Source organism: Ktedonobacteraceae bacterium (assembly GCA_035653615.1).
Lineage (GTDB): Bacteria > Chloroflexota > Ktedonobacteria > Ktedonobacterales > Ktedonobacteraceae > DASRBN01.
This window is the reverse complement of the sequence record DASRBN010000016.1, coordinates 1-57,671: the sequence shown is the minus strand read 5'-3', so window position 1 is coordinate 57,671 and position 57,671 is coordinate 1. Positions and strand designations below refer to the sequence as shown.

The window sequence follows — 57,671 nt, the reverse complement described above, 5'->3', positions numbered from 1 at the left end:
CGATCAATTCGATTTCGATATCCCGGTCGGAAGCAACGGCGATGTCTATGACCGCTACCTGGTGCGGATGCTCGAAATGGAGCAGAGCTTGAGGATTGTGAACCAGGTCATGGAGCGAGGCATTCCGGCTGGCCCATTCCGCGTGCAGAATACCAAGATCGCGCCACCACCCAAGTGGCAGATTACGGGCAGTATGGAGGCGCTGATCCATCATTTCAAGCTCTATACCGAGGGCTATCGACCGCCCAAAGGCGAGGCATTTGTACGCACCGAATCGCCTAAGGGTGAGCTTGGCTTCTACATTGTGAGCGACGGAACCGCCAAACCATATCGCATGCACGTGCGCGCACCGTCGTTCGCCAATCTCGAAGCGCTACCGACGATGATTGAGGGCTGCCTGCTCTCCGATGTGGTGGCCGCGATTGGCAGCATTGATATCGTGTTAGGCGAGGTAGATAGATGATTTCAGAACAGGCGAAACAGCGCATGCGTGACCTGGCGTCGCGTTATCCCGTGGCGCGTTCGGCGGTCATGCCCGCGCTTTATATCGCGCAACAAGAAGAAGGATATATTACGCAGGAGGCATTGCAGGCCGTCGCGGAGGCAATCGGCATGACGGTTGACGATGTTGAGAGCGTGGCCACCTTTTATACCATGTACTACCAGCGGCCGCCCGGCAAAAGAGTAATTAAGGTCTGCACCAGCATTTCGTGCTACCTGCGCGGCTGTGATAAGCTGGTCGAGCACCTGGAGCAGCGTCTGGGCATCAAACGCGGCGAGACGACCGCCGACGGCAACTATACCCTGATGACGACGGAATGCCTCGCCTCGTGTGGCACGGCTCCAGTACTTCAGGTGAATGGCCAGTTCGTCGAAAATGTGACGCCGGAGCAGGCCGATATCCTGCTAGAAGAGTTGGATCGTGAATTGAAAGCAACCGCGGGATCGCAGTTCATTGAGCCATTAAAGAGGAGTAACGCGGGAGGCCGGTAATGGCTTGCACAAGCAAGATCGACAATTCGAATGGCACGACCAGAGCGTGCTTCTTATATAATAAGGAATATATCTATGCCAGAACTTATTGTTACAAAAGATATCGATGCGCCAGGACTGGATACACTGGAAGGATACCGCCAGCATGGGGGCTACGAGGCGCTTGCGAAAGCGCTGCAATCCCAGCCCGATGACCTGGTCGAAATGGTCAAAAAATCGGGACTGCGCGGGCGTGGCGGAGCAGGCTTCCCAACAGGCATGAAGTGGAGCTTCCTGGCGAAAAATGACAAGACGCGCTATCTGTGCTGTAATGCCGATGAGAGCGAGCCGGGCACCTTCAAAGACCGCATGCTGATGGAGAAAAATCCGCACCAGTTAGTAGAGGGCGTTATTATTACGAGCTATGCCTGTCGCGTTTCGGTCGCCTTTATTTATGTGAGAGGCGAACTGGAGCTGGCCGGGGACCAGGTTGAACGCGCCGTCGCGGAAGCCTACGCCGCCGGTTATATCGGCAAGGATATCCTGGGCAGCGGCTACAACCTGGATGTGATCGTGCATCGCGGAGCCGGCGCCTACATCTGTGGCGAGGAGAGCGCGTTGATGGAGTCGCTGGAGGGCCGCCGCGGCTATCCACGCCTGAAGCCGCCGTTCCCTGCCGCCATTGGCCTGTATGGTGGCCCGACGGTCATCAATAACGCCGAGACGCTTTCGACCATCCCCGCCATCATCAAAAACGGGGCCGACTGGTATGCCTCGTTCGGCACCGAGAAAAGCAAGGGCACGCGCGTCTTCTGTCTCAGCGGGCACGTGAAAAAGCCCGGCAACTATGAATTGCCGCTGGGAACGCCCTTGCGCACGCTGATTTACGACGAGCAATATGGCGGCGGCATCCTTGACGATAAGCAGCTCAAGGCCATCATTCCGGGCGGCTCGTCCACATTCATATTGGGCGCGGACAAGATCGACACGCCGCTCGACTTTGAGGCCATTGCCGCCGCCGGTTCGATGCTCGGCTCAGGCGGCGTGATCGTCATGAACGAGGATACCTGCATCGTAGACGCCGTGTTGCGCATGACGGAATTCTACCGCGACGAATCCTGCGGTAAATGCACCCCCTGTCGCGAGGGAACCTACTGGCTGACCGAAATCCTGCATCGCATCGAGCATGGCGACGGTAGGGAGCGCGATATCGACCTGCTGCTGGATATCTGCGATAACATCAGCGGCAAGTCGTTCTGCCCCCTGGGCGACGCGGCCACCAGTTCCATTACGAGCAGCATCAAGCTCTTCCGTGAGGAGTATGAGCATCACATCACGCATAAACGTTGCATGGTTGGCAGCCGCCAGTTCGATGTGGAACCGGAGGTAGAGGCCCAATCCCTGCAGGCAGGAGCTAGATAAACAATTGGAGGGCGACCGGTAGAGTGCAGATTCTTCGCTGCGCTCAGAATGACAAGCCCTGGAACTTGTCATTCTGAGCGCAGCGAAGAATCCTGGCCCATACCTGAGAAATACGGGCTTGTCATTCTGAGCGCAGCGAAGAATCCTGGCCCGATCCTGAGAATACGGTAAAAAAGCTATGGCAGAAGAGAAACAAGACGAACTAATACATCTCACTATCGACGATATTCCTGTCGCGGTTCCACCAGGAACGCTTGTCTGGGCGGCGGCAAAGCAGGCCGGTATAGAGATTCCCATTTATTGTTATCATCCGAAGATGCCGCCGCTGGGCGCCTGCCGCATGTGCTTCGTCGAAATCGAAAAGATGCCCAAGCCGCCGCAAACCGCCTGTACCACGCCGGTCAGCGAGGGCATGATCGTGCATACCAAAACCGACAAGGTGCTGAAGGCGCGCCGGGGAACGCTGGAGTTTCTGCTCATCAACCACCCGCTCGATTGCCCCATCTGCGATAAGGGCGGCGAGTGCGATCTGCAAGACTTCACGCTGCGCTACGGTCCCGGCGGCACGCGCTTCGACCTCTATAAGCGTCACTATCCGAAGCCGGTGCCGGTGAGCGACCGCGTCATGCTTGATCGCGAGCGCTGCATCCTGTGCCAGCGTTGCACGCGCTTCAGTTCGGAAATTTCGATGGATAACGGTCTGGTAATGATCTCGCGTGGCTACAAAATGGAAGTGGGAACGGCGCCCGATCACGCGTTTGACTCCATCTTTTCGGGCAACACAGTCGAGATGTGTCCGGTGGGTGCGCTCACCGCGTCAGCTTACCGTTTCAAGGCACGACCCTGGGAATTGAAACATACGCCGAGCGTGTGCAACAACTGCAGCGTCGGCTGCAACGTGCGCATCGATGTGCGCGTGGACAAGGTGATGCGTCTGATGTCGCGCACCAACGACGAGATAGACGATGGCTGGCTGTGCGACCGCGGGCGCTGGGGCTTCGAGTTCGTCAACAGTCCGCAGCGACTGCGCACGCCGCTCATTCGTCGCGGCGGCAAGCTGGAACCGGCAAGCTGGGACGAGGCGTTCTTTTTCATTGCTTCACGCCTTCAGGGAATCATCAAGAACCATGGCGCGAAGGCCGTTGCCGGAATTGGCTCAACGCGTACCACCAACGAAGAGGCCTACCTCTTCCAGAAGTTGCTGCGCCAGGTTATCGGCACGCCTCACGTCGATCACCATCACGGCCAATTTCCCGGCCCGCGCGATCCATTGACGGGCAAGCCGTGGATGATGACCAACAGTATCGCCGAGATCGAGAAGGCCTCGCATATCGTGCTGGTGGCTTCCGATCCCTACCAGCGCCAGCCCATTCTCAACCTGCGCATCAAGAAGGCAATGAAGGCCGGGGCAAAAATCTACATCGTCAACGAGGATGAGACGGAACTGGATCGCTTCGCGGCAAGCAAGGTCGCGATTCCGCAGCATGGAGCCGGCATGGCCGCGAAGATGCTACTGAAATACGTCTTGAACAACGAGATCGACAACCCGCATCAACATGAAGACCTGCGCGCCCGCTTGCACAGTGAAGACGCCAACATACAGGCGGCGGAAACATCCTTCGGGCTTGAGACGACAACGCACTTGCAACATCTCGCGCACGAGATCGCGCTGGCCAAAGGCGCAATCATTCTCTATGACGAAATGGCAACATTGGCGCCCGGCTGCCAGGACCTGGCGGCAGACCTGCAAATGGTGGCCGTCGTCACCGGAAACATTGATCGCCCCGGAGCCGGTGTCGGGCCGCTCTTCGAGGACGCGAACTCGCTTGGCGCGCGCGATATGGGACTGCTGCCCGATGCGCTTCCCGGCTATCAACCTGCTCAAGAGCGCGGTTTGTCGTACAACGAGATGCTGAGTAGCCCCGATATCAAGGCATTGTATGTCATGGGAGCCAATCCCATGCGGCACGTGGGACAATTTCCGCCTGACCTGGAATTGTTGATCGTGCAGGATATTCTGCTGACAGAGACGGCTCAGCAGGCCGATGTCGTGCTGCCCGCCGTCACGTTCGCCGAAAAAGATGGCAGTATGACCAATGTCGATCACCACGTGCAGGCTATCTGGCATTCCCTGCGACCACTGCCGGGCGCGAAAGCCGATTGGGAAATCCTGACCGCGCTGGCCAATCACCTTGGTCACAAATGGAACTATAGCAGCCCGCAGGAAATACTGCTTGAGATCGCGAGCACGAACCCGTTCTACGCCGGCCTGACGTGGGAAGGCCTGCGCCCACATGGCGTGCGGACAAGCGAGCAGGAGGTGGCGCATGTTTCTTGATTTTCTGAATAATCCCTATACCGCTGCCGTCATTAAAAGCGCCATTGTGATCTTCGCCCTGCTGACCGCTTTCGCGTATTTGACGCTGATTGAGCGACGCGTGGTGGCGAAGATTCAGGGCCGGCTGGGACCGAATCGCGCCGGCCCGCTCGGCATGTTCCAACCCGTGGCCGACGGCATTAAAATGGCTTTCAAAGAACAGATCGTGCCATCGCAGGCGAAAAAGCTCATCTACCTGATCGCGCCCATCATTTCAGTGATCGTCGCGCTGAGCGCATTTGCCGTCATACCCATCGGCAACAACTGGATCAACGGCAAGCCGAGCGTCTGGGACCCGTGGATTGGCGATATCAACGTCGGCCTGCTCTGGATTCTCTCGATGTCCTCGCTGGCCGTTTATGGTATCGTGCTCGGTGGCTGGTCATCCGGCAACCGCTATTCGCTGCTCGGTTCGCTGCGCAGCGCTGCCCAGATGGTTTCTTACGAGACGAGCCTGGGACTGGCGCTCAGCGGCGCATTGATGTGGGCCGGCACGCTCAGCGTGGTAAATATTGTACACGCGCAGCTGGACCAGGGTATCTGGTTCGTCTTCGCGCAGCCGCTGGGCTTCGTCATCTACCTGATTGCCGCCATAGCCGAGGTGAACCGCGCGCCGTTCGACCTGCCGGAAGCCGAGCAGGAGTTGACCGCCGGTTACCTGACCGAGTACAGCGGCCTGCGCTGGAGCCTGTACCAGATGGCCGAGTACATCAATATGATAACTGTTAGCGCCGTGGCTGCCACGGTTTTCTTCGGCGGCTGGAGTCTCTTCGGCCTGGGAAACAACATTCCAGGGCTGACCATCGTCTTCTTTTTGATTAAGGTAGCCATTTTCCTGTTCCTGTTCATGTGGATACGCGCCACGCTGCCACGTATCCGCTACGACCGCCTGATGCGCCTGGGCTGGACGACCTTGCTGCCCCTGGCGGTACTCAACATCGTGCTAACGGCAATCGTCGTCGCTTTTGGCTGGCCGTGGTGGGTAAACGGCTTGGCCGGCCTGGTCGTCATCGCCGCCGTCCTGCTCTATGAGCGCCAGCAGGTGCTGCGCCGCCAGGCAGAGCTTGCCGCTGTCGAGAAAGCCCTGCCCGCGTCGGTGCGCCTGGTGAAATTTGACAGGGTTGCGAAGGAAACGAGTACCCCGGCACCGGAGGAGGTGGCGCAGGAGGCGAAGGCGTAGATCAATTCCCATATAGCGAGAAGAGCCTTACAATTAACTGTTCAGGAGTAGAAGCATGGCAAGGTATTGATGTGCAGAAATTTATCGAGGAAGAACGCAAATCCTGGTAATCGTCCGGTAGCATATGTAAATCTTGCATCGTTAGTAATGTGACAAGTGGTGATGACTCTGATATGATTTGAGTGGTATCGGTAACAGAAGTTGCAAGGAGAAGGCTATGTCAACTCACACCTATCAAGAAGCATTAAATTATGCGCGAAACCTCACGCCAGATGAGCAACTCCGGCTGTTGGAGGAGTTGGCTGCACTTGTTCGTCAACAGAATGCACCGCGACCTAAGCATCGCATCACGGAGTTCAAGGGGTTGGGTAAAGAGGTATGGCGGAAAATCGATGTGGAAAGATACATAGAGGAGGAACGGAACTCATGGGAACGATAGACTCACTACGTGGAAGTGTAGTGGGTTTTGATACGATGCCGTTGATATATTATATCGAAGAACATCCTACTTACTTAAAGGTTGTTGAGCCTTTCTTCAGAGCAATAGAGCACGGCGAATTTGAGGTTGTAACATCCGTTATTACTTTGCTTGAAGTACTCGTTCATCCGATCCGAAATGGTGACATAGAGCTCGCTCAAGAGTATCGAACACTTCTTTTCGATACAGAAGGTTTATCTACTAACATTATCAATCGAGAAATCGCAGAAGAGGCATCGCGCCTACGAGCACTTTATAAAATTCGGACACCTGACTCTATTCAACTAGCTACTGCCATTCTTGGTGGGGCTTCCTATTTTCTAACGAATGATGTCCACTTTCAATCTTTGCCGGACATAAAAATATTGCTACTAGACAACTTGAAAAAAGAAATAGAATCTGAGCAACAATCTCAGGAACCATAAGGAGTTCACACCATGTCATTCGACATCATCAAGGGTATGGCAACCACCCTGAGAAATATGGGCAAGAAGCCGACGACGGTCTCCTATCCGGAGCAGGAGCGCGAGTTGCCGGCGCGTTTTCGCGGGCGGCACGTGCTGCACCGCTATGAGAATGGGCTGGAACGTTGCGTCGGCTGCTACCTGTGCGCGGGCGCCTGTCCCGCCGACGCCATCTATATCGAGGCCGAGGAGAATACCGAGGAGAATCGCGTCTCTCCAGGCGAACGATACGCGAAGGTCTTCGACGTAAACCTGCTGCGCTGCATCTTCTGTGGCTATTGTGAAGCGGCCTGCCCAACCGGGGCCATTACGCTGGAGCGCATCTATAAACTGGCTTCGTACTATCCAGAAGATATGGTTTATCACAAGGAACAACTGCTTGAGCCCGAGGGACAGGCAACGGTCGGTTCAGCTGCCGTCTGGTTCGAGCCGCCCCCGCCCGAGGCCCCACAACCGATTCCACAGGAAACGCATGTGTTTGATGGCTCGCAGGCCAGCGCCGCCGCCGTCGGCCTGGGCACTATTCCCACCCAGGAACCCGTGTTGCTAACGGACGAAGAACAGGACGAGGATCGCCGGAAGTTGCAGCGGGGAAAGGACTGGGAAAAGGTATGAACGTCACGCCAACAGTCGTTACCTTCTTTTTGCTGGCAATCGCCAGCGTTGCTTCCGCCATCGGGGTGATCGCGTTTCGCAATGCCGTACACAGCGCCCTGAGCCTGATCCTGACGCTGCTCTTCCTGGCGCTGTTCTACCTGCAACTGAACTCGTTGTTCATTGCCATTGTGCAAATCCTGATCTATGCCGGCGCGATCATGGTCTTATTCCTCTTTGTCGTCACCATGCTGGCCTCGGAAGCCCCGGATAACGAGCCGCCCGACCGCATTCCCTGGCAGCGGGGAGTAGCTGCCGCGCTGGGTATTGTTCTTGTCGGCTCCTTGAGCTACCTGATTTTCTATACGGCGACCATCAATAACAGCGCCATCGCTACCGGAGCGAACAGTCTCGCGCATGAGGTAACGACGCAGGGCGACATTCAGGCGTTCGGCCTCGCGCTGTTCCATGGTTTCGCCTTTCCTTTTGAGGTGACGAGCCTGTTGATCGTCGTGGCAATCCTGGGCGCGATGGTATTTGGGCGCAGGTCATAGCTGGAGGAAATTATGCAACTATCGGGATATTTAATAGTAAGCGCCATCATTTTTACGGTGGGGGTGGTGGGAGTGCTTGTGCGGCGCAATCCACTGGTTATCTTTATGTCGATTGAATTGATGTTGAATGCCGTCAATCTCTCGTTTATGGCCTTCTCGCATTTTCTAAACTCGGTGGATGGGCAGATGTTTGTTTTTCTCGTGTTGACCGTTGCCGCGGCAGAGGTAGTGGTAGGTCTGGCCATCATCGTTTCCATCTTCCGCACGCGCCGCGATATCGATGTCGACGACATGAATGCATTGCGAGGCTAACCAATTATGACGAATCTGACACCATACGTGCTGCTCTTGCCCCTGCTCGGATTCATTATCCTGGGTCTGGCCGGTCGGGCAATGACGCGCTCCGCGATACTGACGGTGGGGCTGGGAGCGTGCGGGCTGGCCTTTTTGTTCGCGGCCATCAGCTTCTTCTCGATGCTGGCCACTTCGCCTGTTACCGCGCGCTTCAGCGATCAACTACTCTACACCTGGGTTTCCTCGGGCACAACAACCGGCGCATCACCGCTGGTCATCAGCTTCGGGCTGCTCTTCGATCCGCTCTCTGCAACCATGTTGATGGTGGTTACGGGCGTAGGCTTTCTCATTCATATCTACTCAGCAGGATACATGGAAGACGATCCAGGGTTCTGGCGTTTCTTCTGTTACCTGAACTTCTTTATTTTCGCCATGGTGCTGCTGGTCAGCGCCGATAACTTCCTCTTCCTGCTGGTTGGTTGGGGACTGGTCGGCCTGGCCTCGTTCCTGTTGATCGGCTTCTGGTTTACGCGCCGCTCAGCTGTCGATGCGGCCCGCAAAGCCCTGGTCATCAATATCATCGGCGACTTCGGTTTGATGATCGCCATCTTCATCATCTTCAAGCATTTCGGCACGCTCAGCTTCTATTCGAATAATAACGGCATTGGCGTCTTCAATCAGGTAACGAGCGGAGGGGTGACCACGTTAACCATCACCGTCATTTGCCTGCTGCTGTTCCTGGCCTGTACAGCGAAATCGGCGCAGTTACCCCTCTATATGTGGCTGCCCGACGCCATGGAAGGCCCCACGCCCGTCAGCGCGCTGATCCATGCCGCGACAATGGTAACAGCCGGTGTCTACCTGGTAGCCCGCGCCAATCCACTGTTCACGGTTTCGCCTACAGCGCTGAAGGTTGTTGCCATCATCGGAGCCGTTACCGCTCTCTATGCCGCGACCATCGCTCTCTTCCAGCTCGACATCAAGCGCGTGTTGGCGTATTCGACCATCAGCCAGCTTGGTTACATGTTTTTAGGCGAGGGCGTGCAGAACTACAGCGCCGGTATCTTTCATCTCGTCACGCATGCCTTCTTTAAGGCGCTGCTCTTCCTGGCCGCGGGCGCGGTTATTCACGCGCTACACGGCGAACAGGATATGCGTAAAATGGGCGGACTGCGCTACCGGCTAAAAATCTCGTTCTGGACGTTTTTGATCGCTGCCCTGGCAATCAGCAGTATTCCGCCGCTGGCAGGTTTCTGGAGCAAGGATGATATCCTGGGGTCTGTACTGGCACAGGCCAGCAGCGGCGGGGGCGCGCTGTACTACATCCTCTGGATTCTGGGTATCCTGACGGCAGGGCTGACCGCTTTCTACATGTTCCGGCTGGTGTTCGGCATCTTCGCAGGCTCTTACCGGGGCCTGACTTCCACGGAATATGCTCATGAGGACGAGGAGGAGCCGGATCACGGCCCGCGCATCAGGAACGTATACGATATTCACGAGGCACCCTCTGTGATGACTGTGCCGATGATTATTCTGGCTGTCCTCTCCGCGATTGGAGGGGTGATTGGATCGTTCGCGATTATCGGTCTTCCGCGCTGGCAGCCAATCTTCGCGTTCCTCGATCCCGTTTTCACCAATTCACAGTGGACGAGCGTTCCAGCACGTGTGGCGGCTGCATCGCTGGGCCTGCAATGGGTCTCGACGGGTATAAGTATCATCGTGGCAGTACTCGGCATCCTGGGAGCCTGGGCATTGTACAGGCGCGGCTTCCAATATAAAGAGAACAGGAACCTGGTCTACCAGCTGGTATTTCATAAGTACTACGTGGATGAATTGCTCATCTTGCTCGTGATTCAACCGGTACAATGGATAGGCCGCACGGCATCGAATTTGCTGGAGGGCGATCTGCTCGATGGCGGAAGCCGCGGTGTAGCCTGGATACTGGGAGGGACGAGCGCCTTGCTGCGCCGCCTGCAAACCGGCTACATGCGCAACTACGCCCTGGCTATCCTGTTGGGCGTTGTACTGATTATTCTTTATTACGCGGTGAGAGGGTAGGGCAATGTTTCCATTATTATCTCTGATCACATTCCTGCCCTTACTGGGGGGCATAGTCGTGCTGTTCTTTCCGAGGGGACGAGAAAACGCGATGCGCTGGACGGCCCTGGGTTTTGCCTGGGCCGACCTCATGCTTGTCCTGGGCCTGATGCTGGCCTATTCGCAGGCCAATCTGACCGTCAGTTCAACCATTATCGGTTCAGCTCCCAGCAGCACATTCCTTTTCAACGAGCAATTCACCTGGATTTCGGGCATCGGCATTAACTATAGCCTGGGAGTTGACGGCATCAGCCTGCTGCTGGTCGCGCTCACCTCACTGCTGACGGTGGTATGTATCGGCGCGTCGTTCCGCATCGAGCAGAAGGTCAAGAACTATATGGCCTTCATGCTGCTGCTGGAATGTGGCATCCTGGGCGTTTTTCTCTCGACTAACCTCTTCCTGTTCTATATTTTCTGGGAAGTAATGCTGATCCCGGCCTATTTCCTGATCGGTAGTTGGGGCGGCGAGCGACGCATTTATGCCGCCATCAAGTTTGTACTCTATACCTCGGTTGGCAGCCTGCTGATGCTGGCCGGCATTATTGCCCTCGGCTATTATCACCAGCAGGCGGCAGGCGGCAGCTATACGCTCGACCTGGCGACCCTGCTGAATGGTACTGTTAGTCCGGGCGTGCAGACCTGGTTGTTCCTGGCCTTTGCCGCCGCGTTCGCCGTAAAAGTGCCGCTTGTGCCGTTCCATAGCTGGCTGCCCGATGCCTATAGCGAAGCGCCCGCGCCGGTGACGGCAATGCTGGCCGGCGCCATGTCGAAGACCGGAGCATATGGTTTCCTGCGCTTTTGCCTGCCGCTCTTTCCCAACGCTGTGCATTACTTCGCGCCGCTCATCAATATCCTGGCGGTCATCGGCATCCTGTATTGCGCGTTGATGGCCCTGGTACAGATCGATATCAAACGCCTGCTCGCCTATTCGAGCATCAGCCACCTGGGCATCATCATGCTGGGCATCTTCGCGTTCAATGTGCAGGGAGTCGAAGGCTCGGTGCTACAGATGGTCAATCACGGCATCACGATCACCGCGCTCTTCCTGATCGCCGGCTTTATCGAGGCCCGCGCCGGTACGCGCAAGCTGAGCGACTTTGGCGGGCTTGCGCTGCGCATTCCCTTGCTGGCAACCGTGATGATGATAGCCGCGCTCTCATCGCTTGGCCTGCCCGGACTCAATAGTTTTGCCGGCGAGTTTCTGGCGTTGATCGGCGTGTTCCGCGCGCATGCTATATATGGCGTGCTGGGTACCGCTGTGATTGTGCCCGCGGCCTGGTACATGATTCGCTTCGTTCTCGGCATCATGGAAGGCCCGCTACAGAAAGAGGGTGCGGTAGGCGCGCTGCTACGCAAGGGTACGCTCAGCGACATCAACGTTGGCGAGTTCATGACCCTTCTGCCACTGCTGGCGCTGATCTTTTATATCGGCTTTCAACCCAACCCGCTTACGAACCTGATGGAACCGTCTGTCGTCAATACCTTGCAGAATATTGGAAGTGCTTTGATACATTAACTCGGCACCTATCCATCCTGCCAACGCCGCTCGTTCGCGGTTAGTGCTATCGCACTCGGGCAGGATGCAAGGAGAAGGATTTTTCTATGTCGTTCACATTTATCGTCTCTGCTGCCGATTGGGGGCGCATCATCCCCCTGATAGTTCTGGCAGGCACCGCATTGCTGGTTTTGCTGGCGGATTTACTTCTGACACGACCGGCGCAAAAGCAGCAAAGCAAATCAGGAGCGCTTCCCGTGGATAGCATGGAAGCTCCCTCGAATGCCTTGCCTTTTAGCTTCCTGCCGCTGCCGGTCTTGAGTTTGTTGGGCATACTGGGGGCTTTTGCAGCCACCATCGTCCTGTTCTTCGTAGGAGATCATCAGACTGCTTTCAATTCGATGATCGGCTCTGACGAGGGAACGCTGTATGCCTATATCATCATCCTCAGCGCCGGTTTCCTGGGCGTTCTCCTATCTCCCGGTTATCTGAGTCGCCTGAATATTCCCCACCAGGGAGAATATTATGCCCTGATGCTCCTGGCCGCCCTCGGCATGATGATTATGGCGGCGGCCACCAGTTTCCTGACCATCTTCCTGGGCATCGAAATGCTCTCGCTGGCCCTCTACATTCTCTGTGGCTTCGTCGCGCGTCGCATTACATCGCAGGAAGCCGGCATGAAGTATTTCCTGCTCAGCTCATTCGCCTCGGCCTTCTTGCTCTACGGCATTGCCATGACCTATGGTGCGACGGGCAATACCTCGTTCGCCGGCATTCGGAATTATCTCTCGGCGCATCCTTCGAATACGACATTGCTGTTGATCGGGATGGGACTACTCATCGTCGGTTTCGCTTTCAAGGTGTCGGCGGTGCCATTTCAGGCCTGGACGCCCGATGTCTATGATGGCGCTCCGGCTCCCGTCACTGCTTTTATGTCCGTCGGCACCAAGGCCGCGGCGCTGATCGCTTTTGCGCGCGTCTTCGATGTCGCGCTGTCACCGGTGAAAACAACCTGGGAACCGGTAATCTGGGCCATCGCCATCCTGACCATCGTGGGCGGCAACGTGCTGGCGCTGGCACAGAACAACGTCAAGCGCCTGCTGGCCTATTCCAGCATCGCGCACGCCGGCTATCTCTTGATTGGCGTCGTAGTGGGCGGAACAATTGGCCTGTCTGCCATCCTCTTCTACCTGCTCTGCTATACATTCCTGAACCTGGGCGCTTTTGGCGTCGTCTCGGTGTTGGAGAAGCCCGATAATAGCGGCAACGCACTGAGCGAGATACGCGGGCTGTGGTATCGCCAGCCGGTACTGGCCGGATTGCTGGCCTTATTCATGATAGCCCTGGCCGGTTTTCCGCCCATGGCCGGTTTCGCCGCCAAATATTATATCTTCTACGCCGCGCTTGTAGGCGGCCACCCGGAATTGCTGATTATCGGCGTCGTTGCCAGCGTACTCGGCATGTACTACTACCTGCGCGTAATTGCGTCCATGTTCATGGAGAGGGAAACTGCGCCAACGCCAGGACAGGCGCAAGGACAGGCACCAGGCGCTGTCCCTACAGGAAGACGGGTCTCATCAAGATTGAGCAACGCTGCTCCAGGCGGCGCGGCTACTGCCGTCGCCGTCAAACCGGCATCCACCAGCCGCGCGAAGTCGTCTCCACTGGTAAAGACTATCGAAAGCAAGCCGGTTGTTGCCTGGACAACCTGGCTGGAGCTCTATATCGCGCTGGCCGGCACCTTCTTGATGGGTACGATTCTGCCGTTCTGGCTGGTGACGGTGGCACAGCAGGGCGCGCAGATGATGCTGCATTAAACTTGATAAGCATGGAAAAACGACCTCGCGAGGCCGTTTTTCCATGCTTATCAAGTTTAATGCTTTAATGCCCGTGCGATCACCACACGCTGGATCTGATTCGTGCCCTCGAAAATCTGCGCCACCTTCACATCACGCATGTAACGTTCGACCGGATAATCGCGCACGTAGCCTGCTCCACCCAGCACCTGCACGGCGTTGGTCGTAACCTCCATGGCCGTATCGGTCGCGAAGCACTTGGCCATCGAGGAATACATGCTCGCGCTCTGTCCCTCGTCCAGCTTGTAGGCTGCCTCGTAGACCAGCAGGCGCGCCGCCTCGATCTTCATCGCCATATCCGCCAGCATGAACTGGATGCCTTGAAAACTGCTGATCGGCTGGCCGAACTGCATGCGCTCGTGCGCGTACTTTGTGGCTGTTTCAAACGCCGCCTGTGCCACCCCCACAGCAATGGCTCCGATGTTGATGCGCCCACCGTCCAACGATGCGAGCGCTATCTTGAAGCCCTGACCCTCTTCGCCGATGCGGTTAGCAAGCGGTATCTCGCAATTCTCGAAGATCAGCTCGCGCGTCGGAGAGGAGTGCAGACCCATTTTACGCTCTGTTTTGCCAAAGGAGAAGCCAGGCGTGCCTTTCTCGACCACGAAGCAGGAGATGCCCGCTGAGCCCCTACCCTCCGCGGTACGCACCATCAGCAGATAGATATCGGCCTCGCCGCCGTTCGTGACCCACATCTTGGTGCCATTAATCACGTAGGAATCGCCGGAGCGTCCGGCGCGGCATTGCAGGCTCGCAGCATCGGTTCCAGACGATGCCTCACTCAACGAAAATGCACCCAGCAGCTCGCCGGAAGCCAGGCGCGGCACCCAGCGCTGGCGTTGCTCCTCGTTGCCGAAACGCGCTATCGACCCGGTAATCATATTGTGTACCGAAAGGCCGACAGCCGTAGCCATCTCGCCTTTTGCCAGTTCCTCGTAAACAAGCGCCGCCGTGAGCCTGCTGAGGGCGCTGCCGCCATACTCTTCAGGCGTGGTCATGCCCATCAGACCGAGTTCGCCCATTTTTGAGTAGATTTCGCGGGGAAAGTGATACGTTTCGTCCCATTCCTCGGCATGAGGAGTAATTTCTTGCTCGGTGAAGCGACGTACCATGTCGCGAATTTCGAATTGCTCCGCGTCGAGATCAAAATTCATCGTTGCTCCTCTCAAGACGACCTGAGAGCCGCCCTTGTACATGCATCATAATTATCACTACTAGTGGTAGCATATAGGACAAGGTTATGCAAGGGGAAAGTGTTAGCAACAAAAGACGAGGCCCATTTTCAGCAGACTGAGCGGCTGAAAATGGGCCTCGTCTTTTGTTGCTAAATCAATCTCCGTAGACATCGGGATTGGGCACGAATTCTTCAGATACCTTATAGGCCTGGCTCGAACAGGAGCGGGTTTGCAAGACCAGTGGAGGCAAGGGCTGCTGGCTGTAGTTGAATACGTTGGTCAGGTCATTAGCCTGCTGATCCAGTCCGCCGAGCGAGGGCAGGTTAAGTGTGGTTTCCACGTACTTGAGCATGGAGGGGAAGCTGTAGACGGTGTGATCGATGAAACCCGGCTTGACATAGGGCGAAATCACGATCAGAGGCGCGCGCAGGCCATACTCGAGATATTTGTTGGGCCCCACCGGCGGCACGACGTGATCATAAAAGGCGCCCCAGTCGTCCCAGGTCAGGAAAATCGCTGTTGAACTCCAGAGCGACTGGTTGTTCATAATCGCGTTGATCTGCTGCACGGTAAAGTTCTCGCCGACGCAAACGCTGGCGGGTGGATGGTCGCTCACGCTCGAAGGCTGCACCAGCCAGCTGACGGTTGGCAGCGTACCGGCGGCGGCATCCTGCGCGAACTGGGTATAATCGACGACATGCTGCTGCCACTGCTGCGTATTGCGAATGTCCGAAATGGCGTTATAGGCCGACCATTCGTAACCGTCCTGGCCCTGTCCCGGCGCGTAGTATTTCCAGGAAATGCCATTCGCGGTGAGAAGATCGCCCAACGTCTCAAACGAAAAACACGGGAACGTTTTGGCGAATGTTCCGTCTGGATGCTCCTGTTGAACATAGGTATTCGGGGGAGCATCGCAGCCCCAGTTCCATTTATCCTTCTGTTTTGTGATATGAGGAAGTCCAAATACGTCGTCGTCGGTCGCGGCAATCGAGAAGAGATGGTTGGGGAAGCTATCCGAGTTGATGGTGTAGAAGAAATGGTCCGGCAGCGCAAAGGTCTGCGCGTACTGCCAGTAGTTGGGAATATCCGACTGGTACATCTGACCGTCCGCGACATCTTCCTTCTGCCCGTTGATGTCCTGGATCGCGCCCTTGAGTTCTGAGAACTTGTCCAGCTTCCCATGATCGAACGCTTTGAGATAGGCATAATGGGTGTGCAGGATGTCCGAGGCCAGTGTATCGGGATCGTGGGTCAGCGGGTGTTGCTTGCCATCGGTACCGGTGTAGGTAGTGGCTCCATCGGCTCCCGGAAAGGTACCAAAATAGTTGTCGAAGGTGCGATTCTCCTTCACCATGATCACAATGTGCTGGATAGGATTTGTTTTCCGCTTCAGCGCCTGTGTCTCGCGAGCCTGAGAAATGGGACTGAGACCAAGAAATACCAGCAGGACCGTGAGTACGCAGGCGACGCGGAGCGTTTTTGCCGTGCTGAGTTTTTGCCAGAAGGCAAGTGGATACTTCTGAGGCTGATTCATTCTTTCCCCCTTTAAGAAATTTGAAACGTGCGGTGTACTACTCGTTAGCGCGCTTAGCCAGACCGGAATAGAGAAGCGAAGGTGAAAAGGATTGCGCGCGAGTCAATACATGAGTACAGTGTAACTGAAATCGAGGGTGTTGTAAAGGAAATGGGTAGAATGACTCGGGGGTCAATTGGTCATGGCAGCTTTCCCAGCATTGCGTGGAGAAAAGCCTCAATTTCTCCTGTTACTGCCTCTAATGGGCCGTTATTGGAAATGATCTTCACCCGCTGCTGGTCGATCTGATATGTTTTTTCGAGGAAATCTGGTAGCAGTTGTCCATCATCCTGATGGTAATATTTTTCAAAAAGGTACTCGGAGACGGGATAATCATCCTCAAAAAGGGGATTGTCTATACGATTCTGTATGCGTTGCTTGCAGATAGCCAGCTCAGTATCCAGGTAGAGGAAATAGGTATTCTGATCTTGCAAAAATGCTTTACTGAACTGCGAGAAAGCGTGTTGATAATCAGCACGAGAAAATTCAATCAAAATGATCTTCGTCGATTGCATTTTAGAGATATATTCGCGGATACTTTGTTCCAATTGCTGCAAGGCAATATCGAGTACAGTACGATCAACCATATCGAAACCGCCATTTTTGGCAGGCATAAATTGCTTGTGCTTCATATCCTTCTCAAACATTGTGTATAGAAAAGGATAATCGCCGCAATGTTTCGCCGCCCACTTCCTATCTTCTACATAGTTTGTAATATAGCGCGCAACCGTCGATTTGCCGCTGCCTGGCAGACCTAGAAGGAACAGTTTAATTGGCATGATAATACCTTCCCCTCGTTTGCGATTGGAACACAATGGCTAATTTTAACACAAAGATGTACATATTGAAATATTTCATGAGGGATTGCACATGCCAGAGGATTGCGGCAACGAATGATTTTATGCTTTCCTGCGCGATTTCATGCTGAAAAACAGGCAGAAAGCAAGGGCTTTTAACAACCCGGATAAGGATGGGAAACAGCAGGAGAATAGAAGAATCTCTAGAGTATCTAGGATGCGCCTGCTTTGACTAAATGCTTAGAAACCTCGCTGATTATAAAATCAATAAACGCACGAATTTCTGCCGCAACAACTTCCAATGGGCCATTATTCTTGATTATTTTCACCTGTTCGCGCTCAATCTGATACTCCTGTGCAAGCATATCAGGTAGAAGCTCTCCATCATCTTGATGGTAATATTTTTCAAAGATATAGTCGGAGACAGGATAATCGTCCGCATAACGCGGGTCGGTTACGCGGTTTTTTATTCGTTGCTTGCAAATATCAAGCCCGGTGTCAAGGTAGAGGAAAAATGTATTTTGGTTCTGCAAAAATGCTTTGCTGAATTGACGGAAAGCACGTTGATAATCGGCACGAGAAAATTCGATCAAGACAACTTCTTCTCTATGGGCCGGAGAGGCATCTTTTTTAACTATCTCCTCCAACTTCTGAAGCGCGGTATCAAATGCGGTCAGATCAATAACATCAAAGCCACCACCATCAGCGGGCCTAAATTGTTTGCAGGCGCTATCGTTTTCGAACATACTGTGCAAAATCTCATAATCATTATAATGCGATCTGGCGATCCAATGTTTGACTTCTGCGTATGCTTGAATAAAGCGCGCAATACTTGATTTCCCACTACCAGGCATTCCCAGTATAAACAGATAGACCGTCATACAAAGCTCTCCCCTTATGTCCTCGAACCATCTTCCATCTCTTGTTGAGCCCTGGAAATACTCGTTGTCCTCTCCTCAAGCAACGAGCATAGCAAGCGAATAGAATTGGTATCAGTAATTCAGCATTTGAAATGTAATACGGATAAGAAAGGTTAATAGTAACAGGAATTTGGGAGAATTGTCTGGCTACGAGTTGAGGTTCAGACGCCATCAGGAGGGGACCAGCGCCTATAAGTCCATATATCAGGATCCCAGCTGATAATACAATTCCCCCCTTCACGTTGCCCGCGTATCAGGCTCTCCTCGATATTTTCCATAATCAAAACTCTTGTTTTCGTTATAGCTGTATCGACAGGGTAGCGCTGCAAAATCTCTTTTAACTTTACATAGGGATAAGATTGTACTCCGAGCCGTATGGTGACATTGGGGAGTTCTAACAGTTCTTCTGGTGGTAGTTGCCGGTATGCACTTACACCACGAGCATCAATACGATAATCTCCTCCTAGCCGCCGCAGACGCTCGGCGAGATAACGCGCATCTTCAAGTGTCATCTCCTTTAAAAGGAGATAGTAACTATCGGCATTCACATGATATCGCTTAATCTGTTCTTTCTTCGATTCAAGACGTAGCTGTCCTTGTATCCGCGAACCAACGGCCCGGCTCAAGTTTCTTGTTATGCGATCACCATATTTTGTAGCTAGACTGCTCAGATTATCGATATCGATATCGACAAAAGAAAGCACATCTGTATCATTCAACTCGCCCATATCTCGTCCATGAATATCAGCAAGGATCGCTTCGACATCGTTGATAAACGCATCCTCGGGTAGGAATTCCTTAAAGGAGGTATCCACAAGTCCTGGATCGGTGATCAGGTCGCTGAACTTGCCTGTTACCTGACTGCGGGCCTGATAGGTTGCTAACAGTTCCTCCATCATTCGCGTTATCACACGCAAAACACGCTGGTCTTCTACTGAAAATGCATCCTCGTATTCTGAGGAGACATACAGGCAGGCAGCAGCAAGGCCCTCCCGCCCGGCAATCGGAATAGCGATTGCGGAGCGTGTTGATTGTTCGAACTCCCAATAGGCGAGAACAGGGTCTTGAGGTGTGATCCGTGGCCGGTAGATAACATGCCCACTCTGATAGGCCCGAAATGTCAGACCTGGATTTCTGCTAGAGAGTACATACGTATCAATATGAATAGGCGCCGCCTTGCTGTGCGCTCGCACAACCAGGTTACGCTGTTGAAGGGGCAGTGAAGTATCTCGCGGCAGGAAGAGATTACAAAACCACCAGCGGGATGTGCCGTCGCCCGTTTTTCCACCCAGTTCTACCACTATGTTGGCCAGGCTATTGAAAGTCTCGTCAGGATAGTTGACGTTCCTGTTGAAATCGGCTACTTGATAGAGCCAGTCGTGCATCTCATAGTCAAAAGCGGAGTACCAGTGCTCTTTATTGTTATAGAGGAGCTTCACAAAACGAGCGATGACCTGTACAAGCTCGGCGCTAAGCATAACAGGTTTGGCTTTTCTCTGGATAATTATCAGGACATTATCTTGAACTGTATCTTCGGGTGGCCTCTCCGCTCCAAAAGGACGTAAGTACTCGATACGAAAATCACTGGGGTATTCAAAGGTGGGGGCAGGATCAATAAAAGTATAAAACGTGTCATTCCGGCCAAGCCAACCAAACAGTACAGATCCCAGTTTGGGTAGGTCTTGTGGGGTATGCACAAGAGTGGGAACTTGCTTCCGCTCAAGCGGGATTACGAAGCCGGCAAGCGTATCTGGATTATTTTCGCAAATCAACAAAAGAGATAATCGTAGGACCTGTGCCGTGAAGTAACGCCAGAACTCTTTTTGATCCAGGCTTTCTATGCGCCTCTCAAGGGGTACATGCCTGATTTCTTGGATCTGCCTGCCTTCTTGCGCCTCCAGGGCCTCAATCTCGCTCTGTTGTTTGCCCAGGACCTGTTTCCAAATCTCATCGATATTCTTAGGAATCTCGTTCAGTCCATACCCATGTTCCAATAATTCTCGGATCAGTGCCAGCTTATCAAGCTCTTCGGGTGAATATTGCCGGTGGCTGGCCGGCGCCTTGCCATCTTGTGACGGAGCAGTTCCATCGGCTTTGGGCTGCCTTCCCTGTTTGCCATCCTGTGACAGAGCAGGTCTATTAGATTGGATTAATCCTCGTTTTTCCCATTCCCTTAACTGGTTTTCAGTAAAGCCGAACAGTTGGGCAGCGCGACTGATGGTCACTGCCGCACGCGAGCGCGCGTAGAGGATGCGCTCCTGCACACGCTTTTGAACTTCCCCCTCTTGAAGATACTGCTTGATGTGTTCCACGTCTGGCTGGTTCATACCTGTCTCCTGAGAAGACTTCGTACTATTACATTTTCATATTAATGAACATATATTATTGACGCTTTTCCATAACATTTCTTGTAGAGGATTTTATCTGGGACACATACTTGCTTGTCAGCTTACCCACTTTCACCGCTCTCAATCCAAGAAAAGCTTACTTCAACTCACAAGAAATCCTAGTTTATTCTATCTTTTTTGCTGAAAGGTGTCAAGAGGCAAACTGTGTAATAATTTCAGTCTTCAAGCAAGCCATGATGAACGAAAACCTCAAGCCCATCCTTTAAATCACATCGATTTTATTTGATACAACTTGACACGTTTTAATCAATAGAACTAATACAGATCAGAATTTTACATTAAAAAACCTATGACAAATCCGAAGGTATTTCTAACCACCGTAAGTAACTTGTGATAATTTGAATATTTTAGAATTAACCTTCTCATAACTTCTTATTAACATCCTCAAAATTCGCAAAAATTCTAATGAAAATTACTTGACTCTGTACATTTTTCTGATTATACTTTGCTAAAGAAGAGAAAAAGTATTCCATCTCAAGAAGCCAAATAGCACTTTGAACATTCATCTGTACTTAAATTAAGGTTCGCTTAGAATAAAGTAAGAAAGCTTTGTAGGTCAGTCTTATTATAGCATCAGAAAATCTTAGATTACTCAGATTTTCTGAGAGGAGTGCAGATGAATAGCTTCTACCATTCGTCCCAAAGCGTTACAATCGAGCAGACCGGAGATGGCACCTGGGGCCTCCTTTATTCAAAGCTGTTCCCCATTGTCAACTACTGGGTTTACAATGCCCATCTCAATTCCTGGTATGGCCAGGAAAGTGATGTGGCATGGGACATAGTACTTTTTGCTGTCGGGCGTACATTTGAGTACGCTTTAAAAGCCCAATATGGTGGTATCGCCATTATCTCGCTGGAAAGGTTGAGCATGAGAATTGCCAGGAACCATTTTCTAGACCGGCTGCGAAAAGAGGGGAGGCTGACTCGTTTCGATCAGGACGATTGCTTAGCGGGAGGACAAATCAAGCTAGACAACCTGGTAGACCCGGCAGAATTAGCGTTCGATACCATGTACACCAGCTGGCTCTTTACCAAGATCGCGCATGTGGTAGCCGGATTCCCTGCGGCGACACGTAATGCGCTCTTAATAGACCTGGCAAGTCGCATGTCCTTTGAAGACGGGCAACCAACAGCGTTGCAACAGGCTTTCTTAGATGTAGGGATTCGTTTGCAGGACTATCAGGGATTGCTTCCAAATGATCCGGTGGCAAAAAGCCGGCACGCTTCCCTGCTCAGTCTGGCGTACAAACGGCTGGCGCAAGTAATTTGTCTTCGACGTGACGATCTGGCTGCGTAGTTTCAATCCCAAACAGGAGATCGAGAAAAGTACAACCAGAAAAGGTAAAGTGCGAATACACCAGACATTTTTGATAGAGGCGTCTTCTTCCCGTTTTGTTTGTTGTGAGTTCGAGCATATGCCTGGCAACAATAAGCTCACCGGTATAGCCCATATCTAGCACTTCGACATCACGGGCGAAAGGAGGAGGCAATGAAAGGCACAATAAGTCATCCGGCATTGGTCAAGCTGTTCTTTGTAGTGCTGGGCATAGATGCTGTTCTCTTCACAATTCTGGCCGGACTCGTTCTTAACGCTCTCGTCGAGCGAATAGGATTGACGCCGGGATTACTCTTCTGGGTAGCTGCCTACGTCAGCTTTACGGCCGTCTTTTCTCTTGTGCTATTTATCCTCGTCATTGTGACGGTCAGCATTCGCATGAAAGACGCCCAACGCTATAAAGAGCTACAGCGACGCAAGCGCGAGAGGGAGATCAGGAGACGGGAGAGCGAGTTGAAAAAACGCCAGCAGAAACTGTAAAACCATTCTGCCTCCAGGCCTGTCAGAATTTACAGGGTCGTAAACTGTCCACTCAGACGGTGTAATCAGCCGGGGAATGGTTTATACTTTAGATCAGGGCCTGGGGGCTAGATTGGAGTACATATTCTATGGCATTTCATGGAATGGGCGGCGGTATGGCCGCCTATGCCGAAGAACAGAAAAAACGGGGACGTAAGACCGACTCACGAACCGTGCGGCGCGTGGCGGCGGCCTTTAGTCCGTATAAATTTCAGATCATACTCGTATTGATCGCTATCATCCTCACGACCGTGTTGGGGCTTGTCAACCCGTTCCTGATCCAGTTCATTTTTGATGACGCGATTGGAAAACGCAACCTGCACCTGCTGATCATCTTTGTTGGTATCATGATCATTATGCCCATCATTACCGGTATCATCGGCGTTGGGCAAACCTATCTGAATAATATGATCGGTCAACAGGTGATGCGCGATTTCCGCAATAAACTCTATGAACATTTGCAGAGCCTGTCGCTGCGCTTCTTTACTTCCACCAAGACCGGTGAGATCCAGTCGCGTTTATCAAACGACGTAGGCGGCGTGCAGGGGGTAGTGACGAATACGGCAACCAGCATCGTTTCTAATGTCTCCACGGCGCTGAGTACGATCATCGCCATGCTTTTCATCAGCCCGCTATTGACGCTGATATCGCTTGGCCTGCTGCCGATCTTCTTGTGGATCACGTATAAGGTCGGCAACGTGCGCAGGGTGACGAGCAAGGAGACGCAGCAGAGTATGGCCGCCCTGACCGCTATGATGCAGGAGACGCTCTCGGTCAGTGGCATTTTGTTGAGCAAGACCTTCGGGCGCCAGAAATATGCCCAGGAGCGCTTCGAGAAAGAGAATCAAAACCTGACCAACCTGGAAGTGCGCCAGCAGATGATTGGCCGCTGGTTCTTCATGTTCATCGGCACCTTTTTCTCGATCACCCCGGCGGTAGTCTACCTGGTCGCGGGCTGGCAAATTATCAATAATCCGCTGCACTCAGGAATTACCCTCGGCGGCATCGTGGCCTTTACGACGCTGCAAAGCAGGTTGTTCTTCCCGATAGGGCAATTGCTGAGCATACAGGTAGATATCCAGGGCGCGCTGGCGCTGTTCGACCGCATCTTTGAATACCTGGACCTGCCGATTGATATACAGGATTCGCCCAATCCTCTTCACCTGACGAATGATGACGTGCGTGGCGAGATTACATTCAACGATGTCTCATTCACGTACAAGCGAGATGAGTCCATTAGCAGCCTGATCGGACTGGATACGAATAATGGCAAAACAAATGGTGACGGCAAAGGTAATGGCAAGGCGGATAAGCCGGTCGTAGCCGTGCCGGTGACGATGACCGAGCAGGTACTGGAAACGACGGACCGTCCGACGCTGAACCATGTTTCGTTCGACATCCAGCCGGGACAACTGGCCGCGCTGGTCGGGCCAAGTGGCGCGGGCAAGACCACGATCACCTATCTCGTTCCCCGTCTCTATGACGTGGACAGCGGCTCCGTAGAAATCGATGGGCATAACGTCAAGGACATCGCGTTGTCCTCGCTCGGCGATATCATCGGCGTGGTGACGCAGGAAACGTACCTGTTCAACGCGTCCATTCGCGAAAACCTGCTCTATGCAAGACTCGATGCGACCGAGGAGGAGATGATCGCCGCAGCGAAGGCCGCGGCCATCCATGATCGCATCATGGAACTCGACGATGGCTACGAGACGCTGGTCGGCGAGCGAGGTTTCAAGCTCTCCGGCGGCGAGAAGCAGCGTATCGCCATCGCCCGTGTCATTCTCAAGAATCCGCGCATCCTGATCCTGGACGAGGCCACCAGCGCGCTCGATACGCACTCCGAGCGCCTGATTCAGGCCGCGTTGGAGCCATTGATGAAGAATCGCACAACGCTGGCAATTGCGCACCGCCTTTCGACTATCCTGGCGGCAGACGTGATCCTGGTGGTAGATCATGGCGAGATCGTGGAGCGCGGCACCCACGAGGAACTGCTGGAGCGCAACGGCCTCTACGCGAAGTTGTATAACGAGCAGTTCTCCCAAATTGCGCAGGAAGAGATGGCAATATAGAACAATTTGCCGCAAACGGAGTGCTTGAGCGTTGTGTGGTACATCTTAATGCATCACACGGCACTCAAGCACCCTATTTTCTTTCCAACCCTTTCAATAACATGTGCTTCCCCATTCAGTAATTACTACGAACCAATCTTCTTTCAATTGAAACTGTCTCTTTCGTCAGGCACACTTGCGAATGTTCGTCTCTCCTGCCAATCGGCCTCTCATCTTCTTGAAAAGCCACATATTTTTCTTTTTACAAGCACACGTGCGGGCGACTACCAGGATACATCCCTACGATTGAGGTGCTAAATTTCTTCATAGGCACCGTTTACTGTGTAGCAAGTTTATGAACGTGAAAATAGCATGCCGCTAAAAACCAGTTCGGACGTGTCATTCTGAGCGCAAGAAGCCGAAGCCCTGAGCAACGAAGGGGAAGAAGCTCTGTTGAGCCAGATCGATCAAGTACGTGCTGCGGATTCTTCACTTCATTCAGAATGACATGCGCGAGAGTCTTTTTCATGGTAAAACGTTAGGGGAACCACAGTGAAATACGACGAGATACAGTACCTGCTTATCAATACGCCGCTGACCGACCCGACTGCCCCTTACCATTCGATTTCTTATCTTGTGGGTGCGACATCTAATGCCGGTTATACAAATATCACCTGCCTTGATGCCAATATTGAAGCCCTCAATTACCTGGCGCGGCCGGAACAGGTTGCCGGTCAGCTCCAGTATTGCGAGGATATCCGCCTTCGCCTGGAGAAGAAAGGGCGGTTAACGCGCGGCGAGCAGCTCACGTACCGTTACGCTTTAGCGGCAGTCGGTTTCAAGCCATGCATGGTACGCCAGGCGATAGCGATCTTGCAGGATGCAGAGGCATTTTATGACTATGGCTTATATCGTCATGCGGTCATGATAATGAATCGCTGGCTGGATTTTTTGTCTGTGCAGGGATTTGCCGGCCAGTTCCATAATTTCGCATTCGTTCCTACAGTTGTAGGCAATCTCAGCAGTATCGGCGACCTGACCAACCCTTCCTGCCTGAACAGGCTCCTGAATCCGTTCTCGCCGTATCTTAACGGTCCTTTCGCTGATACTATTCTGAGCCGCGCCTGGGACCTTGTCGGCCTCTCTGTCAACTATGCCGACCAGTTGCCTTTTGCCATTGCCATGTGCAAGCTCATCCGATCTTTGCGCCCGGAGTGCATCATTTGCCTGGGCGGAACGGAGATCAGCGATGACATTAAGTACCTGAACGATCCGCGGCAGATATGGACGCTATTCCCCGATTGCGATGTCATTGTAGCGGGTGAGGGGGAAACGGCGCTTATCGAGATACTTGATGCGATACGCGAGCGTAAGCCCCTGCCCCGGCAGCGCCCAGGAATACTGCTGCCAGACGATCCGGTAACAATTATGCAGCCGGCGGCGCGGTACGAAAACTTAGCCGCGCTTGCCGATGCCAGGTACGACATCTGGGATTGGAAGCAGTACTGGTCTCCCGAACCCGTTGTCCTCTATTCGCCGACACGAGGCTGTTACTGGAATAAATGCACCTTTTGTGATTATGGACTCAATACCGATTCTCCAACTTCGCCCTCGCGCATGAGGCCCATCGAGGCCACGATACGGGAATTGCGAAACATCACGCGCTTTGCCCGCACGCTTTACTTTTCGGTGGACGCAATCTCGCCGTCCTACTTGCGCAAGCTCTGCCATGCCATCCAGGAAAATGGAATTGACATCCGGTGGAGCGCGGAGCTGCGCCTGGAACGCACTTTCAGACAAGGATTAGCAGACGAATTGAAAAACGCGGGATGCGTTGCCATCTCATTTGGCTATGAATCTGGCTCGCAGCGCGTTCTCAATCTGATTAATAAAGGGGTACACCTCGACCAGGTGCCGGAAGTGCTGCGAGAACTGGCGCGCGCGGGCATTGGAGCGCAGATGATGGGCTTCATCGGCTTTCCGACTGAAACACCTGAAGAGGCGCGTGCCACCTTCGAGTTTCTGCTTGAACACAACGACTACTGGACGCTGGCCGGAATCGGGGATTTCGTGCTGACCAGAGGCTCTATTGTGGCGAAACGCTATCAAGATTTCGGCATCCAGAAAATTGGAGCATATTCCGGCGACGACATCATACGCAGCCTCTACTGGATAGACCATGATGGCAGGGTGCGCAATCCACAAGATATGCGAACCACGGCCATTAATAAGGTAGCAGCATCATTGGAGTCATTTCGGGATAATCGCCCTTTCGTGGGCGGGATAGACACGAACCATAGTATCCTGTACTTCGCAAAGTACGGACCCTGCCTGGTCCCCGTTCAACAACGCAATGATAAGCCGACGCAGCCCATTATCGAGACGGTTCAGTATCGAACGCCTCTTCGCAACGTTGATGGGGTTCTGAACCGGTCGGAGGTCGCGGATTATTACTTCCAGCAGCGTTTTCAGGGACAGACCCCCGATTTCAAGCGGTTGACGAACTGGTTAGCCGAGTACCCACCCCAGCAAGATGCGCTGGCAGAGGGAAAGGAAGAGATACTGGAAATATACCCGAGCGGCCATTACATTGCCCTGACATCGCAGATGGTCGAGGTAGGGAACCAGGGAAGCGCGGCCTATCAAATACTCAAGGAATTACTGCTGCGCTCGAAAGGCGTTCTTTAACAAACGTATGGCGTGGGTTTTCTCATGCCGCGCGCAGCGGCCTTGAGCAGGGAAGGCCTGCCGGATATCCCAACCGTCAGGAGGGCCGGCCATCCTCCTGATGAATTTTGACAATCAGAGCAGGGAATAAGGGGCGTCTGCGTCCCATATCCTGTAGGGACAGCGCCTCGTGCCTGTCCCCGCGCCCTACAGCAGCGCCCGATCCGGTTGGAAAAATTTATGAGGGGCGAATCTTGTGATCGTCCACCGGGATATCAGGAAGCTCCATTAAGAGAAAGAGGTGATAAGGCCGCTAATAATTCCAGGATTTCATAACATAAAGGCTTCGCTCTCACGCGAAGGCCACCGGTTTGCGACAAACCGATCTAAACACAACTGTCACTTTACTAAGAAAAGAGGAGGTAATTCTTCTATGACCCAGAATCAACCAGATCCGATCAAGGCTTTGGAAGAGGTTGGTATGAATACCGACACCATGAACGAGGAGCAGCGCCTGGTCATATCCTCACTCAGCCCCGAGGAAGTGGATGTGCTGGTAAGGACGAAAAAGCGTCTGGACGAGGCTGCCGATGTGCAGGGTTACGCCAAGGGTAATGGCAACTTCTATTACTAAGATACTTCTAGTCCTTCGCTAAATGTCACCCGGAAAGGTTACCAGGGGCTTCGGCTTCCAGGTCACCTTTCGGGTGAGCGATGAGAGAGAGGGAGAAGTACTGGTGACATCCCGCTCATGGGATGTCACCGATCATACAGAATTTGGGCAAGTTCAGCTAAGGGGTTCAGATGTATGCCGCAACAACTTGACACAAACAAATCGCTCAATGTTTTAAAGAGCGCCGGGTTCACTCTGGAACAGATACCCGGCGAGCAGGTTGAGGTACTGACTACGCTTTCACCGGGAGAATTGAAGATTCTGCTTGCCAGCAAAGAGCAAATCGATGCAAGCATCCTGGCATTTCAATCGTGGCCGGAGAGTGGAGTAGGCTACTTCATTTATTAGCGGGAGACTATAGTAGTGCAGGGCTAAGCAATAGGAGGTGTACTGCATGCACGTCATGGAAATTATAAAATTACGGCCAATACCCGCTGCGGGGCTCTTCCTGTCGCTGACGAGGCGCTGCCCGCTTAAGTGCGCTCACTGCTCCACGAACTCGCTTATGACCAGTGAGCAGTACGCCGGAGAGATATTCCTGCGCTTTGTCGAAACCTTCACGCCGGCTAACCACCCGCAGGTGCTGATGCTCACAGGCGGAGAAGCTTTGTTGCGACCCAGACTGGTCCAGCGGTTAATCGAACTTGCTCACGCGGCAGGTACTCGCGTCTCCTTGACTTCGGGCATGTTCTTTGCGCGCCAGCAGCAGATACCGCCATCCATTGAGCGCGCTATTGCCGGGTTGGACCACTTCACTGCCAGCCTCGACATCTTTCACGAGCAGCAGGTGCCACGGGCCGCTGTGTTTCGCGTTCTGAAGGCACTGGTGGAGCGCGGCCAGGATGTGAGTATCCAGGTGGTCGGGATGGACGAAAACGACCCCTACCTGGCCGATGTCACCGCCGATATCCGGCGCACCTTCAATGACCGCGTCCCAGCATATGTCGCGCCCGTGAACGCGGTAGGACGCGCCAGGGAGTGGTTAGAGGAACGCGAGCACTATGCTCCCTTAGACATTGCTCCCCAGCCGTGCGGACTCGCCACCTGGCCCGTAATGACCTATGATGGAACGATCATCGCCTGCTGCAACCAGGAGGTCGTAGATGGCCCGGTGCCGCCCCATCTCCGCCTCGGACACTCCCTGGAAGACGACTGGACTACCATCTCCGGGCGTTTATTGCAATCAAATCTACTGCGCGCCATTCGTGTCTTTGGTCCCGAATATATCGCGAATCGCCACAGCGCGGGCAAAGTAGACTGCGACGGCTATTGCAGCACCTGCTACAGGCTGGCTGATGATCCGGCGATCTCTGAACGACTCGCACCGCTGATGGCCCGTCAGACCATGCGCTTCGTCGAGCGCCAGCTGGTGACAATCCAGCAGCAACGTTCGAGTTTCGGCATTCAGGCCTACCAGTACATGCTCGGTCTCGGCTACGACCCGGAGAGGAGAGAACTATGCGTCAATTGAAATTGGACGAGGTCGGCTACTTGCGCAACACGCGGGGGCGCTCCATCGGCCTGTTCATCACCGACCGTTGTCCTGTTGGTTGCGCGCATTGCTCGGTGGATTCGCGCCCTGATAGCCCCAGCATCAGCGACTTTGCGCTCTTCGAAGCGATCATTGATGAAATTCGGAACAGACCGGAGGTGGAGATGGTCGGCATCACCGGTGGAGAACCCTTCGTTGAGCGCCGCGGGCTGGCGCTGGCAACCGAGCGCCTTGCTGATAGCAAGCATATCGTTATCTACACCAGCGGCGTGTGGGCCAACGCCGAGATCCCGGACTGGATTCGCAAGGTTCTCAGGCGCGCAAGCTGTGTCTTTCTCAGCACCGACTCGTTCCATGCCGCCAGCATCGATGACGAGCGCTTCATCCGTGCGGCGCGTACCATCGCTGAGGAAGCTGCCTGGATGGTCGTTCAGGTGCTGGATATTCCCGCAATGGTGCAGCGGGCCGAACGACTGCTAGATCAGGCCTTTGGCGACCGTGTCACCGACTATGTGGAATTTAAACGGGTCATCCCTCTCTCCGCGGGCAGAGGGGAGAAGATATTCCTCTCGAAAACGGGCGAACGCTGGCCCGGTGAGGTGTTTCCAGCCTGCGATAACGTTTCAGCGCAGATGATTCGCTATGACGGCATTGTTACCGCGTGCTGTAATGAACATGTACTGATGGGCTGGGGATCACCGCGGCTGCGTCGCCAGTGCAAGACAAGAGAGGAACTGCGCGAGGCGCTGGATTTGTTCGGCGCCGATCCATTGCTACAGGTGGTACACAGGATGGGCGTTGGCGCGCTGACGATGCATCCAAAGTACGCGGATCTTGCGAAAAAGGAATTTCGAGGCATGTGCGATCTTTGCTGGGCGATGCAGAGACGCGCAGATCCTCTAGGAGATAGATCAGACCGGCTATTGAATGCCATGGCAGTAATGGGAGGACAGATCGACAGATGACAACAATCAGCAACAGCGCACGATTGCGTTACAAAATTGAAATAGTGCTACCGGAACTGATGGCGGCCGGCTACGCGCTCACCAGCAACCCGCGCCTCGCCGAGCTGTATCCCGAGTACATGTTCACCATGCACTCCATGATCCGCGCCAGCGTTCCCTTGATGGAGGCGGCGCTCCGCCAGGCACGCGCTATGGATGAGAATGATCCTGTAGCTACCGGTGTAGCCAGGTACCTGGCAAAGCATATCCGCGAGGAGATGCATCACGACGATTGGCTGCTAGATGACCTGGAAGTGCTCGGCTACGACCGGCGAGAGATTCTCCAGAGAGCGCCCTATCCTTCGGTAGCGGCCATGGTTGGCTCGCAGTATTACTGGATCTTTCATTACCATCCCGTGGCGCTGCTCGGCTACATCGCGGTGATGGAGGGCTATCCACCGACGTTGGAACAGGTCGATGAGCAAATTGCGCGCACCGGATTGCCGCGCCAGGCCTTCCGCACCGTAATCAAACATGCGCACCTCGATCCTCACCACCGGGATGACCTGAACGCCGCGTTGGACGAGCTGCCGCTGACGCAGGAGCAGGCTTCGATTGTTGGCGTGAGCGCCATGCAGACAGTACACCTTGGTAGCCAGGCTATCCGTGACGTGGTTGAGCGAGGTATGGCCAGGCTCGCAGCTAATATCGCTTGAGTAGGGGCGATCCTTGTAGTCGCCCGCTCCCACCAGTCATAGGAGCAATCATGATATCGCGCATTACCATTCTGGCCCCTTTACGACACCGGGCCTTCAGCCTGCTGTTTGGTGGCCAGGTCATCTCTGATCTCGGCGACTGGCTGGATTTGCTGGCGCTGCTCAGCCTGATTACTTTTACCTGGAAGTTGGGGGCGGGAGCTTTGGCCGCGCTCTCGGTGGCCCTCATCCTGCCCTCGATACTGGTAGCGCCTTTCGCCGGCGTATGGGTTGACCGCTGGCCTCGCCGCACCGTAATGATCGCCTGTGACCTGGCGCGGGCGGTTGTGGTGCTTGGGCTGGTGTGGGCCCCAAATCTCTACGTTTTGCTGGCGCTGGTGCTGGCGGCAGGCATATTCACCTCCTTTTTCGACCCCGCGCGCCAGGCTACGATTCGTTTTACAGTGCCGGAGGATGATCTACTGGCAGCAAATTCACTGAGCCAGCTTTCAACGCAAATCACAAAGGTGATTGGCCCGGCTATCGGCGGCGTGATCGTGCTGGCCGCCGGCCCGAAGGCCGCTTTCGTCGCCGACTCGCTCTCCTTCCTGCTCTCCGCCATCATCCTGAGCCAGCTACCGAGTATGCAGGAGATTCTTCGCTTTGCTCAGAATGACATGGTGCAAGCGCGTCATTCTGAGCAAAGCGAAGAATCTGCCGGGATCGAGGCAGCACTACCATCCCAGGAAGAGCAGGAAGAAGCGCCGAAAAGCAATTTCTGGTCCGAGTTCGTGGCCGGAATCAGCTATATCGTGCATCGCAAGGTCCTCGCCATTGCCGTTGGCAGTATGATGGTCACAATTTTCATCATTTTTACCTTTGATTCGCTGGCGGCGCTTTCCGTTGAACAACTGGGACTCAATCAGGCCTACCTGGGGCTGGCCGTCGGATCGGTAGGCCTGGGCACTGCTATTGGCGCGGTAATCGTTGGCCAATGGGGCAATCGCTTTCATCCACTGGGATTGATAGGCGCGGGCAAAGTGATGAGCGGGGTTCTGGTTGCCATCCTTGGTCTGGCGTTGATTATTGCCATCAGGGGCGTGGGCGCCGGGTGGTTGCCAATCTGGCTGCTTATGGGTCTGGCCGGAGCCGCCATCTTCGTACCTTACGGCTATATTTTACAAAAAGAAACGCCGCCCCAGCTGATGGGCCGCGTTTCGTCCGCTGCGATAGGGCTGCAAACGTTTTTTCAGGTGCTGGCCCCGCCGCTTGGCGCGCTCTTCGCCACGCTGTTTGGCCTGGGCTACGTCTTCGCCGTCGCAGGAGTTGCTATGGCCCTGGTTGGTGTCTTCGTTTTGCTGGTGCTTCCCCAGGTGCGGGCTGCTGAGGCAAAGGAAGATGCAGGCGTTGAGGCCCCACCCCAGGCGCGATGATGGAGTTTTACAAATTACCCTGGTCATCCCGGGAAGGCCGATAAATCGGCCTTCTGTCCATTACTTGATTATTTTGTCAAAGTCGATAATCTGGCCCCTACACCTGGTGCTCGCTGCCATCTCGCGTCATATTAGAGGATAAAGCGCGCAAGATGGCTTTGATCTGAAACACCGTCAATCCGGGATGCTTGCTTAGAATCCTGGCTATGATGCCTGTGATATGTGGGGCGGCGAAGCTGTTGCCCGTGGTTGTGAGCCATTCTCCGTTCTTCCAGGCTACGCGTACATCGATGCCTGGCGCGCCAAATTCTACCGGCGGATGTGGGTTATAGTAGAAAACAAACGGGTCTTTTCCCTCGTGCGCCGCTACCGAAATGACCGAGGCATAGACCGATGGGAAACTGGGGACCGGCATGTTATTAGCCGCGGTTACCAGCACTACATTACGGAAGTAGGCCAGGTCGGTCAGTTCGTGCAGCAGCGCGTAGAAGTCTTTTTTGGTCGTTCCCAGGCTCAAATTGCAGGCATGCATGCCGTTCTCGATGGCCCAGCGCAGGCCGGCTGCAAAGACCGTGCTGCGCCCGCTCAATCCTTCTCCCAATACCTTGATGCTATAGAGTTCGCAATCTGGGGCAAGCGAGCGGATGATACCGGCGCAGGCAGTGCCATGCCCATACGAATCCCCATGCGGCGCGGTATCGAGCAGCATACCTTCCGGTTTCTCAATGACAGTGACGTAGCCGCTCAGGGGAGCGCCAATAGCGGGGTGCGAAGCATCGATTCCGCTATCGATCACGGCCACCTTGACCCCCTTGCCGGTGCCTCCTTCCCAGGCCCATTCACGAGTAATGTTATCAAGAGGCAGGACAGGAGTGAGTTTCTGTAGAGCATCGGCGGTGAAAGGTTTGCTCCACTCCGGCTGTCGCGTTATCATTACAGCCACCCCAGCTCAGAAGTAGCTTTCGCCCTCGCCCTCAAATATTCCGCGAAATTGCTGAGAATCACGTAGCACAATTTGAGTTCCTCGTCACCTTGCCACGAGATTTCGTGTATCAGCCTGGCTAATTTCATGGCATTGTGATACGCCGGGCTTTCCTCAATAGCCGTGATGAAGTCTAACGCTTGCTGCTGGAGCTCTTCCTTCGTTTGTTCTGCAATGCCACCGGCTGACTGCAACACTTCGACGATCAAGGGAACCAGGCTATCATGCATGCGTGATTGTTCAATAGCGACCGCGGCCTGGTTCGCGAACATGCTCAACACATGCATATCATCGATGCCGAAAGAGCTATCTCCCGTCTTGTCGAGTAGTTCAAGAACTCCTATAGTCCTATCGTTGTAGACGAGAGGAACACAGAGGATGTTGCGTGGCACATAACCGACGGCCCGGGCTACATCGCTGGCCTGGCGCAGGTCGCTCTCGGCGTTCGCAACCGCCATTGGTTGCCCGCTCACCGCTACCAGCCCGGCAATACCATGACCCAGCGGGATGCGAAATTTCTTCACTTCATCCGCTTTCTGCCCAAGAGCCACTTCAAAGATGAGTTCCTGCGTATGGTTATCGATCAGGAAGAGGGACGCGGCCTGCGCGGAAAGGATATGCGCGGCAGTTGCGACGATCATCTCCAGCAATTGCGAATGTGTCACCGGCGAGGCAATCGTGGCTGCTGTGGAAGCAGTTATTAACGCTGTACGCAGAACTTGCGTAAAATTCTCATTCGCGAGTCTTGAACGCAGTTGCTCGATCTCCGCCTGCTGTTCCGCTATGGTTTTGTGGGCCTGACTCAACCCATTCTGGCCTTCAGTCAAACTTTCATCGTCCATGGCAACCCTTTCAACGAAGCAAGGTTCTATGGCACCGGCTACTAAGGTGAGTTCATTCTAATGAAAAGGGGAAAGGCTGTCAATATTATAAATCTGATATTTACCCATAAGCCTTAGCGATATGCGGCCAGAAATAGGCCATTCTAACGATGTAGATTTCCTTACATCAGCTTAGACTTTAAGCATGCAAGTGAAATCCCACCTCTTGTAGAGGCAAGCAAAGGAATGGAGCAATCTCACGGCCAGTCCAGCCCCTGGTTGGCCTATATCCCACACATCTACAGTCTCGTACTGATAGTCCTGGCAATGATAGCCGCACATGCCCATGCGGAAACTACTCGATAATGGACGCAGGGCCGATCAATCGGCGCTGCCCGCGATCAATCGGGGCCTACGGCGCAGCCGGACAATGCATCCCCACGGCGCAGCCGTAGGGGCCGGGCAGTCCTGTCTGGGGGACAGGCATACCGTACACACCGCCGATTGATCGGCCTCGCGCCCGTTACCGGACTCTGTTGTGAAAACCCATGATCGGCCTCGCGCCCATTGCTAGATTATTTCGTCAAACTCCATAATCTGGCCCCTACCTCCCCAAAAGATAGGGACCCGATTTTCACATCATCCTCCCAGTTCTGCCCTGCGTTCCAGCAGCTTACCGATACGCTCCTCCTGAACAGCAAGGCGCTCGCGCTCCTTTTCGACGACTTCGGGTTTTGCCCTCGTCACAAAATTCTCGTTTGCCAGCTTGCCTTGCAGCCGCGCAATCTCTTGCCGCGCCTGGGCGATTTCCTTATCGAGCCGCTCCAGTTCTTTGCCGATGTCCAGCAGCCCGGCCAATGGCAAGTAGATCTCTACCGGTCCGGCCAGCAGGCTCATTGCTTGCTCGGGCTTCTCGTCAAGCTGCTCGAATAGTTGTGGCTTTTCGGTACGCGCCAGGAACTCGATCAGTGGGGCCTGCGCCCGCAACATCTCCAGGTGGCTCCCGGCAGCCATCATCACAGGCACGCGGCGCGCTGGCTCGACGTTCATCTGGCTGCGCGCGTCGCGGATGCGCGCAATCACCTCTTGCAGCAGGCCAAAATCCTGCTCCGCATCGTCATCGCTAGCCTCAGCATTGGCTTGCGGCCACGGCGCGACAATCAATGCTGAAGCCGGCCAGAGACTGGAATCCGGTTCGCAAATCCGATAGAGATACTGCCACACCTCTTCGGTCACGAACGGCATGTAGGGATGCAGCAGGCGCAGGCTCTGGTCAAGCACGGCGCGCAAGATACCGGCGGTACCGCGCCGTATCTCCTCGTCGCCCTGCAACTGCACTTTGGCGATTTCCACGTACCAGTCGCAGTAATCCGACCAGAAGAACTCGTTGATCTGGCGACCGGCCTCACCTAGCTGGAAGTTTTCGATCAGCGCCGTCACTCGTCCGGTCAGCTTTGCCAGGCGGCTGAGAATCCAGCGGTCAGCCAGCGTCGTTGGCTGCACCTCGCGAATGTCCGGCACACCCCCACCGATTCCCACAGTGGTCATCAGCACGAAGCGCGAGGCATTCCAGATTTTGTTGGCAAAGTTGCGGTTACCAACGATGCGTTCCGGCACCAGTTTCATATCGTTGCCCGGCGTGCTGCTCGTGGCGAGCGTGAAGCGCAGCGCATCCGTGCCATACTGGTCCATGACCTCGATGGGATCGACGACATTGTTCCTGGACTTGCTCATCTTCTCGCCTTTTGCGTCGCGCACCAGGCCATGCAGGTAAATCGTATGGAACGGGATCAGTCCCATGAAATGGATGCCGGCCATCGCCATGCGCGCTACCCAGAAGAAGATGATGTCGTAGCCGGTCTCCATTACGGATGTTGGATAGTAGCGCTGCAAATCCGCGGTCACATCCGGCCATCCCAGCGTGCTGAACGGCCACAGCCATGAACTGAACCACGTGTCAAGCACATCCTCGTCCTGGTGGATATTCGCACTAGCGCAGTGAGGGCAGGCCGTCACGTCTTCGCGGCTGGCAATCATCTCGCCGCAGTCGTCGCAATACCAGACGGGAATGCGATGCCCCCACCACAGTTGCCGTGAGATGCACCAGTCGTGGATATTCTCCAGCCAGTCCATGTAGACCTTATTGAAGCGCTCCGGCACGATCTTCATCTGGCCATACTTTACCGCGCCCATGGCAGGCGTTGCCAGCGGCGTCATTTTCACAAACCACTGCTTTGAAATCAATGGCTCGATGACCGTATCGCAGCGCTGGCAATGGCCCAGCGGCACCGTATACTCCTCAACCTTGACCAGCAGTTCCAGCTGTTTCAGTTCCTCCACCAGGTTTTTACGCGCCTCGTAGCGGTCCTGCCCGGCATATGGGCCGGCCTCCCCGGTCATTTTCGCGTCGAAGCCGATCACCTGCACGCGCGGCAGGTTATGACGCATGCCGATTTCGAAGTCGGTCGGGTCATGTGCGGGCGTGACTTTGACCGCGCCTGTACCGAAGTTGGCATCCACGGCCTCGTCGGCAATGATGGGTATCTCACGTCCGATTACCGGCAGTATCGCCATACGCCCGATCAAATTTGCGTAGCGTGGGTCTTTGGGATTGACGGCCACGGCGGTATCGCCCAGGATGGTTTCAGGGCGCGTGGTGGCGACGCTGATGTACTCAGTTGGCTCGTTCTCGTGGCCGGGTTCCGGCTTCAGCGGGTAGCGCACGTAGGTCAGTGTTCCCGGCGTATCGACGTGATTGACTTCAAGATCGGAAAGCGCGCTCATGTCATGTGGGCACCAGTTGATGATGCGCTCGCCGCGATAAATCAATCCCTCTTCATAGAGGCGCACAAACACTTCGCGCACTGCTCTCGATAGCCCTTCATCCAGCGTGAAGCGCTCGCGCGACCAATCGCACGAAGCTCCTAGCCGGCGATGCTGGTTCTGGATACGGCTCTTATACTTGTGGACCCATTGCCAGACACGCTCGATAAACGCCTCGCGGCCAACTTTGTGCCTGTCCGTGCCCTCTGAAGCCAGCAGGCGCTCCACGACCACTTGAGTCGCGATTCCGGCATGATCCTCGCCCGGCACCCATAGCGTGTCGTCGCCGATCATGCGATGATAGCGAATCAGGATGTCCTCGATAGTCGCCGTGATCGCATGACCCAGGTGCAGCGCGCCCGTTACATTGGGCGGCGGCATGCTGATGACAAATGTCTTGCCCGTCGTCCCTGGCCGTGGCTTGAAGTAGCCGCCCTCTTCCCAGAAACGATACCATTTGCCCTCGACCTCCTGCGGCTCATATGCCTTTGGCAAAGATGCAACCAGTTCTTTCTCTTGTTCGATCATATTCCCTCCCCGCGTGCAATGTATTCCCGGTTCTATAGAAAAAGCCCTTTCCCCGTCAAGGACGAGAAAGGGCTAAAATTGCTCGTGGTACCACCTTGTTTCAATCAATCACGAAGATTGATTCTTGGGCTGTACTGTAACGGGCACTCCCGTGAAACCCTGTTTGAGTCGGATTTCAGACTCCCAGGCGACCTTCGGCGTATTGCTCCGGGGAAGATTCGCAGCCGGCATGATCTTCCTTCTCTGTACGGAGAATAGGTGCCTACTCCTCCTGCTCATCGTCACTTCTAGCGGTTTTTTGTTTGCTGGCTATAGTTTAGCGGCTATGCGACAGGATGTCAAGGAGCATACAGGACTGCCCAGGGCCAGGGAAAAGGCATGATGAATTTTTCCATCCAATCGAATCGGGGAATTGTTCGTGTCATTCTGAGCGCAGCGAAGAATCTGCGTCGCGGCATGATGTTGGGTTGCCTCCCCCATCAAGTCCTCCTCGGTGGGATGGCTGCCATAGTAGTAAGAAATCGTTTTCTCGCTGCTGCGCTCGCTCATAGCTTCTCCTCTTTTTGCAGCATATCGGCCAGGTCTTCGTATACATGATCTGGCTTCAGCGAAGACTTCTCCAGGTCTTTGCGCGAACTGCTGCCCGATAGGACGAGGATTGTATGCGTCTGGGCGTTATGCCCGGCCTGAATATCAACTGAGAGCGTATCGCCGATCATGACGGTTTCATCTGCCCGGCTTCCTAGCGCGTGCATGGCCTCCAGGAGCAAGCGTGGTTCCGGTTTGCCTACAACTTCAGGCGTTATGCCGCTGCTGACCTCGATAGCAGCTGCCAGGGCGCCGCAGCCGGGGATGAAGCCGCCGGCAATGGGCAGCACGGGGTCGCGATTGATGGTGACAAAGAGCGCGCCTGCGCGAACGGCATTAGCCGCGTGCGTCATCTTTGTGTAGTCGAAGCCACGGTCGAGTCCCACCAGGATCGCATCTGCCTTCTGCGCGTCCAGGCTGGCTACTACCAGGCCCTGCGCTTCTACCAGTTGCATCAGGGCAGGCTCGCCGACGACATAGACGGTGCCATGGGGAAAACGGCGCGCGATATACTGTACCGCCGCCTGGCCCGCAGTCAGCAGGTGCGCGTTATCGGTGGCGATGCCCAGCTGCGCGAGTTTTGCCAGTATCTGCGTGCTAGTCGCAAAGGAGTTATTGGTCAGAAAGAGGTATTTGTGGTGATTGGCTTCGAGCCACTGGACGAATGCTTTCGCCCCCGGCAGCAGTTCGTTGCCGCGATAGATGACCCCGTCCAGGTCGATCAGGTAGGTAGTATATGGTAGCATAATTATTCCTGGTAACCCTCATTCGCGCATGAGTTGTTCGCGAATGGCTACGATTTCGCGCCGCAGCGTGGGATGAATGTTCAAAGCGCGCTCGATCTTTTCACAGGCATGCAGAACTGTGCTGTGATCGCGCCCGCCGAACAGTTGTCCGATTTCCAGCAAGGATGCCTGTGTCTCCTGGCGTATCAGGTACATGGCGACCTGGCGTGGCATCACGATGTGCTTGTCGCGTTGTTTGCCGCACATGTCTTCCAGCGTAATATGATAGTACTCGGCGACGGCCTGGGCAATCTGCTTGCTGGTCAGGCGCACCTCCCTGCTGTCCTGCACGAGCGATGACATGGCAGCGCGCGCCATATCCATGGTTAGTTCGGTCTGATGCAGCTGCTGGTACGCCATCAGGCGATTCAGGCAGCCTTCGAGTTCGCGGATGTTTGTTTGTACGCGCCCGGCGATATACGCAATGATATCGTCCGGCACGCGATAGCGCAAGAGATCGGCTTTGACACGCAGGATGGCCATGCGTGTTTCAAGGTCGGGCGGCTGGATATCGGCTATCAATCCCCATTCGAAACGCGAGCGCAGGCGCTCTTCCAGGCTCACAATCGCCTTTGGCGGGCGGTCGCTACAGATCACGATCTGCTTGCTCATCTCGTACAGGCTGTTGAAAGTATGAAAGAATTCTTCCTCCGTGGACTCTTTGCCGGCGATAAATTGAATGTCATCGACGAGCAGGATATCGACGGAGCGATACTTGGCGCGAAACTCCTCCGTGGTGCGATAGCGAATGGCATTGATGATTTCATTAGTGAATTGTTCGGATGAGACATAGAGTACGGCCAGCCCGGTCTGTACGCCCTGGTGGCCGATGGCGTGCAGCAGGTGCGTCTTTCCAAGCCCCACACCCCCATAGAGGAAGAGCGGGTTATATGATTCGCCGGGCGCCTCCGCGACGGCAAGGGAAGCGGCATGCGCCAGCCGGTTGCTATTACCGACAATAAAGGCATCGAAGGTATAGCGGGGATTGAGGCGGTTGTGCATCAAGATATTGGCGCGCTGCTCATTATCCCATTCCTCGCTGAGGTGATCGCTCTCGTCAAAATCGGAGTAACTGGCGTAATTGCTCTCGTTGGCATAGGCGCCATATCCATAGACGGAAGTGGGGCGCTTATCGGCGGCAGAGCGTGGAAGACGCATTTCCATTCCCTCGTGTTCCTCCATGTCATAGGCGTAATCCTCCGTCTGGCGCTGCGTGGAGGCCGCATAGCGAGTACTTGCGCTCCTGCCGCCCGGCAAGTCACGCCCAGGAGACGTATAAGTTTCACCCACCTGGTGAGCATCATGGGAATCATGAGCCTCGTCCTGCTGCATAACCGCGATTACGACCGGCTGGCCGGTAACATCGGCCAGTATATCTTCAACAGTACGCCGCCAGCGCGTTATAATCATGTCGCGTGCCAGTGTGCCCGGCACCGCGAGCGTGAAATACAGCACTTCATCCTGGGCAGGCAGAAAGGCAGCATCGATATCATCCGCACCTATGGTCGCATTATTCATCAGATAAGCAGACTGAAGCCAGGTCTTACATACAGTATCAATTGGTGTCGTTTCGAGCCGGTCAAGCGTTGCCTGCCAGATAGCCGCTGCATTCATTTTTTAGTTCTCCAGGTATGGGGGCGCGATCACGCACTTTAACGGAATACTTCGGTAATGGACGTAGGGCCGATAAATCGGCGGTGCCCACGATAAATCGGGGCCTACGGCTCCGCCGTGGGATATGCATTCCATTGCCACGACGGAGCCGTAGGGGCCGGTTCACCGTACACACCGCCGATTTATCGGCCCGTGGGATTGCTGAACGAATTCGTTAAACAACATAATCTGGCTCCTATACGGCGAGCGCAATACATTCAATTTCGACACGCGCCTTGCGGGGCAGTTCAGCAACCGCTACTGTCGAACGCGCGGGCGCGATGCCCTCGAAATAGCCGGCATATACTGCATTCATAGCCTGGAAGTCACTCATCTGCGCAAGAAAAACTGTTGTCTTTATGACGTTGGAGAGTGATGATCCGGCGCTGCTCAGCACCGCCTGCAGGTTTTGCAGTACGCGATGCGTCTGCGCTTCGATATCTTCGCCCACTAGCTCTCCGGTGGCCGGATCAAGCGCAATCTGGCCGGACGTATAAATCAAATCTCCGCAACGAATGGCCTGATTGTATGGACCAATCGCTGCCGGAGCCGAAGTGGTATGAATCGCTGTGCGTTCCATAGATGCTATCCCTCATGCATCGGGCGACCACAAGGGATCGCCCATATAATATGTAGTAAATTCTCCGCGCCTGGGCCGGGTGGATCATAAGCCCCTACCCCATGGGCGACCACAAACACCCGGAGAGGACAGGCACCAGGCACTGCCTCTACAGGGACCGCGCTCCACCAGGAGGTAGAAAGTTGCGCGGCATGAACTGCGGCGCCGGAGTCGTCGAACTGGCGCGCGCGTATAATTCTTTCGCGCAATAGCGCAGCGCCTGCTGCATTTCGGCGGCAGAGAGAAAACGATTCTCCGGCTCTTTTTCCAGGGCCTTCATCACAATTTGCTCAAGCGCGGGTGGCACATTGGCGTTGAACTGGTGCAGCGATGGCGGGTTGGTCGAGGCATGCTGCATCGCTATTGATACAGCGGTTGGCCCGACAAAAGGAGGTCGCCCGGCCAGCATTTCAAACATCACCACACCTAACGAATAAAGATCGGAAGAGGCGGTCAGGGTTTCCCCCCTGGCCTGTTCAGGCGAAAGATAGTCCGCCGTTCCCAGCACGATGCCACTGTTGGTCAGGCCGGCATCCTCGGCAACACGCACGATGCCAAAATCGGTGAGCTTCACGAGCAGGGCGTTGGCTCCCGTTCCGGCGTTGGCGGGTGCGCCATTTGTTACCAGCATGATATTCTGTGGCTTAATATCACGGTGGATGAAGCGTCGCTCGTGAGCTACCTGCAGCACGGCGCAAACCTGGGCCGCGATCTCCAACGTTTCGTGCGCCAGCAGGTGGCGGCGCTGCGCAATCAATTGCTTCAGGGTTGGGCCGTGGATGTATTCCATGACCAGAAAATATTGTCCGAACTCCTCTACGAAATCGTAGATTGTGACGGCATTGGGATGGGCAAGGGCTGCAGCTGCGCGCGCTTCACGCCGGAAACGTTCAACGGCTCGCGAGTCGTTCTTATCCAGCGACCGCAAGACTTTAATGGCAACCAGGCGCTCCACACGGTGATCCCAGGTTTTGAAAACGCTCGCCATGCCACCGGTGGCAATATGTTCACGAATTTCGTATCGTCCCGCAATTAATGCGCCCTCAAATTGACTCAATCTAGCACCTCAACGGCATTTCCCGGTCAAATTTGTGTATACAGAGTACCAGTATATCATTTAACGGTTTATGTCGTCCAGAATGGGCGCGAATCTGCGTCAATTCCACCGCTGGTGAGCTGTACGGGACTGCCTTGCATGCTATACGCGCCCGTTTTTGCGTTGTAGTTGATGTTGGCAAGCCACAGATCAAAAGTACTGTTGTCATAGGAGATATACGCTAGCTGTTTCCCATCGGGAGACCAGACGGGCTGGCTGACGTACTGGCCGCTGAGGATATGTGAGGCCGTTTTATAGGGTATGAGGGCCTCTTGTTCGGTTTTGGGATCATTGGGGGTTGCGGTAACGTTTTCCGGTACGTGCATGATGTAAATGCCCATGGTGCCGGAGGCTTCGCGTTTGACGAAGGCGATGGCGTTACCATCGGGTGAAAATGCGGGCTGAAGATCTTCGTCTTTGGGACTGGTGATGGCGATGCCGGGATCAAATGCGCTGGAGGGTGAGCCGGGATGATAGAGTCCGGGATGGTCGGCGATCTGCGTCACGTCCTCGAGGAAGATCTGGATGACTTGCTGGGTCTGTGTCGCGGCATCGTAGGCGTAATGAGTGTAGACGATCTCATTGGGATGCCCAGGACGATAGGAGGGGTCGCGATCCCCGCCGTCGCCAAAGCTGGCGTAGGCTACGTCCTGCGGTTTTGAAGGATTATTGAGTGAGATGGAGAAGACCTGCAAATCGAGCAAGGGAGCGTTTTCGCCGGTAGCGGCGTACCAATCCTCTTTTTCGAAGTCGCTGAGGAAAAGCAAATGGGTGCTATCGGCGGACCATGCCGGCTGCGCATACCAGTAGTAGGTGCTTTTGACGTATGGCCCATCTTGATAATATTTACCGTTGCCCGAGCGCAGCAGGTGGGCTGAATTGCCGGTGGTCGATAGGTAGATGAGATTGGAGTAGTCTTTGTAGCGGGCGATGCAGGCAATCCATTTGCCATCAGGAGAGATGGCGGGATCGTACAGGTTTCCGCCATGGGTGATTTCGCGCGCATTGTTGCTGGGGTCGATGACCCAGAGGTTGTGGTCGATGGTAAAGTAGATCTTGCCCTTGAAAAGGTTCTGGGTCTGGTTGACGCCGACTTGCTGGCCATTGGCATTGGTCGTAATTGGTTTGGTGCCTGGTGTATTGCTCGTGTTGCTGCCGCCGATGCCAAAACATCCTTGCAGGCCAAAGGCCAGCAGGAGCAGCAGGAGCAGGGAACTGTTCCGCGGCTTCCATATAAGAGATAGTTTCGATATATTCTTGGATGTCTGTTTCTTTCTCATGGGTTATTTCCTCAGTGGTTAGACCTGTAAGGCTTGAGGTGCTTCAAAGACTGTCAGTAGTAGTAGATCAAGCAGGCTGTGGATGCCGGAAAAGTCATACTGATCGCCACCTGCGAAGAGACTCATCATGCTCATGCTTGCCAGTTGACTTGCTGTTTGCAGGCTGTCGCTGCTGACCTGAGGAATCTCAGCAACCGGGGCTACCTGCGGTGATGATGCTGGTGAAACGCCGGCGACGGATGTGTTGCCGGTGCTCCCCTGAATATTGCAGGCGGCTTTGCTGCCTAGATCAAACATTTTGGAGATGACGGGAACGATTTTGGCGCAATTGGGAAAGACGACCGATTCGCCACCTGGCAGGGTGCCTGTGCTTGAGTAGGGCGCATCGAGGATGACCTTGTTGATACTATTCGGATTGATGCTGCGGGCAAAGTTCATGAGTTTGAAGACATCGCTGAGCTGCATGTCGGTTTTGACATAGCCATTGAGGTCATTAGCAATGGTGGGCAACTTGCCGATGATGTCGGGGTTGTTGAGCTTGGTTTTTAAGGCGCTGAGTACCTGCTGCTGGCGCGCGGAGCGACCGAAGTCACCGACGAGGTCGGCGTGGCGCGAACGGACGTATTCGAGGGCGGTGATGCCGTCGAGGTGCTGCGGGCCTGGCGGGATATAGAGGCGCATGTAGCCATAGGGGTCTTTGGAGTTGCCGACATCGTCGGGATAGTTGTCGTCGGTGATGGGATGGGTGACATCGACATCGACGCCGCCAACGGTGTTGATGACCTGGACGAAGCCGGTAAGGCCGATCCAGGCATAGTAGTTGATGGGGATGCCGAAATCCTGTTCGATAGTGTAACGGCTGAGGGCAACGCCGCCGGGGCTGTAGTCGGCGTTGCCGCTGGCGACGCCCCCCAGGGCGTAGGCTTCGTCGAGCTTATGCATACCGTAGCCGGGCACGTTGATGTAGAAGTCGCGTGGTATAGAGAGCATGCCGACGCTTTTGGTAGCGGGGTCGATGGTAACGACAATATCGGTCTGTGCGAGGTAGCTGTGGCTACCATCAGCGTTGGTAAATTTTTCGTCGGTATCGCTGCCAAGCAAGAGGATGTTGATGCGCGGGCCGCTCAAGATATCGGCGCCGTTGCGGCTGGCGTTGGGGTCTTCTTCGCCCCTGGCGCGCTGCACTTGCTGGCCAACGATGTTGTTGACGGAGGGCGAGAAGGTGAAGTAGAGGTAGCCGGCAGCGCCACCAACCAGGAGCAGGATCACACCGAAGACGGCGACGAGGACGCGCGCCCACATGGGGAAGCGACGCTTTTTACGCTGCTTTTTTTTGCCACGCGGCGGGCCGCCGGCGGAGCCATTGCGAGAGCCTGCGGGCGCGGCGGTTGATGATTGCGGGGCGGGCCCCTGCGACGAGTAAAATGGCGCGAGGGAGGCAGCGGGCGCCGGTGGTCGCTGAGCAGGGGATTGCTGCACCGGGAAGGGGGCCGGGGAGCTTAACTGCTGCTGTGAGCGCGGCGGCGCTCCCCACGGCCATGAAGAGGCCGGTTGCTGCAGGTTCTGATACCATCCAGGCCCGTGAGCCGGCGAAATAGGAGCGGGCTGTGCCTGGACGGCGGGCTGTTTATTGGTCGCCAATTCTGCCAATGCGCTGCCATTAGCGTGCTGGAGATGACTCGCTGCTTGCTCCTGAGGCGGATTCCAACCCGAAAGCAAGCCCCTGGCAGGAGTATCAGGAAACTGGCCGGATGGCGATGGTGGAGCAGCTGATGGAGCATTGCCGGCCATCGAATTGACAGCGCTTTGCATTTGAAGATTGGGGGTAGGCCCGACATGTGGGAGACCATCCGGGTCTGGCCTGCCATTCCCATAGTTGTTGTTCCCATCGTTCTTATGGTAGTGTTTGTATGACGTGGGAAATTTTACAAATTGAGATTTCAATGTCTTCTACCCTTTATGCTATTCGCTTCATATTCACACAGAAAGAGACAGCTTGAGCTTTATGTAAGTATAACGACTCATCCAAACGGACATCACATATTGTGCAGCATATTCCCCCAATCTACCTATCATGGAAGATGGGTTTGCTGATTTGTATAACGCTTCAAAGCAACAAAGTATCACACACCGGTTATGTAGCTGCCGAATCTTCTTATTTCGTTATCAACCGATTAAAATCCATCAAAGCATAAGACGATCAGGCAATACCGGTGGATAGCGAGGCCTTAATGAGCTGTCGCTCGTTATAGGAAGATATAAGAGATTATCTAAGCTGAGCGTGGAGTAAAGAGAAAGGCGAGGATGATGCTGCTACTCTTTATGCTTGCTGATCGTCTGGAGGAATATAGTGCCTGGCACCAGCATGCCATCGCGAAATAAAAAACTGTTTAAGACCCCATTCCTGCGTGCGATGAGGCACATACCAACTGAGGAAACGGCTCCTACGCAAAAAGATATCTCGCTGATCGAAACGCTGCCACACGCGGCAACCTCTGATGATACTGCTGTCCAGCAACCTTCTACACGGCAAGACCAGCCATCCAGCTCTATTGTTCCTTCTAGTGAACCATCTTCACAGCAGGAAAGCGCGCCTGCTCCGCTTGCACCTGATGTTCAAGCACCAGCTGAAGAGGAATCTCTTAGCTGGCAGGATATCTCGCTGCTGGTGACGGCTCCTGGTAAGGCGATACGACGCATTACGACGAGGGCGCGTCCCAGGCATATCGCCGGGAGCGCACGCAGGCGGGTGAAGAGGGCGAGGGAGCGCAGGTTGAGCAGGCGGACACGCCTGGTGCTGATCGTGAGCCTGCTAGGGATATTGGCACCTGGAGTGATTTTTGCGATCGGCGTGGGGGCCAACGCGTATGTGATGTTCAATTACGCGATGCACGGAGTGCAGCATATACAGAAAGTACAGGCGATCTTTGCAAATGTGAAGAGCGATCCGCATGAGCTGGTGGATGCAAGTAGATTACACGCGGCACAGGCGGAGCTGGTGGCGGCAGAAGGGCAGTTTGAGCGCTTGCATAGCGCGCTGGTAAATGATGCGTTTGTGAATGGTATGCCATTTTTCGGTACGCAGGTGACTTCGGCGCGCGCACTGAGCCAGATAGGGGTGGATGCATCGCGAATGGGCGTGAAACTGAGCAAGATGCTGCTGGTGCTGGCGCCGTCGTTTAGTAGTTCGATGGCGGCGAATACGAGCAAGCCGTTGATTACGCCGGGGATGTATGCGACGATTACGGCGACTGTGGGGTCGATTTTGCCGGACCTGGATGATATGCGGGCGCAGGCACAAATCCTCTCTCCTGGCGCTTTGCCGTTGAGCGCATCCCAACGGGCGCTGTTAGGGGAGGTTGTACAGGTAGTGCCGCAGGTGCAGGAGGTTGTGACGCAGCTCTATACATTGCGAGATGGGTTGGGATGGTTGCTCGGCGTAGGGACGCCGCGGACGTTTCTGGTGGAGACGATGGACCGGGCGGAGTTGCGACCAACGGGGGGATTTACGGGGCAATTTGGAGAGTTGATTACAAATGGAGCGCGCATTACGCCACCCGCGCTAAGGAATATTGGGCCGATTGAGGAGAATAATCCGAATAGTCCGGTGAATGGCGCGCTGGCCCCGGCGGCGTACCGTTCATGGTGGCCGATTCCGAACTGGGGATTGCGCGACGCGAACCTTTCGGCGGATTTTCCTACTTCGGCGCAAATGATCATGCGGCAGTACCAGTTCGAGTTCGGGCGGCAGCTGGATGGGGTGATAATGTTTACGCCTTTCGCGATTGAACATATTTTGCAGATCACCGGGCCGATTACGATGAGCGCGTACCACGATACGATTACAGCACAAAATCTGGAGCAGCGGCTGCATTATTATCAACTTGATAATGCGGGCATCCGGCATGAGGAGGTGGTATCGCATATTGCGGATCCGCAGGAGGCACGCAAGATTTTTACACAACAACTGGCGAGCGCATTGATTAGCCGTGTGACGCATGCTCCGACGAGCCAGCTGGTGGAGATTGCGCGAGGGCTGTTCTATGATATGCAGGCGAAGGATGTGGAGGTATATGTGTCGAATGCGCAATTGGAGCAGTACCTGGTGCAGCATGGGGACGCGGCACTGGTGGAGCAGGGGACGAGTTCCGATGGGCTATATGTAGTGCAGGCGAATGTGAGCGCGAGCAAGGCGTCGCAGTATGTACGGACAATGATTGATGACGCGGTGACGCTGAATGCAACGGGCGGGGCGAGGCATGTAATGCGGCTGCGGCTTGTCTATACACAGATCGGCCCGGTGTACGGGCTGGATACCTACCGGGATTATGTGCGCGTGTATGTGCCGCCGGGGAGCCAGTTCCTGTGGGGCGATGGCTTTGATACGGGTATGCCTTTGTGTGGAGCAGGATTTGGGAGCTGCCCGCGCTATGACGCGTATGGCAATGGTGATTTGCTGTGCCCTGCCGGGCAGTTTGAGCCGGGGGCGGCGACGTCGATGCTGGATGATCCGTATGCAGGCAGCAACCATCCGCTGGATACGGTGGGGCCGCCAACGAACTTTACGAGCGATGTGCCGGGGCGCGCGATGTTCGGCGGCTGGGTGGTGATCCCCAAGAACTGTACGATGACGGTAACGCTCTCCTGGTATGTTCCACCGCCGGGTCACGGACGCTATTCGCTGCTTGTGCAGCGGCAGGCCGCCACCTTCCCTGAACTGGATCTGACCATTCTGCCGGCGCCTGGGGCTTGCGAGGCGCTAAAGACGGCGGGTCTGCGTTTTGAGGGCGTAATGAGCGGCCCGGATTTGACCTTCACGGTCAAACCATCCAGCACGACCAGTTGCTACCCGCAGGTGCCGGTATGATATCGGCTCAGCCCGGTAGGGCGGGAGTGGCGCACCTGGTCGCGAGGGGTCGATATGGCGATGTTCAGGCCGGAACGCCGTAGCGCCACCTTGCGCGCGTCCCGGTTACGGGTCGAAGGTCGCATGAACTGGTTGGTCACTCTTCCGCTCGTCGTGATTGTATATACGACAGGATCAGCGAACCGATGAGTACGCACAACAGGACAATCTCCATCGTGCTGAACGTTTTCTTTTTCTGCATAATAGTATCTCCTCTATAACGTGTCCGATCTTGCGCATAAGTTGGATGCGCAAGATCGGACATAGTGTTCAATACGAATGTGCCGTATTTCCTTCAGGATACAACGGGCACATATCATCCTTCAAGGTAGAATAACATGCCGTCGTCATCAACGGGATTTTGCAGGCCGGGCATGTGGCTGGTTCCGTTTTCGCTATCGGGCAGGTAAGTGTAATCGACTCTGGGGGCATCAATTACGTTGCCATTCCCGCTGCCATTGCCGTAGCTGCCCGCGAGAACATGTCCGTTGCCGGTCTTGCCATTACTGTGGCCGTTGCCGAGCAGTTCTTCGAATTCGGAAATGACGATCTTGTTGACGTGCCTGGCATCGGCTTCGTCGATCAATTGCTTGATCTCTTCGGCTACCAGTTCGTCGCGCTCGATCAGCGTTTCGGCAACTGCCATGACGGCTTCGCTGTGCTGCTGGAAGAGGCGCTTGACGGCCTTGAACTGCGATTGCAGGATGGCCTCGACACGCTCACCGGCCTTAGGTACCGCGACAACTTTCTCCAGCGGAGTACCGGCGAAGGCGATGGCGGATGTGAAGGTGCCATCCATACCGAACATGCCGACATACTGGGCGGCCAGTTGCGTGGCGCTGGCAAGGTCGCCGGTCACGCCACTCAGATTGACATCCAGGAAGAGTTCTTCGGCGGCGCGTGATGCCAGCGCGACCTGGATGCGTGCCAGGATGTCTTCTCTGCTGCGTGTGACGATGGTTTCGGTTTGACGCCAGGCGGCAAACGCGGCGGCGCCTTCCAGGTCTCCATGTTTGTGCAGCGTGACAAAGGCGGGGAAGTGGCGCTCCATCAGGTAATAGCAGGCAACGGCGTGTCCCGCTTCGTGATAGGCAAGGCGGCGGCGCTCAATCGGTGTCAGCTCGCTCAACTGGCGCAGCCCGAACTCATGTATATCCTGGGCCTCGATGAGGTCTCTATAGGTAACGGTATCGCGTCCGGCGAAGTGCGCGATGATGACCGCTTCGTTGACGACATGCTTGATCGCCACGGGCGTATATTCGACCAGGCGTTGCACGAGAGCGGCAATGGAGATATCAGGATCGTGTTTGACCTTGTTCAGATAATACTCGATCACTTCGCCGCGATATTTATCAGTCGGTGGGGCGACATGGACTTTACGGTCAAAGCGCCCGGGACGCAGGAGCGCGGGATCGAGCGATTCGGGAATATTGGTCGCTCCAACGGTAAGGACGGGTTGACTTTGCACGCGGCTATGATACAGGCCCAGAGTGCGCAGGACCTTCTTGAACCAGCCGGTTTCGATGTTGGGCGGGTCCATTTGCATCAGCAGTTCGTTCAGACCACCGGTGCCGCCCATGAATCCGAAAATACCGCCGCCCATAGCCATGGTGCCGCCGCCACGCTGCGAGCGCGACATGCCGATGGCATCGATTTCATCCATGAACACCACGCAGGCGCCATACTCGCGAGCCAGGCGGCGTGCCTTACCATACAGGCGTTTGATCATCAGCACATCCATGCCAATGAACATGGCGCGGAAGCTGGCGGCGCTGGCATAGGCAAATGGAACTCCGGCCTCGGTACTCATACATTGCGCCAGGTAGCTCTTTCCGGTGCCAGGATCGCCCGTCAGCAGGAGACCGCGCACGGCCTGTCCGCCCATTTCTTTGAATTCCTCGGTTCCGCGTAGCAGCAAGACGATACGCTTCGCGGCTTCCAGCACCTCTGGATTGCCTTTATAGTCGTCAAACGTGACGCCTGTTTCGCCGGGCATCACCCAGTACAGGCGGGGTCGCCCCAGAAACCAGAACAGCGCCACGAACTGTATGACGATGGCGAACATATAAAACACTATTTGGAAGGCATAGAGGAAAATCGTTCCTGGCGATGGCGGGCTCAACTGCGGCGCGATGTTGAAAGCAAAATACCACAGGATAATGCCAACGATCAGAATCCAGAGCCAGCGCAATTTGACAAATCGCCCAAACTGGTCCAGTCCGGTATCGATTGACTTGTCAAGATCGCTTGTTTTTTTCGTATTTTTTGCCATAACAGTCTATCCCTTTCGCTACAGGACCTATTGCAGAGATGGCCGGAAATCTATCAGGGTGACGCTAAAAAGAACTTCTCCCGTTTGCCCCTGTACTGTGACGAAATGCCAGATCATGTAGCCACCGACAGGACCACCAGGCCCATTGGCCGAGAGGTCTACCTCGACGAAACTATCCACGCTTGTGTCTGTTTGCTGGGCCACGCCTTCAACGTTGATCGCTTTCCAGCTCAGGTGTCCCTGCGCCTGGCTGTACTGGCTGATGTATTGTTGCAATTGCTGGGCGCTTGGCGGCTGTGGCATATCTTTATCAAGTAATTCCAGGGCGGCAAGATTGCCATCGCGCAGGGCATACATCCAGTTTTTCACCTGGTCGCCGCCGCCATTGCCACCACCACGGACGTGAAAATTGAAAGGGTCATTGCCAATGCCGAAAGGCCATTCTCTCGTCACTGCGAAGTTAGCCCCGATAGCGCTGCCTAGTAACAGGAGCAACATTACCAGCGTCACCAGTTTATGGCGGCCCATGGCATGGAATACATAGTACAGGCCCTTAAAAATGGGGCGCAGGAGATTCTTTACAAAGACGGCGGCGGGCGATTGTCCTGCCCGTGGCCGCCTATAAGGGTCTTTCTTCTCTTCTTGTGTTTTTTGTTCTGGAAGTTGTGGTTGCGGTTGTGAAGTTGGTGATGGGCTACTGATCATGCGTCTCGCGTCTCAACTTTCTCAGGCTCGAGAGCTTTCTTCTCTCATTCATTAATATGACAGATGTACAAGGCGATACTATCTCAGCGAAAAAGTGCTTGCGGCTTCACCGGTATTCCTGATGAGAGTACGGCTAATCCTACCACGATTCTCACAACGTAACATACACTACAACACGGCATTTGGCAAGCCCCGTGAAAATTCTTTGAGGTGGTTCAATCCCCATTACCCGCGACGCGTTCAGATTCGGCCTGCAATCTCGCATCACCGAAAGGGGGCGACGAAAGTTAGTACATTTGATATAATGTTACGTACCAATGTTACAACTATAGACATGGTGATAAAAAGACAAAGGCAGGTGAGGATTATGGATTATAAGGATAAAGCAACGGGAGCAGATGGCAGTCCCTACATCTGGCTGCGCTACACGACCCAATTCTCGACCGGCGGGCGCACGCACAGCATTGAAATGGGTATACCTGTACCTGTGGGAGCCAGCGCGGAAATGCGCGAGCAACTGATTCGCGAGGCCGAGTCCGGTATGGAGCAGCTCACAAGACACGTTGAAAATCGCGTATCGCAGATGCTGCAGCGCAATGCTCGCTTATCTGAACCTGCCCCGCACACCCTGCCAGCGAGCAGCACGATAAGCTCACCGGTTTCTCCGGCAGGACGCTCACAGAACACAACAATGCCGGCAGAATCCCAGCCGGTTTCTCCGGCAGCTTCTCCCGCTCAGCCGGCGGTTCCGCCAACACGACAAACGATAGGCGCCAATATGCCCGTCACACCCGGCATTTCTGGAGACGCCAATGGCAATATGAAGCTGGGACAATTCATGCAATTCATACGCGAAACATGGGGACTGACACCCAAACAGGCAATGGATTTGCTGAATGTGAAGTCGCTCAATGGCCTGAATTATCGCGAAGTACTGCGACAGCTACAGCCACTGGTTGAGCAGCAGGCTTCCGATCAAAAACCTCCGGCGCCCGGCCCGAACAGACCCTCAGAGAAATCCTCAAATCCAGGTGCTCCGGCGCACGCGACCTCTCTCCGACCTGTTCCGCCTACGCAAGGGAGCGCGAGAGTGGGGCAGGCATCGGGCGGGGCAAGTACGCACCAGGGTGAGGCAAACGCACGACAGAGTGGAGCAAGCATCCATCAGAGTGAGGTAAGTACGCGACAGAGTGAGGCAAGCACGCGACAGGGCGGAACAGGCACGCATCAGGGTGAGGTAAACGCGCGACAGGGCGGAGCAAGCGCCGCTCCTACTGCGAAGGCGCCTGTTATTCCTATTCACATGGTGCGCGATGAAGCACGAAAATATAAATTTGACGAGGAGGCAGATGAGGAGGAGATGGATGAGCTGGCCCTCGCGGAGGCAGATGAGGAGGACGATAAGGAGCAGAGACTGGCCGGAGCGCGCATCAAACTGGATGAGTTGAAGGAAGTGCGAGGAGCTTCTGCCGCTAATGCCGGGCGCCTGGCCGTGCTGCACAACGTCCTGGACTCGCAAATCGACAACGAACAATTAACACGTTTGATCCAGGCGGCCTGGGGCACCACAACCGTGAAAAAATTGAAGGCCGACCAGGTCGAGGCTCTCATTTCCTGGGCCAAAGAAGATTACTTCGTAGACGAGGTGGAGGCGGTACTTGATCTCATCGATGAGGAGGAACCCTATGCGCGTAGTGACCGGTGAAGCCAAGGGCCGCAAGCTTAAAGCACCCAAAACAGCAGGTACTCGTCCCATCATTGACCGCGTGAAGACGGCGCTTTTCGATATTCTCTCGACTCGTGTCGAAGATGCTCGCTTCCTGGACCTTTTCGCGGGCACAGGTAGCGTCGGTATTGAGGCGTTGAGCCGGGGAGCAGCCAGCGCGACGTTCATTGAAATGAGCCATAGCGTACTGAAGCTGGTGCGCGAGAATCTGAAAATTACAGGTCTCGCGGACCGCGCCGAGACCATTCATGCCGATGCCTTCAAGTTTTTGCAATCGTGCCAGGACGAAAAGCGCCAGTACGATATTATCTATGTGGCGCCACCACAGTACCACGAAATGGCGGCACGCGCCTTGAGTCTATTAGATACTTCCCCGCTGGTAGCGGAAGCGGGGCTGGTCATCGTCCAGATTCATCCGAAGGAGCGAGCCGGAGTCGCGGCAGTGCCTCTCACACGCCTGCAATTGACCGACGAACGCAAATATGGCAGCACCCTCTTGCTGTTTTTCGAGAGGGCGTAGGGGCCGATTGATCGCGCCCACCGCCGATGTATCGGCCTCGCGTCCCTTGCCGGACTACTCTGTGAAAACTCATGCTCGGCCCCAAAGGATAGAGAACTGGCTTAGGGTTGGAAGAGGTCTTTCTGACAATGTCTGTGAAAACTCATGCTCGGCCCCAAAGGATAGAGAGCTACTAGAGATAGAGGAGTGATAGATGATAAATAAACCTGGAGGCGGACGTTTCGCCTTTATTGATGCCGGAGAAGCCGCCCGGCGCCTGGGAATTGACCGCATAACGCTCGAGCAGTGGGCGCGCGACGGACGCATTCGACCCTATAAAGGCGTGGGGCGCGATATGTTCTTCCGTTCCTCCGACGTCGAAGAACTCTATAATGAACTGCATCCTGCTGCCGAACTGGCCGCAGCTGTGGCCGCGGACGAAAGCGAAAGCGCTACAGCTGAAGGCGGAGAAGCTAAAGGCCCGGCGCGCAAAAAGCAGGACCCACAGATGCGTGTCTACCTGCGCCTGCAGGCCGATGCCAAATGGTACGACATCTCGGAAGATGATATTCGAACCTGGTTCCAGCAACTCGCCCCTGATGGCTACGAACGCAATAAACGCAACGCGCAGCATACTATTAAGAAGCTGCAATACCTGGTTAGTTTAATTGAGGAGGGGCAACAGAGAGCAAAGCAGGGAACAGATTGAGTGAGTAGAAGCCAGGACAATCGCAAGGGTGCGCAAGATAACGCCCTGGCTTCACACCCCGTTCTTTTCGGTAAGTAAAATTAGGGATCAGCTATGCTATGCTTCCTTGTCCGGGTGTGATATTATCTTGCAGGGTATACTGAACTTCAGGTAAACCTGCAAACTTTAACCGCGTACACTCGCAAACCTGCACCCTGGTCCTTCAACCGGAGCCAGATTAAAAGAGGAGGTCAACGTTATGAATTGTCCCTATTGTGGGAGTCAGGTAGCTGACGGCGTAAAATTCTGTGGCACTTGTGGCAGGCAAATGCCAATCGGCCAGACTCCGCCGCCGCCACCACAAAATCCATATGGAGCGCCACCGCCGCCACAAAGCCAGTACGGTGGCGGAGTGCCGCCGCAGGGTGTCTATACGCCGCCGAACCAGTATGAACAGTACGAGAACAGCATTTTCGGCAACGCCGTACCCAAGGCTGAACTGCATAATCCTAAAAGCCCGCTGAAGATCGCTGATATGACCATCAGCATCGATGGCGAACTGGTGCCGGTTGTAGATATTATGCTTGGAAATCAACTCACCGTCTACTTCGAGCATCACATCCTGCTCTGGAAGCATCCAGGCGTGCAGATCGGGTTCAAATCCATACGTGGTGCTGCCAAGCGTTTCTTTGCAGGCTTGCAAATCTTCATTACAGAGGCTCAGGGCCCCGGCAACATTTCGTTCTCGCGTGACTCTGTCGGCCAGATCGTAGCGCTGCGCCTGCAGCCGGGTCAGATGGTCGAGGTGCGCGAGCATCAGTTTCTGGTAGCGACCAGCAATGTCGATTACGGCTTCACCTTCGTGCAAGGAGCGGCCAATATTCTCTTCAGTCGCACAGGCCTGTTTATTGATCAGTTCACCTGCCAGGGTGGCGAGGGCATGGTGTTACTGCATGGCTATGGCAACGTCTTCGAAAAGAACCTGGCCCCGGGAGAAACGCTGGATGTTGAGCCGGGCGCCTGGCTCTGGAAAGACCCATCCGTACAGATGACCGTGACAACGGTTGCCGGCTCGCAGCGCGGCGGTGGTTTACTGGGCGCGATTGGAGGACTGGTAGCGGGCGCATCCATCGTTCTCAATCGCTTCACCGGTCCTGGCCGCATCGGTATCCAGTCGATGACGTACCATCCGCCTCAGTCCGAGGGCGCGACCCAGGCCGGTGGTAGCAGCAACATCGGCGGCACGTGGGGGCAGTTGTTTAACCAGTAGAAACTGCTCTGATCCGACAAGGTGAAAGTCCAGGCAGAACAAGGACAGGCCACCATCCCTACTTAGGACGCAGCAGCTCGTAAAGTCCGCCTATGGTAGAGATGGTGGCCTACTGTTGTCCGTTTATATGAGCTATTATGAAGAGCTGGTTGCCCTGCACCGAGGCGCCGCCTGCTGGCCAGGTGAATGATGTTTCATCCCAATTGCGTGAGAAGACGAATTCATAAGCAACCACTAGAATGGTAAAAATCTCTCCATCAGCTCTTGGGTCAAATGGTCAATTTTCCACTCACCCACCATTCCAGGTATCGCTTCAGGGTAGGGGCTACCCAGGTGCGGCTATCATCTTCGTGATTCCAGACAGAGATAGCGGGTCTTTTGATCGCTCCCTGAATAATCCCCAACGCAAACTGATCTCCATTCCCAGCATCTGCAAAAAATAGCAGATGATCAAAAGGGAAGTTGTCGCGAAATGACGGGGCAGTGCGCATCTCCATATTCCGTTTCGTCATCTCCTCGACTGCCCATATCAAACGCAACCCAGAGGTGCCTCGCACCCCATTTGATTCGGTCAGCAAACTTCTCAGCTCTTCTGGTAAGACAAGACCGAACGTTGCTTCGAGCGTGGATAGTTCTGATGGAGTGGCACCTGAGAAGAACGTTGCCCCTGGTTCTAATGTCTGGATATATTCACGCCACATAATGTCTCTTTTGCAACTCTGCATCATTCACTCTGAGATGTCTGTACAAAATTTTCAAAAGAATGCCTCTTGAGTAAAGCAAGAAACCTTCTGTTCAGAAGCAGACTACTATTAGCATTGAGCAGGCTCTATCATAAAAGCTGTTTTTAGGCCATCTTGCAAGAAAGCCCATTGCTCTAACTAACGCCATCGCCAGTATTTTGCTCCTTGTGCCACTACCAGTCGATCTATCCAGTCGCTGAAGCTGCGAGCAGCAACACGCCATTGTTGAAGAGCATAACCGCTATCACCATCGATAACCCGGCAGTCCTTTCCTTCGTTTACCATTTGGGCTGTATCAATGATAAGTAAATCTGCATCACCATACGATTCAGCAAACACCAGGTAGGATAGCGCCCACTCATCTTCATATCGCTTTTGGGCGTTTACGTTCGCAATGAGCAAATTCTCTGTTCCATACAGTTCGAATCCCCATTGTCCGTACTCATTATCATAATAGAGCAAGGCTCCATTATAATGCAACAAAAACTGCTCATATGTAAAAGGCAAGGGCATGCTTAATTGTTGCTTGACTGCTTCAATTGCTTCAGGAACTGCCGGTGCATTGAGCTTGCAATAGGCTCTCCAGCAGTGGCCATTTTCATGAATTACCTCTACATAAGATTCAGCGTCAAGCCTCGATTGGAGAGCTGCAAGTGCCTTCAATCCACTCGCTGGTTTTTGCGTCATTATTTTCTCCTTTCATTGGTGAAATACTTGGCACGAATTATAAGAATTTCCTCTTGTCTAATCAAGGTTTATAAGCGTCCCACCAGGGCGTGACCACTCTATTATGCCAAAATCTATCTATGGGTACAAGATTCCAGAAATCGTTTGTTCCTCCCCATTCCCTGGGTTTAATATGATGTATATCGAACATTTTCCACCCTTCTTTTCCATAATCAGGGTAACCCTGTTCTATCCACTCCTTGATGAAGTTCCCTCGTTGCTCACTACCCCAGTCCACCCGATTTTCTGGTTCTGTTTTCACTAAATCGTCAGGAAAAGGTATAGGTTGGAATGTTCGAGGATCAATAACAGTAGGATATGGCTCACCTTTGCTATTAACAGGCGGCTGCTTTTCTGCTGGTTGCGGATGTTCAGCAGGCGGCGGAACATGCTCAGCCGGGGGTTGACTATCTGGCGATTGAGGACTCTTAGGCGGTTGCGGCTCCGTCTCCTCCGGCCTCACGCCATTGGGTTCCTCCACCCGATCCTGCGGCG

At 54.6% G+C, this 57,671-nt stretch carries 50 protein-coding genes and 1 other annotated feature (1 of these 51 running past the window's edge); of the genes, 29 read left to right on the top strand and 21 right to left on the bottom strand.

Annotation, left to right across the window (positions count from 1 at the left end; translation table 11 throughout):
• The 13 genes from nuoD to VFA09_09220 all read left to right on the top strand — a co-directional run.
• On the top strand, window positions 1–463 hold the final stretch of the coding sequence (gene nuoD / locus VFA09_09280) for an NADH dehydrogenase (quinone) subunit D (GenBank protein HZU67460.1). It extends 764 nt beyond the left edge of the window; the window shows 463 of its 1,227 coding nt (coding positions 765–1,227); the start codon falls outside the window, past its left edge; it ends in the stop codon at window positions 461–463.
• Window positions 460–993 carry an NADH-quinone oxidoreductase subunit NuoE gene (nuoE, locus tag VFA09_09275; GenBank protein HZU67459.1) on the top strand — a complete coding sequence of 178 codons (534 nt, stop codon included), beginning with the start codon at window positions 460–462 and terminating at the stop codon, window positions 991–993. Before nuoD ends, nuoE begins: the two co-directional genes overlap by 4 nt.
• A 75-nt stretch (window positions 994–1,068) precedes the next feature.
• The gene (nuoF, locus tag VFA09_09270; protein ID HZU67458.1) at window positions 1,069–2,394 is read left to right on the top strand and encodes an NADH-quinone oxidoreductase subunit NuoF; all 1,326 of its coding nucleotides are present in this window, start codon (window positions 1,069–1,071) and stop codon (window positions 2,392–2,394) included.
• Between the two features lie 178 nt (window positions 2,395–2,572).
• Window positions 2,573–4,732, top strand: a complete 2,160-nt coding sequence (gene nuoG / locus VFA09_09265; GenBank protein ID HZU67457.1) for an NADH-quinone oxidoreductase subunit NuoG — start codon at window positions 2,573–2,575, stop codon at window positions 4,730–4,732.
• Window positions 4,722–5,951: an NADH-quinone oxidoreductase subunit NuoH gene (gene nuoH / locus VFA09_09260; protein HZU67456.1), complete on the top strand. Its 1,230-nt coding sequence runs from the start codon at window positions 4,722–4,724 to the stop codon at window positions 5,949–5,951. The genes nuoG and nuoH overlap by 11 nt, the downstream gene beginning before the upstream one ends.
• 217 nt (window positions 5,952–6,168) lie before the next feature.
• Complete coding sequence (locus VFA09_09255; GenBank protein HZU67455.1) at window positions 6,169–6,390, top strand: hypothetical protein; 222 nt, start codon at window positions 6,169–6,171, stop codon at window positions 6,388–6,390.
• Entirely contained in the window at window positions 6,378–6,854 is a 477-nt protein-coding gene (locus VFA09_09250; GenBank protein ID HZU67454.1) for a PIN domain-containing protein, read from the top strand. Before VFA09_09255 ends, VFA09_09250 begins: the two co-directional genes overlap by 13 nt.
• Window positions 6,855–6,866: 12 nt before the next feature.
• Complete coding sequence (nuoI, locus tag VFA09_09245) at window positions 6,867–7,508, top strand: NADH-quinone oxidoreductase subunit NuoI (GenBank protein HZU67453.1); 642 nt, start codon at window positions 6,867–6,869, stop codon at window positions 7,506–7,508.
• Window positions 7,505–8,041, top strand: coding sequence for an NADH-quinone oxidoreductase subunit J (locus VFA09_09240; protein HZU67452.1), 537 nt, complete (start codon window positions 7,505–7,507; stop codon window positions 8,039–8,041). Before nuoI ends, VFA09_09240 begins: the two co-directional genes overlap by 4 nt.
• A gap of 12 nt (window positions 8,042–8,053) precedes the next feature.
• Complete coding sequence (nuoK, locus tag VFA09_09235; protein ID HZU67451.1) at window positions 8,054–8,353, top strand: NADH-quinone oxidoreductase subunit NuoK; 300 nt, start codon at window positions 8,054–8,056, stop codon at window positions 8,351–8,353.
• Between the two features lie 6 nt (window positions 8,354–8,359).
• The gene (gene nuoL / locus VFA09_09230) at window positions 8,360–10,393 is read left to right on the top strand and encodes an NADH-quinone oxidoreductase subunit L (GenBank protein ID HZU67450.1); all 2,034 of its coding nucleotides are present in this window, start codon (window positions 8,360–8,362) and stop codon (window positions 10,391–10,393) included.
• A gap of 4 nt (window positions 10,394–10,397) precedes the next feature.
• A complete protein-coding gene (locus tag VFA09_09225) occupies window positions 10,398–11,948 on the top strand; it encodes an NADH-quinone oxidoreductase subunit M (GenBank protein HZU67449.1) in 1,551 nt (516 codons plus the stop codon).
• 86 nt (window positions 11,949–12,034) lie between these two features.
• The gene (locus tag VFA09_09220) at window positions 12,035–13,744 is read left to right on the top strand and encodes an NADH-quinone oxidoreductase subunit N (protein ID HZU67448.1); all 1,710 of its coding nucleotides are present in this window, start codon (window positions 12,035–12,037) and stop codon (window positions 13,742–13,744) included.
• A gap of 56 nt (window positions 13,745–13,800) precedes the next feature.
• Here the strand turns inward: VFA09_09220 and VFA09_09215 are convergent, their stop codons facing one another.
• The 5 genes from VFA09_09215 to VFA09_09195 all read right to left on the bottom strand — a co-directional run bounded on the left by VFA09_09215 (window position 13,801) and on the right by VFA09_09195 (window position 20,575).
• Window positions 13,801–14,937: an acyl-CoA dehydrogenase family protein gene (locus VFA09_09215; GenBank protein HZU67447.1), complete on the bottom strand. Its 1,137-nt coding sequence runs from the start codon at window positions 14,935–14,937 to the stop codon at window positions 13,801–13,803.
• Window positions 14,938–15,112: 175 nt separating this feature from the next.
• Window positions 15,113–16,492: an alkaline phosphatase family protein gene (locus tag VFA09_09210; GenBank protein ID HZU67446.1), complete on the bottom strand. Its 1,380-nt coding sequence runs from the start codon at window positions 16,490–16,492 to the stop codon at window positions 15,113–15,115.
• A gap of 179 nt (window positions 16,493–16,671) precedes the next feature.
• Window positions 16,672–17,310, bottom strand: a complete 639-nt coding sequence (locus VFA09_09205; protein ID HZU67445.1) for an AAA family ATPase — start codon at window positions 17,308–17,310, stop codon at window positions 16,672–16,674.
• Between the two features lie 230 nt (window positions 17,311–17,540).
• Window positions 17,541–18,209 carry a hypothetical protein gene (locus VFA09_09200; GenBank protein HZU67444.1) on the bottom strand — a complete coding sequence of 223 codons (669 nt, stop codon included), beginning with the start codon at window positions 18,207–18,209 and terminating at the stop codon, window positions 17,541–17,543.
• Between the two features lie 200 nt (window positions 18,210–18,409).
• A complete protein-coding gene (locus VFA09_09195) occupies window positions 18,410–20,575 on the bottom strand; it encodes a MerR family transcriptional regulator (GenBank protein ID HZU67443.1) in 2,166 nt (721 codons plus the stop codon).
• A 697-nt stretch (window positions 20,576–21,272) separates the two neighbouring features.
• On the opposite strand from VFA09_09195, the gene VFA09_09190 reads away from it, so the two are divergent.
• The 10 genes from VFA09_09190 (at window position 21,273) to VFA09_09145 (ending at window position 32,466) form a co-directional block, all read left to right on the top strand.
• Window positions 21,273–21,953 (top strand): hypothetical protein, encoded by a 681-nt coding sequence (locus tag VFA09_09190; protein ID HZU67442.1) that lies wholly within the window; start codon window positions 21,273–21,275, stop codon window positions 21,951–21,953.
• A gap of 192 nt (window positions 21,954–22,145) precedes the next feature.
• Window positions 22,146–22,472 (top strand): hypothetical protein, encoded by a 327-nt coding sequence (locus tag VFA09_09185; protein HZU67441.1) that lies wholly within the window; start codon window positions 22,146–22,148, stop codon window positions 22,470–22,472.
• 128 nt (window positions 22,473–22,600) lie between these two features.
• Window positions 22,601–24,583: an ABC transporter ATP-binding protein gene (locus tag VFA09_09180; protein HZU67440.1), complete on the top strand. Its 1,983-nt coding sequence runs from the start codon at window positions 22,601–22,603 to the stop codon at window positions 24,581–24,583.
• Between the two features lie 531 nt (window positions 24,584–25,114).
• A complete protein-coding gene (locus VFA09_09175; protein ID HZU67439.1) occupies window positions 25,115–27,250 on the top strand; it encodes a radical SAM protein in 2,136 nt (711 codons plus the stop codon).
• 412 nt (window positions 27,251–27,662) lie between these two features.
• Complete coding sequence (locus VFA09_09170) at window positions 27,663–27,863, top strand: aroma-sacti cluster domain-containing protein (GenBank protein ID HZU67438.1); 201 nt, start codon at window positions 27,663–27,665, stop codon at window positions 27,861–27,863.
• A 174-nt stretch (window positions 27,864–28,037) separates the two neighbouring features.
• Window positions 28,038–28,250: an aroma-sacti cluster domain-containing protein gene (locus tag VFA09_09165; protein ID HZU67437.1), complete on the top strand. Its 213-nt coding sequence runs from the start codon at window positions 28,038–28,040 to the stop codon at window positions 28,248–28,250.
• Window positions 28,251–28,296: 46 nt separating this feature from the next.
• Complete coding sequence (locus VFA09_09160) at window positions 28,297–29,373, top strand: radical SAM protein (protein ID HZU67436.1); 1,077 nt, start codon at window positions 28,297–28,299, stop codon at window positions 29,371–29,373.
• A complete protein-coding gene (locus VFA09_09155; protein HZU67435.1) occupies window positions 29,361–30,359 on the top strand; it encodes a radical SAM protein in 999 nt (332 codons plus the stop codon). Before VFA09_09160 ends, VFA09_09155 begins: the two co-directional genes overlap by 13 nt.
• Complete coding sequence (locus tag VFA09_09150; protein ID HZU67434.1) at window positions 30,356–31,054, top strand: iron-containing redox enzyme family protein; 699 nt, start codon at window positions 30,356–30,358, stop codon at window positions 31,052–31,054. The genes VFA09_09155 and VFA09_09150 overlap by 4 nt, the downstream gene beginning before the upstream one ends.
• A gap of 50 nt (window positions 31,055–31,104) precedes the next feature.
• Window positions 31,105–32,466 carry an MFS transporter gene (locus VFA09_09145; GenBank protein ID HZU67433.1) on the top strand — a complete coding sequence of 454 codons (1,362 nt, stop codon included), beginning with the start codon at window positions 31,105–31,107 and terminating at the stop codon, window positions 32,464–32,466.
• 97 nt (window positions 32,467–32,563) lie between these two features.
• On the opposite strand, the gene VFA09_09140 is transcribed toward VFA09_09145, so the two are convergent.
• Together VFA09_09140 and VFA09_09135 are read right to left on the bottom strand one after the other, a co-directional pair.
• On the bottom strand, window positions 32,564–33,400 hold the full coding sequence (locus tag VFA09_09140) for a S8 family serine peptidase (GenBank protein ID HZU67432.1): 837 nt from the start codon (window positions 33,398–33,400) through the stop codon (window positions 32,564–32,566).
• The gene (locus tag VFA09_09135; protein HZU67431.1) at window positions 33,400–34,290 is read right to left on the bottom strand and encodes a GAF domain-containing protein; all 891 of its coding nucleotides are present in this window, start codon (window positions 34,288–34,290) and stop codon (window positions 33,400–33,402) included. The genes VFA09_09140 and VFA09_09135 overlap by 1 nt, the downstream gene beginning before the upstream one ends.
• 319 nt (window positions 34,291–34,609) lie before the next feature.
• Between VFA09_09135 and VFA09_09130 the strand changes: the two genes are divergently transcribed.
• A complete protein-coding gene (locus VFA09_09130; GenBank protein HZU67430.1) occupies window positions 34,610–34,777 on the top strand; it encodes a hypothetical protein in 168 nt (55 codons plus the stop codon).
• Between the two features lie 131 nt (window positions 34,778–34,908).
• Here the strand turns inward: VFA09_09130 and VFA09_09125 are convergent, their stop codons facing one another.
• The 8 genes from VFA09_09125 to VFA09_09090 form a co-directional block, all read right to left on the bottom strand.
• Window positions 34,909–37,620, bottom strand: a complete 2,712-nt coding sequence (locus VFA09_09125; protein HZU67429.1) for a valine--tRNA ligase — start codon at window positions 37,618–37,620, stop codon at window positions 34,909–34,911.
• 54 nt (window positions 37,621–37,674) lie between these two features.
• Window positions 37,675–37,908 (bottom strand) — a binding site (T-box leader).
• A 21-nt stretch (window positions 37,909–37,929) separates the two neighbouring features.
• Window positions 37,930–38,169 (bottom strand): hypothetical protein, encoded by a 240-nt coding sequence (locus VFA09_09120; protein HZU67428.1) that lies wholly within the window; start codon window positions 38,167–38,169, stop codon window positions 37,930–37,932.
• On the bottom strand, window positions 38,166–38,954 hold the full coding sequence (locus tag VFA09_09115) for an HAD-IIA family hydrolase (GenBank protein ID HZU67427.1): 789 nt from the start codon (window positions 38,952–38,954) through the stop codon (window positions 38,166–38,168). Before VFA09_09115 ends, VFA09_09120 begins: the two co-directional genes overlap by 4 nt.
• An 18-nt stretch (window positions 38,955–38,972) precedes the next feature.
• Window positions 38,973–40,607 carry a chromosomal replication initiator protein DnaA gene (gene dnaA, locus VFA09_09110; protein ID HZU67426.1) on the bottom strand — a complete coding sequence of 545 codons (1,635 nt, stop codon included), beginning with the start codon at window positions 40,605–40,607 and terminating at the stop codon, window positions 38,973–38,975.
• A gap of 235 nt (window positions 40,608–40,842) precedes the next feature.
• The gene (locus VFA09_09105; protein HZU67425.1) at window positions 40,843–41,226 is read right to left on the bottom strand and encodes a RidA family protein; all 384 of its coding nucleotides are present in this window, start codon (window positions 41,224–41,226) and stop codon (window positions 40,843–40,845) included.
• A gap of 148 nt (window positions 41,227–41,374) precedes the next feature.
• Window positions 41,375–42,322 carry a protein kinase gene (locus VFA09_09100; protein ID HZU67424.1) on the bottom strand — a complete coding sequence of 316 codons (948 nt, stop codon included), beginning with the start codon at window positions 42,320–42,322 and terminating at the stop codon, window positions 41,375–41,377.
• 68 nt (window positions 42,323–42,390) lie between these two features.
• A complete protein-coding gene (locus tag VFA09_09095) occupies window positions 42,391–43,641 on the bottom strand; it encodes a hypothetical protein (GenBank protein ID HZU67423.1) in 1,251 nt (416 codons plus the stop codon).
• A gap of 18 nt (window positions 43,642–43,659) precedes the next feature.
• Window positions 43,660–45,585 carry an LCP family protein gene (locus VFA09_09090; protein ID HZU67422.1) on the bottom strand — a complete coding sequence of 642 codons (1,926 nt, stop codon included), beginning with the start codon at window positions 45,583–45,585 and terminating at the stop codon, window positions 43,660–43,662.
• Window positions 45,586–46,006: 421 nt separating this feature from the next.
• Between VFA09_09090 and VFA09_09085 the strand changes: the two genes are divergently transcribed.
• Window positions 46,007–48,508 (top strand): DUF4012 domain-containing protein, encoded by a 2,502-nt coding sequence (locus VFA09_09085; protein ID HZU67421.1) that lies wholly within the window; start codon window positions 46,007–46,009, stop codon window positions 48,506–48,508.
• Here VFA09_09085 and VFA09_09080 read toward each other — a convergent pair.
• The 3 genes from VFA09_09080 to VFA09_09070 all read right to left on the bottom strand — a co-directional run bounded on the left by VFA09_09080 (window position 48,487) and on the right by VFA09_09070 (window position 51,524).
• On the bottom strand, window positions 48,487–48,633 hold the full coding sequence (locus tag VFA09_09080) for a hypothetical protein (protein HZU67420.1): 147 nt from the start codon (window positions 48,631–48,633) through the stop codon (window positions 48,487–48,489). The genes VFA09_09085 and VFA09_09080 overlap by 22 nt on opposite strands.
• Window positions 48,634–48,863: 230 nt before the next feature.
• Window positions 48,864–50,819: an AAA family ATPase gene (locus tag VFA09_09075; GenBank protein ID HZU67419.1), complete on the bottom strand. Its 1,956-nt coding sequence runs from the start codon at window positions 50,817–50,819 to the stop codon at window positions 48,864–48,866.
• Between the two features lie 27 nt (window positions 50,820–50,846).
• Entirely contained in the window at window positions 50,847–51,524 is a 678-nt protein-coding gene (locus VFA09_09070; protein ID HZU67418.1) for a hypothetical protein, read from the bottom strand.
• A gap of 367 nt (window positions 51,525–51,891) precedes the next feature.
• Here VFA09_09070 and VFA09_09065 point away from each other — a divergent pair, with 367 nt between their 5' ends.
• The 4 genes from VFA09_09065 to VFA09_09050 all read left to right on the top strand — a co-directional run bounded on the left by VFA09_09065 (window position 51,892) and on the right by VFA09_09050 (window position 55,707).
• Entirely contained in the window at window positions 51,892–53,229 is a 1,338-nt protein-coding gene (locus VFA09_09065; protein HZU67417.1) for a hypothetical protein, read from the top strand.
• The gene (gene rsmD / locus VFA09_09060) at window positions 53,210–53,770 is read left to right on the top strand and encodes a 16S rRNA (guanine(966)-N(2))-methyltransferase RsmD (protein ID HZU67416.1); all 561 of its coding nucleotides are present in this window, start codon (window positions 53,210–53,212) and stop codon (window positions 53,768–53,770) included. The genes VFA09_09065 and rsmD overlap by 20 nt, the downstream gene beginning before the upstream one ends.
• A 193-nt stretch (window positions 53,771–53,963) precedes the next feature.
• A complete protein-coding gene (locus VFA09_09055) occupies window positions 53,964–54,458 on the top strand; it encodes a helix-turn-helix domain-containing protein (protein ID HZU67415.1) in 495 nt (164 codons plus the stop codon).
• 238 nt (window positions 54,459–54,696) lie between these two features.
• Window positions 54,697–55,707 (top strand): AIM24 family protein, encoded by a 1,011-nt coding sequence (locus tag VFA09_09050; protein ID HZU67414.1) that lies wholly within the window; start codon window positions 54,697–54,699, stop codon window positions 55,705–55,707.
• A 269-nt stretch (window positions 55,708–55,976) separates the two neighbouring features.
• Here VFA09_09050 and VFA09_09045 read toward each other — a convergent pair whose 3' ends face one another.
• From VFA09_09045 to VFA09_09035, 3 genes are all read right to left on the bottom strand, one after another.
• Window positions 55,977–56,408, bottom strand: coding sequence for an SMI1/KNR4 family protein (locus VFA09_09045; protein HZU67413.1), 432 nt, complete (start codon window positions 56,406–56,408; stop codon window positions 55,977–55,979).
• A gap of 180 nt (window positions 56,409–56,588) precedes the next feature.
• Window positions 56,589–57,137: an SMI1/KNR4 family protein gene (locus VFA09_09040; GenBank protein HZU67412.1), complete on the bottom strand. Its 549-nt coding sequence runs from the start codon at window positions 57,135–57,137 to the stop codon at window positions 56,589–56,591.
• A gap of 61 nt (window positions 57,138–57,198) precedes the next feature.
• A partial coding sequence (locus VFA09_09035; GenBank protein HZU67411.1) for an HNH endonuclease signature motif containing protein occupies window positions 57,199–57,671 on the bottom strand: 473 nt, incomplete at its 5' end.

Bases quoted from the DNA above. Each gene is read 5' to 3' on its own strand.
- VFA09_09150 (HZU67434.1), top strand. From the start codon at position 30,356: ATGACAACAATCAGCAACAGCGCACGATTGCGTTACAAAATTGAAATA.
- VFA09_09165 (HZU67437.1), top strand. From the start codon at position 28,038: ATGCCGCAACAACTTGACACAAACAAATCGCTCAATGTTTTAAAGAGC.
- VFA09_09255 (HZU67455.1), top strand. From the start codon at position 6,169: ATGTCAACTCACACCTATCAAGAAGCATTAAATTATGCGCGAAACCTC.
- nuoE (HZU67459.1), top strand. From the start codon at position 460: ATGATTTCAGAACAGGCGAAACAGCGCATGCGTGACCTGGCGTCGCGT.
- VFA09_09085 (HZU67421.1), top strand. From the start codon at position 46,007: ATGCCATCGCGAAATAAAAAACTGTTTAAGACCCCATTCCTGCGTGCG.
- VFA09_09250 (HZU67454.1), top strand. From the start codon at position 6,378: ATGGGAACGATAGACTCACTACGTGGAAGTGTAGTGGGTTTTGATACG.
- VFA09_09145 (HZU67433.1), top strand. From the start codon at position 31,105: ATGATATCGCGCATTACCATTCTGGCCCCTTTACGACACCGGGCCTTC.
- VFA09_09045 (HZU67413.1), bottom strand. From the start codon at position 56,408: ATGTGGCGTGAATATATCCAGACATTAGAACCAGGGGCAACGTTCTTC.
- VFA09_09220 (HZU67448.1), top strand. From the start codon at position 12,035: ATGTCGTTCACATTTATCGTCTCTGCTGCCGATTGGGGGCGCATCATC.
- nuoI (HZU67453.1), top strand. From the start codon at position 6,867: ATGTCATTCGACATCATCAAGGGTATGGCAACCACCCTGAGAAATATG.
- VFA09_09130 (HZU67430.1), top strand. From the start codon at position 34,610: ATGCCCATGCGGAAACTACTCGATAATGGACGCAGGGCCGATCAATCG.
- VFA09_09105 (HZU67425.1), bottom strand. From the start codon at position 41,226: ATGGAACGCACAGCGATTCATACCACTTCGGCTCCGGCAGCGATTGGT.
- rsmD (HZU67416.1), top strand. From the start codon at position 53,210: ATGCGCGTAGTGACCGGTGAAGCCAAGGGCCGCAAGCTTAAAGCACCC.
- VFA09_09190 (HZU67442.1), top strand. From the start codon at position 21,273: ATGAATAGCTTCTACCATTCGTCCCAAAGCGTTACAATCGAGCAGACC.
- VFA09_09225 (HZU67449.1), top strand. From the start codon at position 10,398: ATGTTTCCATTATTATCTCTGATCACATTCCTGCCCTTACTGGGGGGC.
- nuoH (HZU67456.1), top strand. From the start codon at position 4,722: ATGTTTCTTGATTTTCTGAATAATCCCTATACCGCTGCCGTCATTAAA.
- VFA09_09080 (HZU67420.1), bottom strand. From the start codon at position 48,633: ATGCGACCTTCGACCCGTAACCGGGACGCGCGCAAGGTGGCGCTACGG.
- VFA09_09070 (HZU67418.1), bottom strand. From the start codon at position 51,524: ATGATCAGTAGCCCATCACCAACTTCACAACCGCAACCACAACTTCCA.
- VFA09_09215 (HZU67447.1), bottom strand. From the start codon at position 14,937: ATGAATTTTGATCTCGACGCGGAGCAATTCGAAATTCGCGACATGGTA.
- VFA09_09050 (HZU67414.1), top strand. From the start codon at position 54,697: ATGAATTGTCCCTATTGTGGGAGTCAGGTAGCTGACGGCGTAAAATTC.
- VFA09_09040 (HZU67412.1), bottom strand. From the start codon at position 57,137: ATGACGCAAAAACCAGCGAGTGGATTGAAGGCACTTGCAGCTCTCCAA.
- nuoL (HZU67450.1), top strand. From the start codon at position 8,360: ATGACGAATCTGACACCATACGTGCTGCTCTTGCCCCTGCTCGGATTC.
- VFA09_09140 (HZU67432.1), bottom strand. From the start codon at position 33,400: ATGATAACGCGACAGCCGGAGTGGAGCAAACCTTTCACCGCCGATGCT.
- VFA09_09135 (HZU67431.1), bottom strand. From the start codon at position 34,290: ATGGACGATGAAAGTTTGACTGAAGGCCAGAATGGGTTGAGTCAGGCC.
- nuoF (HZU67458.1), top strand. From the start codon at position 1,069: ATGCCAGAACTTATTGTTACAAAAGATATCGATGCGCCAGGACTGGAT.
- VFA09_09205 (HZU67445.1), bottom strand. From the start codon at position 17,310: ATGCCAATTAAACTGTTCCTTCTAGGTCTGCCAGGCAGCGGCAAATCG.
- VFA09_09120 (HZU67428.1), bottom strand. From the start codon at position 38,169: ATGAGCGAGCGCAGCAGCGAGAAAACGATTTCTTACTACTATGGCAGC.
- VFA09_09115 (HZU67427.1), bottom strand. From the start codon at position 38,954: ATGCTACCATATACTACCTACCTGATCGACCTGGACGGGGTCATCTAT.
- dnaA (HZU67426.1), bottom strand. From the start codon at position 40,607: ATGAATGCAGCGGCTATCTGGCAGGCAACGCTTGACCGGCTCGAAACG.
- VFA09_09210 (HZU67446.1), bottom strand. From the start codon at position 16,492: ATGAATCAGCCTCAGAAGTATCCACTTGCCTTCTGGCAAAAACTCAGC.
- nuoK (HZU67451.1), top strand. From the start codon at position 8,054: ATGCAACTATCGGGATATTTAATAGTAAGCGCCATCATTTTTACGGTG.
- VFA09_09170 (HZU67438.1), top strand. From the start codon at position 27,663: ATGACCCAGAATCAACCAGATCCGATCAAGGCTTTGGAAGAGGTTGGT.
- VFA09_09180 (HZU67440.1), top strand. From the start codon at position 22,601: ATGGCATTTCATGGAATGGGCGGCGGTATGGCCGCCTATGCCGAAGAA.
- VFA09_09185 (HZU67441.1), top strand. From the start codon at position 22,146: ATGAAAGGCACAATAAGTCATCCGGCATTGGTCAAGCTGTTCTTTGTA.
- VFA09_09240 (HZU67452.1), top strand. From the start codon at position 7,505: ATGAACGTCACGCCAACAGTCGTTACCTTCTTTTTGCTGGCAATCGCC.
- VFA09_09155 (HZU67435.1), top strand. From the start codon at position 29,361: ATGCGTCAATTGAAATTGGACGAGGTCGGCTACTTGCGCAACACGCGG.
- VFA09_09075 (HZU67419.1), bottom strand. From the start codon at position 50,819: ATGGCAAAAAATACGAAAAAAACAAGCGATCTTGACAAGTCAATCGAT.
- VFA09_09095 (HZU67423.1), bottom strand. From the start codon at position 43,641: ATGAGAAAGAAACAGACATCCAAGAATATATCGAAACTATCTCTTATA.
- VFA09_09125 (HZU67429.1), bottom strand. From the start codon at position 37,620: ATGATCGAACAAGAGAAAGAACTGGTTGCATCTTTGCCAAAGGCATAT.
- VFA09_09195 (HZU67443.1), bottom strand. From the start codon at position 20,575: ATGAACCAGCCAGACGTGGAACACATCAAGCAGTATCTTCAAGAGGGG.
- VFA09_09200 (HZU67444.1), bottom strand. From the start codon at position 18,209: ATGACGGTCTATCTGTTTATACTGGGAATGCCTGGTAGTGGGAAATCA.
- VFA09_09065 (HZU67417.1), top strand. From the start codon at position 51,892: ATGGATTATAAGGATAAAGCAACGGGAGCAGATGGCAGTCCCTACATC.
- nuoG (HZU67457.1), top strand. From the start codon at position 2,573: ATGGCAGAAGAGAAACAAGACGAACTAATACATCTCACTATCGACGAT.
- VFA09_09160 (HZU67436.1), top strand. From the start codon at position 28,297: ATGCACGTCATGGAAATTATAAAATTACGGCCAATACCCGCTGCGGGG.
- VFA09_09055 (HZU67415.1), top strand. From the start codon at position 53,964: ATGATAAATAAACCTGGAGGCGGACGTTTCGCCTTTATTGATGCCGGA.